A 56,214-nucleotide genomic window follows, 5' to 3' on the forward strand; every position below is an offset into this window, starting at 1 on the left:
GCCGCTTCGAAGGCGGCGCGGGCCATGCCCACCGATTGCGAAGCGATGCCGACACGCCCGCCTTCGAGGTTGGCCAGGGCGATCTTGTAACCCTCGCCTTCTTCGCCCAAGCGGTTGGCCACCGGAACTTTCACGTCTTCAAACAGAATCTGGCAAGTGTCGGACGCATGCTGGCCGAGTTTGTCTTCGACCCGGGCGACTTTGTAACCCGGCGAATCGGTCGGCACGATCAGTGCCGTGATCCCGCGTTTGCCGGCACTCGGGTCAGTGACGGCGAACACAATCACCACCCCGGCGTTCTGCCCGGAGGTGATGAACTGTTTGCAGCCGTTGAGTACGTAGTGATCGCCTTCCAGGCGCGCACGGGTTTTCAGGCCGCTGGCGTCGGAACCGGCCTGGGGCTCGGTCAAGGCGAATGCACCGAGCATCGCGCCACTGGCCAGTGGCTTGAGGAAGCGCTCTTTCTGGTCGTCGTTGCCGTAGTTGAGGATCGGCACGCAACCCACCGAGTTGTGCACGCTCATGATGGTCGAGCAGGCACCGTCGCCGGCGGCGATTTCTTCCAGGGCCATGGCGTAGGCCAGGTAACCGGTGTCGCAACCGCCCCACTGCTCCGGTACCAACATGCCGAAGAAGCCCAGCTCGGCCATCTCGCCGATGGCTTCCTTGGGGAAGCGATGTTCGCGGTCCCATTCGGCGGCGAAGGGTTTCAGCCGCTCCTGGGCAAACTGCCGGGCCGCGTCGCTGATCTGAAGTTGTTCGTCATTGGGGATCATGATCAATCCTTAAAATCCGGGGTACGACACAGAACTCTGTGGGAGCCAGCCTGCTGGCGATGGCGTCGTGTCAGTCAATATCTACCTTCAGGACGCACCGTCATCGCCAGCAGGCTGGCTCCCACAGGGGTAAGGCTGGCCTAGTAAAGGCATTCCACGGCCATCGCCGTCGCTTCACCACCACCAATACAGATCGCCGCCACGCCACGCTTCAAGCCTTTCTGGCGCAGGGCCGAGAGCAAGGTCACCAGAATCCGCGCGCCGGACGCACCGATCGGGTGGCCCAGGGCACAAGCGCCGCCGTGCACGTTGAGCTTCTCATGAGGAATTTCCAGGTGGGTCATCGCGGCCATGCCGACCACGGCGAAGGCTTCGTTGACTTCAACCAGGTCCACCTGATCCAGCGACCAGCCGGTTTTCTTCATCAGCTTCTTGATCGCGCCAATCGGCGCCACCGGGAACAGGCCCGGGGTATCGGCGAATGCCGCGTGGCCATGGATTACCGCCAGTGGCTTCAGACCACGCTTGTCGGCTTCGGAACGGCGCATCAGCACCAGTGCCGCCGCGCCGTCGGAAATCGAACTGGAGTTCGCCGCCGTCACGGTGCCGCCTTCGCGGAATGCCGGTTTCAGTGAGGCGATCTTGTCCAGTTTGGCTTTCGGTGGCTGCTCGTCGTTGCTGATCACCACTTGTTCCTTGCCGACGGTGACAGTCAACGGCACGATCTCGTCCTTGAAGCTGCCATCCTTGATCGCCTGCTGCGCGCGGGTGGTCGAGGCTATGGCGAACGCATCCTGGGCTTCGCGGCTGAAGTCGTTGGTTTCAGCGCAGTCTTCGGCAAAGGTGCCCATCAGGCGGCCTTTATCGTAGGCATCTTCCAACCCATCAAGGAACATCGAATCGAGCACGCGGCCGTGGCCCATCCGATAGCCGCTGCGAGCGCGGTCCAGCAGGTAGGGCGCGTTGGACATGCTTTCCATGCCGCCGGCAATCACCACATCGGCGCTGCCAGCCAACAGCATGTCATGGGCCAGGATGGCGGTTTCCATACCAGAGCCGCACATCTTGTTCACGGTGGTGCAGCGGGTCGACTTGTCCAGCCCCGCACCCAGCGCCGCCTGACGCGCGGGGGCCTGGCCCAGACCGGCGGGCAATACGCAACCGAACAGCACTTCATCGACCGCATCCGGTGCCACACCGGCGCGCTCGACGGCGGCCTTGATCGCGGCGGCACCGAGTTGCGGTGCAGTCAGGCTTTTGAGTTCGCCTTGGAAACCGCCCATCGGGGTGCGGACGGCGCTGACGATAACGATTGGATCATTTGCGATAGTCATGACAAATCCTCCTTATTTGGCCGCCATGCGCAAGGCACCGTCAAGACGGATCACCTCGCCATTGAGCATGCTGTTTTCAATGATATGCCTGACCAGCTGCGCATACTCGGCCGGTTTGCCCAGGCGCGGCGGGAATGGCACGCCGGCCGCCAGGGAGTCGCGGACTTCCGGGGTCATGCCGGCCATCATCGGCGTTTCGAAAATGCCCGGGGCGATGGTCATCACGCGAATGCCGAAACGCGCCAGCTCACGGGCAGCGGGCAAGGTCAGGCTGACGATGGCGCCTTTGGATGCCGCGTAGGCCGCCTGGCCGATCTGGCCGTCGTACGCCGCCGCCGACGCGGTGTTGATGATCACGCCGCGCTCGCCATCGGCGTCCGCTTCGGTCTCGGCAATCGCCGCCGACGCCAGGCGCAGCATGTTGAAACTGCCGATCAGGTTGACGTTGATCACCTGGCTGAAACTCGAGAGTGCGTGCGGACCGTTCTTGCCGAGGATCTTCTCGCCGCGCACGATGCCCGCGCAGTTGACCAGGCCATTGAGACCGCCAAAGGCCTTGACCGTCGCCTGCACCGCCGCTTCAGCCGCTGCTTCGTCGCTGATGTCCGCCACCACGCTTTGCGCGCCCAAACGCTGGGCCTGCGCCGCGACAGCTTCGGCGTTCATGTCCACCAGCATCACTTTGGCACCGGCGCCGACCAGCATTTCAGCGGTGGCTGCGCCCAGGCCGGAAGCACCGCCGGTGACGAGAAAAACCTTGTTTTCGATCTGCATCATTGTTTCCTTGGATTCAAGCTGAAACGTTCTTCGCCGCGGCCTCTTGAGCCTTGGCGATTTCCTGGTTGCGCAAGATAAAGCGCTGCAATTTGCCGCTTGGGGTTTTCGGCAACTCGCTGACAAATTCGATTTCACGGGGGTACGAGTGCGCCGCCAGGCGCTTGCGCACGTGTTGGCGCAACTCTTCGGCCAGTTCCGGTGCAGCGCGGTATTGCGCGCTGAGCACCACGAAGGCCTTGACCAGCTCGGTCCGTTCCGGATCGGGTTTGCCGACCACCGCCGCTTCCACTACCGCCGGGTGTTCGATCAAGGCACTTTCCACGTCGAACGGGCCGACGCGATAACCGGAAGTGGTGATCACGTCATCGCTGCGACCGACGAAGCTGATGCTGCCGTCCGGGTTCCATTCGACGGTATCGCCACTCAGGTAATAGTTGCCGACGAAGGCCTTGGTCGGTGCGCCTTGGTAACCGGCGAACCAGCACATTGGCGACTGGGTACGGTCGATGGCCAGGATGCCCGGCTGGCCGACACCCAGTTCCTTGTATTCATCGTCCAGCACCACGATGCGGTGGCCGGGCGAGGCAAAACCGGCGGCGCCCATATGAATCGGATGTTCCAGGCCATGGTGGTTGCACAGAACCATGCCCAGTTCTGTCTGGCCGTAGTGGTCATGAATCACCACGCCGAGGTTGTCGGCGAACCAGCGGATCACTTCCGGGTTCAGCGGTTCACCGGCGCTGCTGACGATGCGCAGCTTGCCTTTGATCGACTTGGCGAACTCGTCGCCGCCGGCAATCAACAGGCGGTAAGCGGTGGGCGAACCGGTGAGGTTGGTGATTGCGTATTTGTTGATCACCCGGCAGGTGCTTTCGAGGGTGAACGGGCCATCGTAGAAGGTGATCGGGTGCCCCATGGCCATCGGCCCGGTGACACCGAAATAGATGCCATAGGCCCAGCCCGGATCGGCAACGTTCCAGAACGCATCTTCCGGACGCAGATCCACGGCGTCGCGGGTGTAGCTCTCGAAGGCGACGATGGCCTTGAGCGGCACCGACAGCGCTTTCGACGGGCCGGTGGTGCCCGAGGTGAACATCAGCAGGAACGGGTCTTCACCGGTGAGCATTACCGGTTCACAGACGTTGGAATGGTTGGCCAGTTCGGCCCAGAAGCTGTAATCGCCCCGCACAATGCCCTGCCCCTTGGGGCCGGCGACGGTGACGATGGTCGGGCAATCGGCGACTTCGGCGAGTTTCGGCCGGTTGACCGCGTCGGTGACCACCACTTTGGCGCCCGAGCTGCCGAGGCGATGTTCGATGGCTTTCGGGCCGAAGGCGGTGAACAGCGGCTGGTAGACCGCGCCGATGCGCCAGGTGGCGAACACGGTGATCAGCAATTCGATGTTACGTGGCAGCAGGCCTGCGACCTTGTCGCCCTTCTGCACGCCCTGGCTCAAGAGGAAATTGGCGAAACGCGCGGCCTTGTCCTGCAGGTCGCTGAAGGTGTACGTCGCGCTGGCACCATCGCGGCCTTCCCAGAACAGCGCAATGCGTCCCGGCAAGGCATGCCGGTCGCAACACTCGATACAGGCGTTGAGGGCGGTCAGATCGCCTGCGAGTGCGGCGTCGACGGTGTGCTGATAATCGAACTGTGAAACAGCAGACAAGTAATCGCGCATTGCCAGAATCCCTCTATGTTTTTATTAGGTTGGGGGAACCTTATCCAACAGAGAAATACTCGCTCTGCGCGGGGGGTGGGGCAATGGTCAAAGTTATCAAGTTGCTTGACTGGTTTGGCCAAGGTTCAAGCGATGCAGTGGCTGGACGGGCGCCTTCGCTGGCTTGCCAGCGATGAGGGCGGCCCGGTCAACACATGTCGGATCAGGAGGCTTCGTTGAGGATCAAACTGCGGTAATGCCCCGGATTGGAGCCCGACCACTTGCGAAACGCCTTGTAGAACGAACTCGCATCGGCAAACCCCAGCCGGGTGGCGATTTCGCTGAAGCTGATGCTCGGCTCCGCCAGCCAGACGATGGCCAGTTCCTTGCGCACACTGTCCTTGAGTCCCTGATAGCTCTGGCCTTCCTCCGCCAGTCGCCGGCGCAGGGTCGAGGCCGACATGCATAGGCGTTGCGCCAGCGCTTCGGTTTCCGGCCATTGTTCGGCGGGCAGTAGTCGCAGATCGTGCTTGATCCGGCTGGCCAGGCTTTCCGGATCGCGATACTTCACCAGAATATTGGCCGGCGCATGGGCCAGGAAACGCTTGAGTTCTTCAGCGCTGCGCTTGATCGGCAGATCCAGGCAATCGGCAGAGAAAATCATCCGCGTACGTGGCCGGTCGAAACGCAGGTTCTCGGAAAACATCACTTGATAGTCGTCGCAGAAATCCGGCTGCGGGCAACGCAACTCAATGGCCAGAATCGGGATCCGACGTCCCGCCAGCCAGCAGGCCACGCCGTGCACGATCATCCAGTAGGTGAAGTAGGTGAAGGCCCGGCGCGGCTCGTGGTCGTCTTCGAGCAACACGATTTCCGCCAGGCTTTGCTGACGCACCAGTTCGGCGGGCATGCGTTCGAGCATCAGCGACAGAAACCCCAGGCCACTGGTGAGCCCCGCCGCCAGGCTCGGCTGAACCATGGCGCAACGACAGAGAAACTCAAGGCTGCCGGACTTGAGCTTGCGCGGGTCCATGCCGAAAAACTCATCGTCGCCCCGTCGCGCCAGCAAACGCCAAAGTCGCGCATAGGCGGCGGCCGGCACCCTGGCAGTGCCGTTTTGCAGGAGGACAGGATCGATGCCGACCTTGTTCAACGCCTCTTCGGTGGCGACGCCCGGGGCGCAACTCTGCAATAGCGCTTCACGCACCAGTTGAATGGAAATGGTGTCTTTTTCCGACATTGAGCGAGGTGTGCCCTGTTCTTGTTTGGGTGGTGGGCATATTAGCGCAGCCCGCCAAGGCAAAGGAGATCCTGTGGGAGCTGGCTTGCCCGCGATGGCGATTGATGATCCGACATCTCTTTTGAATGTAATACCGTCATCGCGGGCAAACCCGCTCCCACAGGGTATGCAGTGTTCTTCAAGGTTGTTCAGCTTAGGTTCAGCTAAATGTCAATCACTGCCATTTGGGAATAAGTGTCATCATGCTACAACTTAGCACCCTATCTATTGCTGACACGGTGCTGAATGTTCGTTCCCTTTCTGATCATGTTGCGCGAAGGCATTGAGGCCGCATTGATCGTCGGCATCATCGCCAGTTACCTGAAACAGACCGGTCGCGGCCAGTGGCTGCCCGCCGTGTGGATCGGCGTATTTCTCGCCGCCGCCCTGGCGCTGCTGGTCGGTGGCGGCCTGGAACTGGTCAGCGCCGAGTTTCCGCAGAAACAACAGGAACTGTTTGAAGGCGTGGTCGGGCTGGTGGCCGTCGGTATCTTGAGTTCGATGGTGTTCTGGATGCGCAAGGTCTCACGTTCGATCAAGCATTCGCTGCACGCTTCTCTTGATCAGGCACTGACCGGTTCCAGGCATCAGGTAACCGCACTGATCGCCATGGTGTTTTTCGCCGTGGCCCGGGAAGGCCTGGAAACCGTATTTTTCCTGCTCGCGGTGTTCCAGCAAAGCGAAGGTCCGGCAGCCCCGATCGGCGCCCTGCTCGGCCTGATCCTGGCAATCATCGTCGGCGTCCTGATCTACAGCGGCAGCATGCGCCTGAACCTCGGCGCGTTCTTGCGCTGGACCGGCCTGTTCATCCTCGTGGTGGCCGCCGGGATCCTTGCCAACTCCGTACAAGCGCTGCATGAAGCCGGCGTGTGGAATCACCTGCAAACCGTGCTCTTCGACATCAGCGCGACGCTGCCGATGGACGGCCCGCTGGGCTCGGTGCTGGCCGGGATGTTCGGTTACCAGGATACCCCGACAGTCAGCACGCTCAGCGCTTATCTGATTTACCTGGCGGTGGCGCTGGTGATGTTCTTTCTCCCCGCCCCTGTGCCAGACACCAACCCTTGTGGGAGCGAGCCCGCTCGCGAAGGTCGTCAACGATAACGCGTAAACGCCAGATAACCAGCGGTGGTTTTTTTCGCGAGCAGGCTCGCTCCCACATTGGATTTGTGTTCGACAAATAACCCCTGTGGGAGCGAGCCTGCTCGCGAATGCTTTTTTACAGAATGCGGTAGAGCAACCGCTCGATCCGCACGCGGCTCACTCGCTTGAGAAACTTGGCCACCCCCGCCGGGTACTCGGGCAATGTTTCCAGGTCCTGATAACGCTCGATGCGCGTCGTGTGCTGGAAGATCTCTTTCAACTCCTTGCGGCGGGACTCAAGCAACTCGCCTTTCGGGTCATCGAGCAACAAGGCGTTTTCCAGATCGAGGCGGAACGCCCGCGGGTTGAGGTTGTTGCCGGTCAGCAAGGTGAAACGCTTGTCCACCCACATGCCTTTAAGGTGGTAAGTGTTGTCGCCATCCTTCCACAGGTGCAGGTTCAACTGGCCGCTGTCGATGTTGCGTTGATGGCGTTTGGCGAAGCGGCGCAGGCTGATTTCGTAGAGGTACGGCAGCGCCGCGATCACCTTGAACGGCTCGTTCGGCGGAATGTAGAAGTCGTTGGCGGTCTTGTCGCCGACCACGATGTCGATCTTCACGCCACGGGCCAGCGCCCGGTTGATTTCCCGGGTCACGGCCAGCGGCAGGTTGAAGTACGGCGTGCAGATGGTCAGTTGATGCTGGGTGCTGGCGATCAGTTCGCAAATCACCCGGCTCAGCGGGTTGTTCTTGCCCACGCCCAATAACGGGCTCACCGACAGACCGCCCTTATCCGTCGTGCCCTCGGTGGTGTCGTACGTGGCGTGCTTGAGCCGGCTGCGCAGGTCGCCGATGTCGTTGCGCAGGCTGCGGGTGGTCGGCAGGTTCGGCAGATCGAGACGATGCACGGCTTTGGAAGCCACCAGGCCATGCTGAACCAGATGCTGCATCGAGTCGGCCAAGGCACGGTTGTGCAACAGGTGATAGCGGTCGTAACGGTATTTGTCGAACTTGTGCAGGTAGACGTTGTTCAGGCTCGCGCCGCTGTAGATCACGCAGTCATCGATGACGAAGCCCTTCAGGTGCAATACGCCGAACAGTTCGCGGGTCTGCACCGGCACGCCGTAGACCGGAACTTCGCTTGCGTGGGTGCGGGTCATTTCCTGATACCACGCCGAATTGCCCGGTTGCTTGCCGGCACCGATCAAACCGCGCTGGGCGCGCAGCCAGTCGACGACCACCACCACGTCCAGTTGCGGACGCTTGAGTTTGGCGGCGTGCAAGGCATCGAGAATGTCCTGGCCGGCCTCATCCTGTTGCAGGTACAGCGCAACGATATAGATACGCTGTGTGGCGCTGGCAATTTTTTCCAGCAGGCAACGACGGAACTCGGCAGCGCCAGAGAGGATGGTGACGGCATCGGCTGTCAGCGGAAAACTGCGCAGTTTTGGCAGCAGGGAGCGTTTGAAAAGCAACGGCATAGGGCTCGCAATCGGGTCGAATCCAGAGAGTTCGAGAGCTTACACCATCGTCTGGTCCGGGTCTTGTTACTGTCTGTAATGGCCCCATCGCCAGCAGGCTGGCTCCCACATTTGGAACTCGTACACCTGTGGGAGCCAGCCTGCTGGCGATGGCAATTCATCTGACACAACAAAAAACATTTGACCAAGGAGAACGATCGTTCTACTGTTAGCCACATGAACGATATTACTAGCAACGACACACGCGACATCATTCTGGATGTCACCGAAAAGTTGATCTACAAAAGTGGCATTGCCGCCACGGGCATGGATCTTCTGGTGAAAACCGCCGGCGTCTCCAGAAAAAGCATCTACCGCTACTTCGCCAACAAGGAGGAGCTCACCGTCGCGGCCCTGCAACGTCGGGACCAACGCTGGATGCACTGGTACAGAAGCGAAGTCGACCAGGCTGAAACGCCGGCCGACCGCCTGCTCAACCTGTTTACCGTGCTCAAGTCCTGGTTCGTCTCCGAAGGCTTTCGCGGCTGCGCGTTCATCAACACCAGCGGCGAAACCGGCGATCCGCAAGACCCGGTTCGCCTGGTCGCCAAGGACCACAAACAGAAGCTGCTCGACTACGTGTGCGAGCTGTGTACCGAACATGGCGCCGAAGATCCGCAGCTGCTGGCCAAACAGCTGCTGATCCTGATTGACGGTGCCATAACCGTGGCGCTTGTAATGGGTGATCACAGTGCCGCCGATAATGCGCAATGCATGGCGCGAAAGTTATTGGACCTGTAACAACTTAATCAAGCCCGACAACTTGCTCTAACGTTAATCTTCTACGGAGACTTGAAATGTCTAATGCCGAAGTTCGTCCGCCATTGCCGCCCTTCACCCGTGAATCGGCCATCGAAAAAGTTCGCCTGGCCGAAGACGGCTGGAACTCCCGCGACCCGGAGCGCGTGTCGCTGGCCTACACCCTGGACACCAAATGGCGTAACCGCGCCGAGTTCGCCTACAACCGCGAAGAAGCCAAGGGTTTCCTGACCCGTAAATGGGCCAAGGAACTCGAGTATCGCCTGATCAAGGAACTCTGGGCGTTCACCGACAACCGCATCGCCGTGCGTTATGCCTATGAGTGGCGCGACGATTCGGGCAACTGGTTCCGTTCCTATGGCAACGAAAACTGGGAGTTCAACGAGCATGGCTTGATGGCCAACCGCTTTGCCTGCATCAACGACATGCCGATCAAGGAAAGCGAGCGCAAGTTCCACTGGCCACTGGGGCGTCGTCCTGACGATCATCCGGGGCTGTCGGATCTCGGCCTCTAATTTCACAAGTCTAGACATACAAGCGAGCCTGCTCGCGAAGGGGCCGTCAGATTCAACATCCATGTTGACTGATACACCGCTTTCGCGAGCAGGCTCGCTCCCACAAGGGGAAACGCCTTTCAACTGTGGGAGCCTGCTCGCGAAGAGGCCGGACAGGTCGCCGCAAAGGCGGGATATGGGTAAGATATCGGCCCTTCCCCGCAGCCCGTTTCGCTGCACCCTGCCGATTAAGCCGATTCCATGCCTTTCGAACTCAGCGTTGACCTCACCACCCTGGCCATTCTGGCCCTTGTCGCTTTCATTGCCGGATTCATCGACGCCATTGCCGGCGGCGGCGGTCTATTGACCACCCCGGCCTTGCTCACCGCCGGCCTGCCACCGCACTTGGTGCTGGGCACCAACAAGCTGAGTTCGACCTTCGGCTCGGCCACCGCCAGTTTCACCTTTTACCGTCGCAAGCTGTTTCATCCCCGGCAGTGGATGCACGCCATCGTCGGCACCCTGGTCGGCGCCCTGACCGGTGCCGTGGTCGCGCATTACCTGCCGGCGGAATGGCTGAACAAAATGCTCCCGGTGATCGTCTTCGCCTGCGGCCTTTACCTGTTGTTTGGCGGCACGCCGAAAGCGCCGCTGGACAGCAACGCACCGATCAAGAAAAAGTGGCAATCGACCCAGGGCTTCAGCCTCGGTTTCTACGATGGCGTGGCCGGTCCCGGCACCGGTGCGTTCTGGACCGTCAGCAGCCTGCTGATGTACCCGATCGATCTGGTCAAGGCCAGCGGCGTGGCGCGCAGCATGAACTTCGTCAGCAACATTGCGGCGCTGTCGGTGTTCGTGTTTTCCGGGCAGGTGGACTGGATCATCGGCCTGTGCATGGGCCTGTCGGTGATGGTCGGCGCCTTCTTCGGCGCTCGCACCGCCATCAGCGGCGGCGCGAAATTCATTCGTCCGGTGTTCATCACCGTGGTGCTGGGGCTGACCGTGCGGCTAGCCTGGCAACACTGGTTCAGCGTGGCCTAAACGCCGCGCCACGTAGACGTCGATCAGGTAACGGGCTATCGAGCGTGACGCCGGCAACGGCGGCAACGCGTGAACGTTGAACCACTGGGCGTCTTCGATTTCGTCTTCCTGACAGACGATCTCGCCGCCGGCGTACTCGGCATGGAAGCCGAGCATCATCGAGTGCGGGAACGGCCAGCACTGGCTGCCCATGTACTGGATGTTCTTCACTTCGATCCGCACTTCTTCGCGAACTTCGCGAATCAGGCAGTCCTCGGCCGATTCGCCTGGCTCGGCAAACCCCGCCAACGTGCTGTAGACCCCGGTGACGAACCGCGGCGAGCGTGCCAGCAGTACTTCATCACCTCGGGTCACCAGCACGATCATGCTCGGCGAAATCCGCGGGTAGCTGCGCAAATCGCAGGGCTGACAGTACATCGCCCGTTCGCGCGGCACCTGGGTCATGGCCTGACCGCAGTTGCCGCAAAAGCGGTGTTCACGGGCCCAGGTACCGATCTGCGCGGCGTAACCGAGTACCTTGTAGACCGTGTGATCGCCTTCGAGCATGAATGCCCGCAAGCCTTTCCAGTTGCAGCCCGACACGTCGCTGTGACTGCGCAACTCCAGCAGGTACACCGGCTCGCCATCAAGATGACCGATACCGTGTTCGGCGAGTATCGACAGGTCCTGGCGCTTGAGCCATTCACGGGGGAACAACGCGCCATTGTCATCGAACAGGAAACCTTCGGGGCTACGTGCCACGGCCCAGCCGCCAGGTTGATCGGTGTCCAGAACTGCAGTGGTCCAGCGTGAAGTCATTTTTCAATCAATCCAGAAATTCGGGTTTCTGTTTGCTCATATGGGCGGCCATGGCCACACGCAAGTCGGTGGATTGCAGCATGGCGGCGTTCCAGGTAGCGACGTATTCGAGGCCGTCATCGATGCGATGGTCGCGCATGTAGCTGATCATCTCCTTGGTGCCGGTGACGGCAATCGGCGACTTGCCTGCAATCTCGCGGGCAATGCCCATGACGCCGTCGAGCAGGCTGGCGGTGTCGCTGTAGACGCGATTGACCAGGCCCATGCCACGCGCTTCGTCGGCGCCGAAGGTGCGACCAGTGTAAGCCAGTTCACGCAGCATGCCGTCACCAATGATTCGCGGCAAGCGTTGCAGCGTGCCGACGTCAGCGGCCATGCCGATGTCGATTTCCTTGATCGAGAACTGCGCGTCTTCGGCGGCGTAACGCATGTCGCAGGCGGCGATCAGGTCGATGGCGCCGCCCAGGCAGTAACCCTGAATGGCCGCGAGTACCGGTTTGCGGCAGTTGTCGACGGCGTTGAACGACGCCTGCAGGGTGAGGATCTTGCGTCGCAGCAGACGCGCATTACGCCCGACGTCCTTGCCCAGTTCATTGGCTACGCCAGCCAGCATCATCAGGTCGATGCCCGAGGAAAAGTGTTTGCCGGCGCCGCTGAGGACCACCACGCGCACTTCGTCGGTGTCGTCGACCCACTGGAAGATCTCGACGATTTCGCTCCAGAACGCAGCGTTCATCGAGTTGATCTTTTCCGGGCGATTGATCTGCACATGAGCGATTTTATCGACCAGTTCGACGGTGAACGCGGTGTATTGAGACATGCCGGTGATCCTTTTAGCGGGCAAAAAAGAGACCCGACTATAACAAGGCATGGAGGTGGGCAGTAAGGCAGTGGTTCGGCCAAAAGCGGGACTTCTTTCGGATGATGCGGTGCATGTGCCGGCCCCATCGCTGGCAAGCCAGCTCCCACATGTTTTGGGGTGCCTCCACATTTTTGACTAACACAAATCCTGTGGGAGCTGGCTTGCGGTCTTGTAGCCGGTGGCCGCGGCGTGGTGAATGTGATCTTTCATGGCAAAACTCCAGATCGACGAAGATGCCAACGAGCATAACCCTTCGAATTGAGCTTTCCTTGCACGGAACGCCACAAAAAAATGAATAATTGTTCACGCTGTGGTGTTCAAGTTTAGCGGGTCACCGGCTCTCGACTTTTTCGGCCTGTTCGATGTCCCAACCCTGACACCCGTGGAGCATTGTCCATGATTAGCCGTTATTCGATGTTCACCGTTGCGCTGACATTGGCGACTGTCCTGCCCGGCTCGCACGCCTGGGCCAACGGCGAGGAAGACACCCCGGCCAAACCCCGGTGCCCCAGAGATCAGGTCTACGACACCAAGTCGCACAAATGCGTCAAGCAGTCCAGCAACCGGGTGTCCGATGCAGACCGTACAGATTACGCATATCAACTGGCCAAGGACGGACGCTACGAAGAAGCGCTGGCATTGCTCGACACGCTCAAGGAACCCGACACCGCCAAGGCCTTGAACTATCGCGGCTACGCCACACGTAAACTGGGCCGCACTGATGAAGGCATCGGTTTTTACCTGCAATCGGTCAAGCTCGACCCGCACTACGCAAAGGTCCGCGAGTATCTCGGCGAAGCCTACGTCATCAAGGGTCAACTGGATCTCGCCCAGGAACAGTTGCAGACAATCAAATCGATCTGCGGCAACACCACCTGCGAGGAATACCAGGACCTGGCCGAAGCCATCAACGACTCATCGAAAACCTGATATCCCGAAATAACGGAGGCCGTTATCGCCAGCGATCAGGCAATACGGACAGAATTGGGCCAGCACCTGGCGCGTTTGTGGCGCTACGGTCTGCTGCTGTCCCGGCAGCGGCACGTCGCCGAAGACCTGGTGCAAGCCACCTGCGTGCGGGCGCTGGAACGCGCCGGCCAATTTGAGTCGGGCACGCGCATGGACCGTTGGCTGATGAGCATTCTGCATTCGATCTGGCTCAACGAGGTGCGTGCGCGGCGGGTGCGTCACGGCCAAGGCACAATAGAGGGTGATGAGGTGTTGTCGTTCGACGGTGAGTACGTGGTGCAAACCCATGTCATGGCGGCGCAAATCATCCGCCGTGTGGATGCGCTGCCTGAAGCCCAGCGCGAAACGGTGTTTCTGGCCTATGTCGAAGGCTTGTCCTACCGCGAAGTCGCCGACGTGCTGCAAGTGCCCATCGGCACCGTCATGAGCCGCCTGGCCGCCGCCCGAGGCAAACTCGCTGAATACCCGCCGTTGCAATCGGTGTCCAACCCTTCCACCGGAGAACGTCGATGAACGCGCCAATCCCGGATGAGCAACTGGTGGCGTACCTGGACGACCAACTCGACGCCGAACAGCGCCGGCGCATCGACGCGGCCGTGGCCGAAGACCCGATGCTCGGCCTGCGCCTGCAATGGCTCAACCGCAGCAGCCTGCCGTTCAAGGCAGCCTACGACGAACTGGGGCGCCAGGCACCGGTGGATCGCCTGCAAGCCATGCTCGACACCCTGCCCTCGCCGGCCCGTCCGGCACTCAATCGCCGCTGGTTCCTCGCGGCGGCGGCCGGGTTGGTCGTGAGTGGCGTGCTGGCGGACCGACTGTTTCTCGGCTGGCAAGCGAGCCAGGAAAATAGCAGCTGGCGCCAATTGGTGGCGGACTACATGGTGCTTTACGTCCCGCAAACCCTTGAGCATTTGCCCAACGACGAAGCCGCCCAACGCCTGCAACTGCGCACCATCGACAAGCGCCTGGGCTTGCACCTCGTGCCCGCACAGTTGACCTTGCCCCGCGCCGAATTCAAACGCGCGCAAATCCTCGAATACGACGGCGTACCCATCGCCCAGATCAACTTCCTCGATCCGATCCATGGACCGATGGCGCTGTGCATCACCCGCTCCAACAGCGGCAGCCGGGACTTCGCCCAGGAGCGTCGGCACGAGATGAACATCGTTTACTGGGCTGACATGGAACATGCGTGGATGTTGATCGGGCGTAATCCGATGGCGGAGCTGGAGGGTATGGCCAAGGCGTTGCGCACCCGCTTGAGCGCCTGACGTTTTGACCTTCAGACCGTCTTCGCGGACAAGCCGGAACAGTTGCCACAGAATACCCGTCGATCAGGCAGTTCTGCTGCCAGACTTCACAAGGTCCTGCGCCCTCGGAAATTCCCCTGAAGAATCCAGTACCAACGTGTATTTCACCTTGTCGCCCACGAAAAAATGATCCTGTCCCCCCGGCGTGAGATTGGGGCCGATCCTGACCGCCAGCCTGGAACAGCCGTCATCCGGCATGACCATGGCGAACTTCGTCCACAGGGTATCGACCCAGACTATCCTGATCGCGTTGATCGTCCCTTTGCCAATTCTTGTTGTTGACGCTTCCATCTCCACCCTCCAGTCATCAGTGCGTGGCGCGACATCCTGACTGCACAGGGACCATGAAACGCCCAAATGGCAAAGGTGACTACTGTCAGGTTTGACAGGTTATGTGGTGTCAAACCGACGTCGGCAACCACAACCGAAACCGCGCCCCGCCCAACGGCGAGGCTTCGACGGTCAAGGTCCCGCCCTGAGCCTCCAGCGCCCGGCGACTGATCGCCAGCCCCAGACCAAAGCCGCCCGTGGCGCGATCCCGGCTGCGATCGAGGCGGTAGAACGGCTCGAAAATCCGCTCGCGCTCGTCATCCGGTATGCCGATGCCGTCATCGTCCACCCAGATCTCACAGCCCTTGGGGGATACCTGCACACCGATCTGGATGCGCTTTTCGCAGTAACGCATGGCGTTGCGCAAGAGGTTTTGCAAGGCGCGGGCGGTCAGGCGCGGGTCGAGGATGAAGCGTTCGAGCTGGCCATGCAGCAGCACGTCGATGACGATGTCCGGTGATTGGTCGTCGTCGACGCTGCCCAAGATGCTGTCGATGAATTCATCCAGCGACACTTCCACCTGTTCCGGCACCCGCGCCGGGTTTTGCAGGCGACTGTAGGACAGCAGTTCCAGCACCAATTCGTCGAGTTCGCGAATGTGATCCACCAACCCTTGCAGGCGCTGGCGGCTGGTGGCCGGCAAGTCGTCGGACAGGGCCAGGGCCAGGCCGAAATCCAGGCGGGTCAAGGGTGTGCGCAGTTCGTGGGACACCGCGTTGAGCAGGTCGCGCTGCTGGTTCAGCAGGTTTTCGATATCACCGGCCATGGTGTCGAAGACGTTGGCCAGGCTACCGATGTTGGAATGGGCGGGAATCTGCGTGCGCTCGCTCAACTGGCCTTTGCCGAAGCGCTCTGCGGTGCCCTTGAGTCGTTCCAGATCACGCCAGTGCGGCCGCAGCCACAGCAACAGGCACGCGAGCATGGTCGCGCCAATCAGCACGTTGATGCTCCAGTACAACAGGCTGACGTCCATCGGGTCCGGCGGCACCACCATTTGCACCACGGTGTGCTCGTTCAACGGCGCCACCGCGAGGGTGCGCCAACCCCAGTCGCCGATGCGCACGACGTTCTCGCCGCGCTGCAATCGTTGCTGCTCATCGAGGGACAAATCAGGATCGTCGTTGGCGCTGAGTACGATGTGCAGCGGATGGAACTCCTTGTCCATCTCCGCCGCCAACGCTGGCCAATCTTCGGTCGGCACCGCCTTGAACTGTTTGACGATGAGGGTTTGCAGCCCTCGGGAGTAATCGAGGTTGTAGGTGAGAAAACGCTCCTGGAACACCTTGATCACCAGGTCCGGCACCAGATAGATCGCCGCGCTGTACGAAATGATCGTCACCAGATACAGACGAAACAGCAGTCTGAACATGACCTCAGCATTCCCATTCGGAACGGCTGAACAGGTAACCCTTGCCCCACACGGTCTTGATCTTGCGCGCCTCGCCGGCATGATCGTCGAATTTGCGCCGCAGCTTGGAGATTGCCACGTCCACCGAACGGTCGGTGCCGTTGAACTCGATGCCGCGCAGGCGTTGCAGGATCTGGTCTCGGCTCAGCACCTCGCCGGCATGCCGGGCCAGCACCACCAACAGATTGTATTCGCCGCTGGACAGTTCCACCGGCTGCTCGCGCCAGGTCACGGTGCGCTCGGACAGGTCGATGCACAGGTTGCCCATCAAGATACGGTCATTGGCGGTCTGCGGTTCGCTGAGACTGCTGCGTCGCAGCAAGGTACGCACCCGGGCCAGCAATACCCGTGGCTCGCAGGGCTTGGTGACGTAGTCGTCGGCGCCCATTTCCAGGCCCAGCACCTGATCGTGGCTGTCGTCGCGGGCGGTGAGCATCAGGATCGGCAGCGTCGCGGAGTCGGCACGCAGCAGGCGACAGACTTGCAGGCCGTCGAGACCGGGCAGCATCAGGTCGAGGATCACCAGATCCGGTGGCGTGACCCGCGCCCGCTCGCGCACCTGATCGCCACGGCTGATGACGCTGACGCAATAGCCGTTGCGTTCCAGGTAGCTGGCGATCAGTTCGGCAAGGGCGGTGTCGTCTTCGACCAGGAGGATGTTGGGCATGGGTGTTTCCAGAAAGTGCAGTGGCGTCAGTCAGGGCCTCATCGCTGGCAAGCCAGCTCCCACAGGGTCCGGTGTGTACATAAATGATGTGAACACCATCAACCACTGTGGGAGCTGGCTTGCCAGCGATAGCGGCCTGACAGGCGCAATAAATTTCAAGGCTTGAAGGATATACGCCCCCGCACACTCCTGAGTAAAACCCTTACACAATTTCACACAGCGCCAACAAAGCTTCACCGCTCCGCTCACCGCCGCCCAGTAGGATGCCGGGGGTCATTATTGGGGTAATTCATGTCTAAGAATCTGCTTGCCAGACTCAGCCTTCTGGCCCTGGCGTTGACGCTGAGTGCGTGCGACAAGGCCTCGACCGCCGAAGAACAGGCGCCGTTGGCCAGTGTTCGTGTCGAGACTGTCGAAGCCCGGCCGCTATCGATCACCAGTGAGCTGAGCGGACGCATCGCCGCGCCGCGCATCGCCGAAGTCCGTGCCCGTGTGGCCGGCGTGGTCCTGCAGCGCACTTTCCGCGAAGGCAGCGACGTGAAAAAAGGCGATGTGCTGTTCCGCATCGACCCGGCACCGTTCAAGGCTGACCTGGACAGTGCCGAAGCAGCGTTGCGCAAGGCCGAAGCCAACGCATTCCAGGCCCGGTTGCAAGAACAGCGTTACGCGCAATTGATCGACGACAAGGCCATCAGCGGCCAGGACTACGACAACGCCCGGGCCACTGCGCGACAGACCGCCGCCGACGTTGCCGCCAGCAAGGCTGCCGTTGAACGGGCGAAATTGAACCTTGGCTACGCCACCGTCACCGCACCGATTTCCGGGCGCATCGGCCGTGCGCTGGTCACCGAAGGCGCATTGGTCGGGCAGAACGAAACCACGCCACTGGCGCTGATTCAGCAGTTGAACCCGATCCACGCCGACCTCACCCAATCGACCCGCGAACTCAACGATCTGCGCCGCGCCCTCCGTTCCGGCCAGTTGCAGGCGGTCGGCCAGGGCCAGGCCAAAGCCACGCTGATTCAGGACGATGGCAGCCTCTACCCATTGCCGGGCAAGTTGCTGTTCAGCGACATCACGGTCGACCCGGGCACCGGCCAGATCATCCTGCGCAGCGAATTCCCCAACCCGGACCTCGACTTGCTGCCCGGCAGCTTTGTGCGGGTGCGCCTGGAGCAAGCGGTGAACCAGCAAGGCATCAGCGTGCCGCAACGGGCGATCCAGCGAGACAGTGCCGGCGTCGCGCAAGTGCTGCTGCTCGATGCCGAACAACGGGTCGGCCAGCAACCGGTGGAGTTGGGTGCGGTGCAGAACGATCGCTGGATCGTCACCAGTGGCCTCAAGCCCGGCGACCGCATTGTCATCGAAGGCCTGCAACACGCCAAACCCGGCGAAAAAGTGCAGATCGACGACACCCCTCTTCCACTTGCCCAGGTTTCTGGCCAGTAAGCAGGACGCTTGTTTATGCCGCAGTTCTTTATCGACCGCCCGGTGTTCGCCTGGGTGGTCGCCCTGTTCATCCTGCTGGCCGGTGCACTGTCCATCCCGCAGCTGCCGGTGGCGCAATACCCGGACGTCGCGCCGCCGCAAATCGAAATCTATGCCGTGTACCCCGGCGCTTCGGCGCAGACCGTCGACGAAAGCGTGGTCAGCCTGATCGAGGAAGAGCTCAACGGCGCTGATCACCTGCTGTATTTCGAGTCGCAAAGCAGCCTCGGCAGCGCGACGATCAAGGCGACGTTCCAGCCGGGCACCGATCCGGAAATGGCTCAGGTGGATGTGCAGAACCGCCTGAAAGTCGTGGAGTCGCGCCTGCCGCAAGCAGTCAATCAGCAAGGCTTGCAGGTGGAGAAAGTCTCCGCCGGCTTCCTGCTGTTGATCACCCTCACCTCCAGCGACGGCAAGCTCGACGACGTGGCGCTCAGCGACTATCTGGCGCGTAACGTGATGAACGAGATCAAGCGTCTGGACGGTGTCGGCAAGGCCCAGTTGTACGGCGCCGAACGGGCGATGCGCATCTGGATCGACCCGCAGAAACTGATCGGTTTCAACCTGACCCCCGCCGACGTCAACGCCGCCATCGTCGCGCAGAACGCCCAGGTTTCGGCGGGGAGCATCGGTGATTTGCCGAGCCGCACGACCCAGGAAATCACCGCAACCATTCTGGTGAAAGGTCAGCTGTCGACGCCCGAAGAATTCGCCGACATCGTGCTCAAGGCCAACCCGGACGGCTCGACGGTGCGCATCGCCGATGTCGCTCGGGTCGAGATCGGCAGTCAGGAATACCAGTTTTCCACGCGCCTGAACGGCAAGCCGTCGACCGCCGTCGGCGTGCAACTGTCGCCGGGGGCCAACGCCCTGAGTACCGCGACGCTGGTGCGGGCAAAGATGGATGAGCTGTCGCGCTACTTCCCGGCCAACGTCGAATACAAGATTCCCTACGATACGTCGCCCTTCGTCAAAGTCTCGATCACCAAAGTGGTCTACACCCTGCTTGAGGCGATGGTGCTGGTGTTCGCGGTGATGTTCCTGTTCCTGCAAAACATCCGCTACACGCTGATCCCGACCCTGGTGGTACCGGTGGCGTTGATGGGCACCTTCGCGACCATGCTGGCCCTGGGTTTCTCGATCAACGTGCTGACCATGTTCGGCATGGTGTTGGCCATCGGCATCCTGGTGGACGATGCGATCGTGGTGGTGGAGAACGTCGAGCGGATCATGGCCACCGAAGGCCTGTCGCCCAGGGACGCGACACGCAAGGCGATGAAGCAGATCACCGGCGCGATCATCGGTATCACCCTGGTGCTGGTGGCGGTATTCATTCCAATGGCGTTCATGCAGGGTTCGGTCGGCGTGATTTACCGGCAATTCTCGCTGTCGATGGCGACGTCGATCCTGTTCTCGGCCTTCCTCGCCCTGACCTTGACCCCGGCACTGTGCGCAACGCTGCTCAAGCCCATCGCCAAGGGCGAGCATCATGAAAAAACCGGGTTCTTCGGCGGGTTCAACCGCCGTTTCGAGCAACTCACCACGCGTTATCAAGGCTGGGTCGCCTATGCGTTGAAACGCAGCGGTCGTTATCTGTTGATCTATGGGGTACTGCTGGCGGGGCTGGGGCTGTGCTTCAGCCGTCTGCCCTCCTCGTTCCTGCCGGTGGAGGATCAGGGCTACACCATCACTGACATCCAGCTACCACCGGGCGCGAGCAAGAACCGCACGGTGCAGGTGGTCGAGCAGATCGAAGCGCACAACGCCACGGAACCGGGCGTTGGCGACAGCACGGTGATTCTCGGCTTCAGCTTCTCCGGCAGCGGCCAGAACGCGGCGCTGGCGTTTACCACGCTCAAGGACTGGTCCGAACGTGGCGGCGATGACTCGGCGAGTTCGATTGCCGATCGAGCCAACATCGCCCTGAGCCAGATCAAGGACGCCATGGCCTTTGCGGTCTTGCCGCCACCGGTGGATGGCCTCGGCACCTCGAGCGGCTTCGAGCTCCGCCTGCAGGACCGTGGCGGCCTCGGTCACGCCATGTTGATGCGCGCGCGCACCGAGCTGCTGGCGGCCGCCGAGAAGAGCCCGATCCTGATGAACGTGCGCGAAAGCGCCCTGGCCGAAGCACCGCAAGTGCAATTGATCGTCGACCGCAAACAGGCGAATGCGCTGGGCGTGTCCTTCGCCGATATCGGCAGTGTGCTGAACACCGCCGTCGGTTCCGCCTACATCAATGACTTCCCCAATCAGGGGCGCATGCAGCGGGTGGTGGTACAGGCTGAGGGCGATCAACGCAGTCAGGTCCAAGACCTGTTGAAGATCCACGTGCGCAACAACGCCGGGAACATGGTGCCGCTGTCGGCGTTTGTCCAGGCGAAATGGACCCAGGGGCCGGCACAGATGACCCGCTACAACGGCTATCCGGCGATCAGCATTTCCGGCGAGCCAAAGCCTGGGTACAGCACCGGTGAAGCGATGGCCGAAATCGAGCGCCTGGTTTCACTCGGCCCGGCGGGACTGGGCCAGGAATGGACCGGCCTGTCGTTGCAGGAACGCCTGTCCGGCAGTCAGGCGCCGATTCTGCTCGGTTTGTCGTTGCTGATTGTGTTCCTGTGCCTGGCGGCGTTGTACGAGAGTTGGTCGATACCGACCTCGGTGCTTTTAGTGGTGCCGCTGGGTGTGCTCGGCGCGGTATTGGCCGTGACGTTGCGTGGCATGCCCAACGACGTGTTTTTCAAGGTCGGCCTGATCACCATCATCGGCCTGTCGGCGAAGAACGCGATCCTGATCATCGAATTCGCCAAGAGCCTGGTCGACGAAGGCCACGACCTGATCGACGCCACCCTGCAAGCCGCACGCCTGCGGTTGCGGCCGATCGTCATGACCTCCCTGGCGTTCATCCTCGGCGTGGTTCCGCTGGCGATTGCCACCGGCGCCAGCTCGGCAAGCCAGCAAGCCATCGGCACCGGGGTGATCGGCGGCATGATCACCGCGACCCTGGCGGTGATATTTGTACCGGTGTTTTTTGTGGTGGTGATGAAGCTGGTGCGCAAGAGGCATAAGAAAATCTAACCAACACCACACTACCCTGGGGGAGCGGGCTTGCTTGCTAGAGTGTGGTCATACCTGATAACGCTGGGCTAAGGTGTTTGCATATCCCACCCCAACGAGCCTCCATGCCCTACCTCACCCACACCCACCCGCGTCTGTCCGCCGCCACCACGCTGGGCATCGCCGCGGGCATTCTGGTTCCCGCCGATTCCATCATTAGCAAAATCCTCATCGGCTGGAACGTCGGGGTCTGGACTTATCTGGTGCTGATGCTCTGGCTCACCGTGCGTTCCAAAGCCCCGGACGTGAAACGCATCGCCGAGATCGAAGACGAAAATGCCGGACTGGTGCTGTTCATCGTGTGCATCGCCGCCATCGCCAGCCTGGCCACCATCGCTTTCGAACTGGCCGGCAGCAAAGACCTGGAAACCACCCGCAAACTGCTGCATTACGGATTCACCGCGCTGACAGTGATCGGTTCGTGGCTGCTGATCGGGGTGATTTTCAGCGTGCACTACGCGCGATTGTTCTACACTTGGGACGGCAAGGAACCGGCGCTGCGCTTTGCCGAAGGATTGACCACGCCCAATTACTGGGATTTTTTGTACTTCTCGTTCACCCTCAGCGTGGCGGTACAAACATCGGATATCGGCGTGGCGACTCGGGAGTTGCGCAAGATTGTGCTGGCGCAATCGCTGATCGGCTTTCTGTTCAATACGGCGATTCTCGGGTTTTCGATCAACATCGCCGCCGGACTGTTCAACTGACCTTTGTGCACAAACGTTCTAGTCATTGCCCCCGCTGCAGGCGTTAAATGACTCGGTAATCCGTACCGCAGGTGCCGCATGACCTCTCACAACTGGATCGACCTGGCCCAGGACGCCGACACCGGCATCGAGACCCTGCGCGCGCATTTCGAGGGCCACGCCTACGATCCGCACTGGCATGACAGCTATCTGGTGGGCATCACCGAGCAAGGGGTACAGCAATTCAACTGTCGGCGAGCCAGGCATCAGAGCACGCCGGGCAAAGTGTTCCTGCTCGAACCCGGTGACATTCACGACGGCGAAGCGCCGACGGTCGAAGGGTTTACCTACCGCACGTTGTACCTCGATCCGCAGTGGTTGAAGCGCGAACTCAGCGCCGTGTTCGACAGCGCGCCCGACCAGGGTGAGTTGAGCTTCGCCAACACACTGGCGAGCGACGTGCGTCTGACCCACGCCACGAGCCTGGCGTTCGAAGCCTTGCATCGGGGCGAGCTAAAGATCGTTCGCCAGACCGCCCTCGACGGTTTGCTTGAACGCCTCACCACGCACCTGCACTGGCGCGCCCGTTATGCCAACGACCCGCGCTTGCCGCTGGTGGCGCAAAAGGCTCGGGACTTTCTGCACGCCCATGCCCACGAAGACATCGGCCTCGACCAGGTGGCCGCCGCCGCAGGGGTCGACCGCTTCCGCCTGACCCGCGCCTTCAAGGCCGCCTATGGCATCGCGCCCCACGCTTATCTGGTGCAGTTGCGCCTGGCCACGGCCCGGCGGATGCTGGCCCGGGGCGAGCAACCGGCGGCGGTGGCCATGGCGCTGGGGTTTGCCGATCAGAGTCATCTGGGGCGCTGGTTCGTACGGGCTTACGGCCTGACGCCCGCGCTGTATCGCAAGCGCTGCTCAAACCTTCCAGACAGGTAGCCCCGGCAACAGTGAGGATCCACTCACTGATCTTCACCGGAGTTTGCCCGCGATGCTGTCTTCGTTTCCGACGTTTCTGCCCTTCCTGCTGTTTGCCTTCGTGGCTTCGATCACCCCCGGCCCGACCAACATTCTGGTACTGAGCAACAGTGCCCGATTCGGTTTGACCGCCGCTGTTCCCATCATCTTTGGCGGTTGTGCCAGTGCGGCGACCCTTGTGCTGCTGGTGGGCACCGGGGCCGGTTCGTCATTGACCGCGCTGCCCGTCGTGCAAACCGCGATGCAGTGGGCCGGCGTAGCCTGGCTGAGTTACCTGGCGTGGCAAATCTTCAGCGCACCGGCCATGGCCATTACTTCGCAAAAAAGCGCAGACCGCCTCGGAGCCTGGGGTGCTGCCGGCCTGCAATGGATCAACCCGAAAACCTGGATGATGGCGTTGGCCGTGGTCAGCGTGTTTGCCGGGGCGGGAGAAGATCGTCTGATGCATGTGCTGTACCTGTCCCTGGCATTTTTTCTGATCTCGGTGCCGTGTCTCGGTGTCTGGGCGTTGCTCGGCGCGGGCTCCAGCCGCTGGTTGCGCTCGCCTCGCGCCATGCAACGGTTCAATCGCTGCATGGCCCTGCTGTTGCTGGGTTCGGCGTGGATGAGCGTTTTGGCTTGAGCCCATTTGTCGGACAATCGCTAACGCGGGGCTTGACGGCGAATCCGCTTTTGGTGTCTTCTGAAACCGGTTTCAGTACTGGCTCACAGCACACCGGACCTTATAAATCCAATAACAAGGTTTCAGCCCGTGAACGATTTCTCCGCCGCCCAACGCAGCCGCGTCACCATGCTCGACGTGGCCGAACACGCCAAGGTCTCCAAGGCCAGCGTGTCGCGGTTCATCGGTGACGACCGCGCCCTGCTCTCCGACGCCATTGCCCAGCGCATCGAGCAGGCAATTGCCGAATTGGGCTACCGCCCGAACCAGATGGCCCGCGGCCTGAAACGCGGGCGCACCCGCCTGATCGGCATGCTGGTGGCCGATATCCGTAACCCTTATTCGATTGCCGTGATGCACGGGGTGGAAACCGCCTGCCGTCAGCACGGCTATAGCCTGGTGGTGTGCAACACCGACCGCGACGACGAGCAGGAACGCCAGCACCTGGCACTGCTGCGCTCGTACAACATCGAAGGCCTGATCGTGAACACCCTCGGCCATCACCGCGACGAATTGCACGAACTGCACCGGGAAATGCCGCTGGTGCTGGTGGATCGCAAGGTCGAGCATCTTGAAAGCGATATGGTCGGACTGGACAACCCGCAAGCCGTCGACATGGCCCTCAAGCATCTTGAAGAACGTGGTTATCGTGACGTGTTGCTGGTGACTGAACCGTTCGATGGCACCAGTTCGCGAATTGAACGGGTGACGCGGTTCAAAGAGCAGATCGCGCAGCGCTCGACGCTGAGCGGGACGATCATCGAAACCGGCAGCGAGCTGACCGCGAACCTCAAATCCTTCCTCGACACACCCGGCCCCGGCCCGAAAGCGCTGTTCTGTGCCAACGGCATTGCGGCGCTGGCCAGCACCCATGCCTTGCGTGAACTCCAGTGCAAGCTCTTTGAAGACGTGGGTTTGATTGCCCTGGATGATCTGGATTGGTACCCGCTGGTGGGCAGCGGCATCACCGCCCTCGCCCAGCCGACGGAGGAGATTGGCGCGAGTGCGTTTGAGTGTCTGCTCAAGCGTTTGCGCGGGGATGACGGGCCGGTGCGGACCCTGGATTTTTCGGCGCGGTTGATTGTGCGGGGGTCGACCCGCGGGATTTCTCGGTGATTGTTCGGGCCTGCTCGCGAAGAGGCCCGAAAGAACAACACCTATTTTTTTGAACAAAAATGAAACCGGTTTCAGAGGTAGAAAAACAATGAACAAACCCGCCGTCTCCATCAGCCTATCCAGCTACGGCGCCGATCTGGTACGCCAGCGTGGCCAGGGCAGCTTCATCGAAATACTGGCCGCCGCCGGCGCCAATCGCATCGAATGGCGCGAAGAATTGCTGACAGACGAAGATCCTGCACAACTGTCCGAGGCTACTCGTACCCAAGGGCTTGAAAGCGTGTATTCCTCGCCCATGGAGCTGTGGCTGGCCGGCCAGTCGAAGCCCAACCCCGAACTGATCAACGCCCTGCAACGCGCCCAAACCTTCGGTGCCAAATGGCTGAAGGTTTCACTGGGCTACTTCACCGACAACAACGACCTGCAAACCCTCGCCCGCATCCTGGGGCAAAGTCCGGTGCAGTTGCTGGTGGAAAACGACCAGACCCTCCACGGCGGCCGCATCGAACCTTTCCAGCGTTTTTTCACTGAAGTCGAGCAGCACAAGCTGCCCATCAAAATGACCTTCGATATCGGCAACTGGCACTGGCAGGATCAATCCGCCGCCAGCGCCGCGCGGCTGCTCGGCCGCCATGTTGGCTATGTGCATTGCAAGGCCGTGTCACGGCGGGCCGACGGCAAGCTGGTCGCCATACCACCGGCTGCCAGCGACCTGCATCTGTGGGAGCAACTGCTGCGGCACATGGCCCAGGACGTGATGCGGGCCGCGGAATATCCGCTGCAAGGCGATGACCTGGTGCAGCTCACCACCGAGCATGTCGCCATCCTCTCCTGCCTCGGTCAGCCACAGCTGGAGAACGCCCATGTCTGAGATCGATATTCTGTCGTTCGGCGAAACCATGGCGATGTTCGTTGCCGATCAGAACGGCGACCTGGCCAACGTAGACCACTTCCACAAGCGCATAGCCGGGGCCGACAGTAACGTCGCCATAGGCCTGTCGCGACTGGGGTTCAAGGTGGCGTGGTTGAGCCGGGTCGGTGATGATTCACTGGGGCGGTTCGTGGCCGATACGCTGCAAAGAGAAGGCCTGGACTGCACCCATGTCGTGACCGACACCGCGCACCCCACCGGCTTTCAACTCAAGTCCCGCACCGACGACGGCGACGATCCCCGGGTCGAGTACTTCCGTCGTGGGTCGGCAGCCAGTCACCTGTCGCCGCAGTCGATCGTTCCCGAATTGCTCAAGGCGCGGCACCTGCACGCCACCGGCATTCCTCCGGCGCTGTCCGTCAGCGCGCGGGAAATGTCCTTCGAACTGATGACCCGTATGCGCGACGCCGGACGCAGCGTGTCCTTCGACCCCAACCTGCGCCCGAGCCTGTGGGCCAGCCAACAACAGATGATCAGCGAGATCAACCGCCTCGCCGCCCTCGCCCACTGGGTACTGCCGGGCTTGAGCGAAGGTCGTTTGCTGAGCGGTTTCGAAGACCCGGCCGATATCGCCGCGTTCTATCTCGATCAGGGTGTCGAAGCGGTGGCGATCAAACTTGGCCCACACGGCGCCTATTACCGCACGCAACTGGATGAAGGCTTCGTCGCGGGCGTGCCGGTGGAAACGGTGGTCGACACCGTCGGTGCCGGCGACGGTTTCGCCGTGGGCATGATCAGCGCGCTACTGGAAAACCACAGCATGGCCGACGCTGTGAAGCGTGCCAACTGGGTTGGCAGCCGGGCGGTGCAGAGCCGGGGGGATATGGAGGGGTTGCCGACCCGGTCCGAAATGTCCGTCGAATTCGAAACCGCCATTCGCGAGCAGGCTCGCTCCCACAAGGTCAACACCGTACCTGTGGGAGCGAGCCTGCTCGCGAAGAGGCCAGAACAATCACTGAAGATTTAAAACCGTTACCTGCTGCGACAAAAACAACAAGCTCAGGAGCACCACCCATGAAAACCGCAACCCTCGCCACCCGCCGCTGGTGGTACATCATGCCCATCGTGTTCATCACCTACAGTCTGGCGTACCTGGACCGCGCCAACTACGGCTTCGCCGCCGCATCCGGCATGGCCGCCGACCTGATGATCACCCCGGGCCTGTCGTCGATGCTCGGCGCGCTGTTCTTCCTCGGCTACTTTTTCTTCCAGGTGCCGGGGGCGATCTACGCGCAAAAGCACAGCGTGAAGAAACTGATTTTCGTCAGCCTGATCCTCTGGGGCAGCCTGGCAACCCTGACCGGCATCGTGTCCAATGCTTACTGGCTGATCGTCATCCGCTTCATGCTCGGCGTGGTCGAGGCCGCGGTGATGCCGGCGATGTTGATTTACCTGTGCCACTGGTTCACCCGTGCCGAACGCTCGCGGGCCAACACCTTCCTGATCCTCGGCAACCCGGTGACCATGCTCTGGATGTCGGTGGTCTCGGGCTATCTGGTGCAGCACTACAGCTGGCGCTGGATGTTCATCATCGAAGGTTTGCCGGCGGTGTTCTGGGCATTCATCTGGTGGAAGCTGGCGGATGATCGTCCAGCCCAGGCCAAGTGGCTCAACGACCAGGAAAAACACGACCTGGAAAGCGCCCTCGCCGCCGAACAGGTGGGCATCAAGGCGGTGAAGAACTACGCCGAGGCCTTCCGTTCGCCGAAAGTGATCATCCTGGCCCTGCAGTTTTTCTGCTGGAGCATCGGCGTCTATGGCTTCGTGTTGTGGCTGCCGTCGATCCTCAAGGCCGGCGCGCAGATGGACATGGTCGAAGCCGGCTGGCTCTCGGCGCTGCCGTATCTGGCGGCGGTGATCGGCATGTTGCTGGTGTCCTGGGGCTCGGACAAATTGCAGAAGCGCAAACGCTTCGTCTGGCCGCCGCTGCTGATCGCCTCGATTGCCTTCTACGGCTCCTACGCCTTGGGCGCGGAACACTTCTGGTGGTCCTACACCCTGCTGGTGATCGCCGGTGCGTGCATGTACGCGCCTTATGGGCCGTTCTTCGCGATCATCCCGGAAATCCTCCCGGCCAACGTCGCCGGTGGCGCCATGGCGCTGATCAACAGCATGGGCGCCCTCGGCTCGTTTGGCGGTTCCTATCTGGTCGGTTACCTGAACAGTTCCACCGGCTCGCCCGGCGCCTCGTACTTGTTGATGAGCGGTGCGCTGATGCTCTCGGTGGTGCTGACGATTGTCCTCAAGCCCGGCGCCAGTGACCGCGAACGGCCCCCGGTTGCCGAGACCCGCCCTGCCCACTCCTGAATTGAAGTAGAGAAACCCACGATGAAAAAGCAGGTTGTGCTGTACAAGAAACTCTCGCCGTCGCTGATGGCCCGCCTTCAGGAACAGGCCGAGGTGACGCTGATCGACAGCCTCGATGCCGATGGCTTGAGCCGCTTGCGTGCCGCCCTGCCCCATGCCCAGGGCTTGCTCGGCGCCAGTCTGAAACTGGACGCGCAATTACTGGACCTGGCACCGGATCTGGAGGTCATCGCCAGCGTCTCGGTGGGCGTTGACAACTACGATGTCGACTACCTCACCGAGCGACGCATCCTGCTCACCAACACCCCGGACGTACTCACCGAAACCACCGCCGACACCGGCTTCGCCCTGATCCTGGCCACTGCCCGGCGCGTGGTGGAGCTGGCAAACCTGGTTCGCGCCGGCAACTGGCAGCGCAACATCGGTCCCGCGCACTTTGGTACCGACGTGCACGGCAAAACCCTGGGCATCATCGGCATGGGGCGGATCGGTGAAGCCTTGGCCCAGCGCGGACATTTCGGTTTTGGCATGCCGGTGATCTATCACAGTCATTCGCCGAAACCGGCGGTGGAGCAGCGATTCCATGCGCAGTACCGCAGCTTGCCCGAGTTGTTGCAGCAGGCCGATTTCGTTTGCCTGACCTTGCCCCTGACCGCTGAAACCGAGGGATTGATTGGGACGCAGCAGTTTGCACAAATGCGGCCCGAGACCATATTCATCAACATTTCGCGAGGCAAGGTAGTGGACGAAAAGGCGCTGACCGAAGCACTGCATGCGGGACAGATTCGCGCCGCCGGGTTGGACGTGTTCGAGCGCGAGCCACTCAACCCGGATTCACCGTTGTTGCAGTTGGATAATGTGCTGGCGACCCCGCACATTGGGTCGGCGACCCATGAAACCCGGGAAGCCATGGCCAAGTGTGCGGTAGAGAATTTGTTGGCGGCGCTGGCGGGTCAGCGGCCGGGGAATCTGGTGAATGTGCAGGCGTGGATCGCGGCTGGGGACTTTGATTGAGTCCCACCACACTGCTTCTTGCCCGGTACTTCACTCGGTGTCACAACTCGAAAATTTTACCCTCTAGTGGCGGCACTGAGTCCCCCATCGCATTGCGAGCCGTAATGGCGACTTGGTAGTTATCAAGCAAGAGAACGGGCGAAATCGTCGGCTCGAGTGAATCATACGTGGTTGTTCCCCTCAGAGAGATCATGACAATGTGATAATCGGTCACTGCCGGCCCATCCTCAGGAGCATCCCAATCAATCTTGATACGAATCCCTGTCCGTTTGTGACGAAAGTTGGTGGGAGGCTTCGGCACGGAATTATCGTCTGTGCGGGTGGTAAAATTCCTCTCCGCTGCATCGGACAACGTTGACTCGACAGTCCTCGACCTGACCTCGACCCTGTACCGGGTGGCCGGTTTCAACGAAGTGAGCGTGTATACCAGTTCACGTGTGGAGGCAATGGGCTCTCCATCGCGATAAATCACATAGTCAAACACCGGTGTTCCAGGGGGAGTACGCCATCTGAAAACTGCGGAGTGACTCGTGACATCGGAGTACTGTAGAAAGAGAGGCCACTCTGGAAATCCACCAATTTCTACATGGCTTGGCGTCGAGACAATATTGACGCCTGATTTCGCACGAATACTCACGCGATACCTGTTATCTATTTTCAGCCCCGTTAGTTCGTACGGGGGCGCAATCACTTCAATCGGGGGTCTACCTTCAACGCTGACTTCAAAACCCGTAGCGTTGGGACACAGGGGGCACCCTGCATAGAAGTTATCCCAATCCAGCCTGGCCCTGGATGCTGAAAGGCGGCGGCCTCTCAAATTGCCGGGAGCACAGATAACCACCCCGGCATAATCCATCGAGTCGGCGTCTTTCTTATTCGTACTCATCAGTCAGCCCTGTCAGTCATCCTCATACCTCCATTGAACAAACGGCTGCGCCGTTGCACAACCTGACAGAACTGATAGTGGCGACAAGTAAATTCCCCTACTACTAGTTACAAAGTATGCGTTGTCAATTTCAGGCAAATTCCGCGCGTGGCTCCAGCAAGTCCTCCGCACACAGTGCAATCCGGCGACAGGCGTCGGCCAGTTTTATCCGGTCCACTACCAGCCCCAGGCGAATATGCCCCGCCGCACTCGGCCCAAACGCTTCGCCCGCCAGCACCGACACGCCATAGCCTTCCAGCAGCCGCTCGGCGAAGTGCTGTGCGGACAGCCCGGTCTGGCGCACATCGACCATCACGAACATGCCACCGTCCGGTTGAATGGCACGGATGCCCGGACAACGGTTGAGACTTGAACACACCAGGTCACGCCGCCGACGGTACTCTTCGCGCATCAACGCCACCTCAGGCAAGTCCTGATCCAGTGCCAGTTGCGCGGCGTTTTGAATGAACTCGGGAATCCCGAACAGCATGCACAACGACAGATGCTCCAAGTGATCGGCCAAGGGTGGCGGCCCGATCATCCAGCCCACCCGCCACCCGCTCATGGCATGGGATTTGGACAGGCTGTTGATTGTCGCGGTGCGCTCGGCCATGCCCGGCAGGCTCGCAGGGCTGATGTGGTCGCCCTCGTACAACAAGTCGCTGTAGACCTCGTCACTGATCAGCCACAGGTCGTGACGAATACACAACGACGCCAATGCCTTCCAGATCGATAGCGGTAAACTGGCGCCGGAAGGATTGTTGGGACTGTTGAGCAGAACGGCGCGGGTCTTCGACGTGATCAGGGCTGCGACATCCTCGGGGTCAACCCGAAAACCATTCTCCGGCCGTACCGCCACCGGCACGATTTTAGCCCCGATGGCACCGAACACGCCTTCATAAGTGACGTACATCGGTTCGGCGACAATCACCTCATCGCCGGGGTCGAGCAGGCATTGCGCAACCGAGTACACCGCACACTGGGCGCCGGGAAACACCATCACATGCTCGGCAGCAACCACCTGACCACTGCGCTGTTTGTGTCGACGGGCGATGCTGTCGCGCAATCCACGGGTGCCGCGCACGGGAGGATAGTGAGTGTCGCCGGCGACAAGGCTGTCGATGGCAGCCCGCACGATGGGTCGTGGCGTATCGAAGTCAGGATCGCCGATCGACAACAGCAACACATCGACGCCCTGCTCGCGCAATTGCACCGCTCGATCATGAATCTGCCAGGCCGCCGCTCCGTCACCGGCGATTCGTTGGGTCAAGGCGGAATAGCGCATGTCGTTCTCCATTCGCGCGGGATCCTGAGTCAACCCTATCTCAATTCGCCAAACACGCCAGCGCGGCGTTTGAATTAGATGACCAAATGAGACAGCGCGCATGAGTCCATTTTTTTTTGAGGGAAAAAGACAACACACTCAGCAGCTTATACAGATCCTGGTCAGCCACCTGTAATTTATGACAGGTCCCAGAAATTTTCATTCGGGATATAAAGAATTCGAACCTGCAGCCGCCTGCCCGGGCGGCTGAGGGAAAGTCACGCGCCCCTGCCGATGTGGAGCAGGACGATCAAGCGCAGCCCGCAATCATTGTCGATAGATGGGAGACACCGAATATGTACCGTGCCCAATCAACGCAATTGCATTTATCAGCGGCTCAGGCCCATTTTCAACATCAGGGCCCGGAACAAACCACGGTCATCAAACTGACCGCCAGGGAAAAAGAAGTGCTGCAGTGGAGCGCAGTCGGCAAGTCATCCTGGGAAATCGGCATGATCTTCAACTGCACCGAGGCGGGGGTGAACTATCACTTTTCCAATATCCGCCGCAAGTTCGGTGTGAGTTCTCGCGGTTGCGCCGTGGTCAAGGCGTTGGAGTTGGGGTTGATTGAGTTGCCTTGAAGCCGGCACAGCGTACGATTTCAAGAGGTGACATCGATTGCAAAGTAGCGAGGTCCATGCTCGTGCCGAAGGCGACGAGCATGGACAGGTTCATACTACTTTTTGGCTGGAACGAAGTGAGATCGAATGGCTTTCATTTCTTCCTCTGATCGACTCCAATTGCCAGTCAAAACCTGCTTCGTACTCCGAAACATTGAATCAGAAGCTACTGACTGGGAGTTCCATTGTTCCAATCCGCTGGGAGGGTTACCCAGCGACTCTCCGAACTTGGCCCCTGTTACAGGCGACCTGCCAGGAACACCGGGTCCAGTCCCTTGGGTCGTGTATTTGACTTGAATTTCTCCGCTGTTGACACCCTCCCAAAATCCCCCTCTTTTGTTCCCTGGTTTAGCAGGGACACTTTTCGAAATTTTACTAGTAACAGCCGTTGTTTTGGCTGTCGGCTTCGCGACTACATCGGCTCCGGTGCCTTTCTTGGCTGGCTTGAGCACGGACTCGTCCAAGGAATCCCGACTACCGCGCTTCACACCGGCCGCAACATTTTTCGGCTTAAGCAATTTGGATACTCTTGATACAAGTTTTGAAACCCAGCCCAATCCAAAAGGAACATTCCCCGAAGGATCCGTAAAGTCATTTGGATTCCCGAAGCAGTACGCATATTGATTGAATCCCGCCTCTCCGTACACGCCGTAATTATCCGGACTATGAAACTTCATCAATAAAGGGCTATAAATCCGGGTGCCATTGCCCAGCGCATACCCATCAATACCCTCTTCAAGAAATTGGCCATTGAACCCTATGGCGCTGCCGTTCAACGGCTGATCCTTTCGATGACCATATGCCGTATAAGCGCTGTCAACCCGTCCTGTGGTACTCATGCTGGATAACACCGTGCTCTTGCGATCACCGGCCAGCATCAAGACTTTGGGGCATCACCTGCCTGGAGCTCAGCGAGCGCATTATTGTCACCCCACATGAAAGTGCGGCTGTCAGCCCCCTTGACCTGGTTGGCCAACTGATCGCCTTGATAAAAACGCTGCGCCTGCCCGCTGCCGTCGTCATTGCCGGCGATGTGATCCAGGGGGGTGTAGGTGAAGCTTGTGCTTTTCGACGCCCCACCCGACGGTTCGCTGACGCTGATTAACCGACCAAGGGCGTCATATTCGAGGGTGCGTTTCTCTTCGTCCTGAATCAGGTGTCCGTCCAGGTTGTAGGTCAGATCGATTTGCTTCGGGTAGTCCGGATGATTGTTGGTGACCTTGCTCAGTTGCACCTTGTCCGCATTGTCGTAGTAATACCTTGCCCGATTGGAAGTGCCGTCGAAATAGGTAATCACGAACGTGATGTTATCCAGCTTATCGAATGTGAACACTTGTTTCTGGATGACTTTGCCGTAGGGGTCAACAGGACACTGGGTACCGGTGCATTTGCCCCGGCAATAACAATAGGGATTTACACCGCCGCTGCCGAAGGGGCTGTTCGAGTCCCGAGTATGAAAACGCATCAGCTCCGGGTTATAAGCCCGGTAGCCCCTGCCCAACAGATACCACCCGTTGTCCGGGTCAAGAAATTCGCCGTTGAAGGCCAGCAGGCTCTGTGGCGCGTCATCACTGTGGCGTTCGCCATAGGCGCTGTAAACGGATGGGTACAGTTACCCAGTCCGTCATACAAATATGTATCAACAGAAACTTCCTGCTGCGCCGCATCCAGCACGCGCGTGCGCACCGGCTTGCCGAACTCGTTTAGCCAGGTTTCGCTGCAACCGCTGATAATGGGATTTGGTCCGGCGCTCTGGCGCCAGCTACGTATGACCGTCCCCTCCCAGTCCGCAGTTCCGATCGGGTCGATACGTTGATGAGTTTCGACATTATCCGGGCCGATTATCGTGCATTGCTGCGCCCAGTCGTCGTACTTGAAACGGGTGGTCAAAGCCAACTCTTCATCGTCCAGCCAGTCGTATACGGTGCTTTCGATCAGATCACCCCGCGTGTTGTAGCGTGCTGAGCTGGTTCGCCGGTACAGGTTCGGATTGTCACTATCGACATGATCGCGCTCTACCAGTATTGCGCGACCGAACCCGTCGTGGACGGTGCGTGTCTTGACCTGTCTGGCGTTGATGATGATGTGTTCGGCTGATTCTCCATGAGCGGCGCTGAGAGTGGTTTGGTAATCACGGCGAGCTTCGTTGGCAGTGTCGTACGCCACAATTTCACTGGTCAGCCGACGTAAGGCGTCGTAGTTGTAACGGACTTCCACGTCACCGTCCTGGTTCAACAGTTCCTGTCCAGTGAGCAACGAATGCTGCACGGTGCTGGTTTGAGCATCGACCCCGGCAGCATGGAGCAGGTCCAGGGCTACCGAATGCAGGAATTCGGCCCGGTTCTGTCGATGAGCACCGGGGTCGGTGGGGATTCTCGGTGGGTCTCGTCAAACCAGTTCTTTACGCGGTAACGATACTGGAATAGCCCTTCGTAACCGCGGAATGTATCAACGGGGATCGACCTTGACAGGGGGAATTCTGAGTCAGGCAATTCACCTATCCAGGGAATCTCTTCTGGGTTACCGATACGCAACCAATTCTGTGAATGGGGAAGCTTAATCTCGTGCGTCAGTACATTCGGCCCTATACCATTTTCTGGGTCAGGTGGAAGAAGAGGTCGGCTATCCCACACTGGAATGGAGGTTTTCAACGCTGCGTCAACGTCCCTGCTGTGTATCAAACCGGTTTCATCAAGGGCATCCACGATGATGGGTTTCACGATATCGGCCCGGGAGAACCATTCACGGTAACGGGCGCGCACTTGCTCAGCAGTCAGTTTCTGGAATGAACTGGCCATGTGTGTCTCTCCAAATCCGTTTCAGTTCGGCCATGAACAGCGTCATGGCCTTCAAACTTCTCTGGCAGCCCAACCCATGGCTAAACACTGCTAAGCGCTTGTCGTTCTGCCCGGTCGCAAGACCTGGAGGAATTAAGCGCCGGTTTTTTCAAACGCGATACTGTCAAAGTTGACAGGTACCCGGGTGCTTGATCAGTTTGATCCACTGTAGGAGCTGTCGAGTGAAACGAGGCTGCGATCCTTTGATTTTCGGCGGTCCCAGGAAGATCAAGATCAAAAGATCGCAGCCTGCGGCAGCGCCTACAGGGGATTGCGCAGAGCTGCCACCCGCCACACCCGGGCAATATCGCTCGCCCGCTCACGCAACAGGCGAGGCGCTTCGCTGCAGGCTTGCGCCAGGGACATCGGCCCGCTCGCCAGGGCGAACGCGGCGTCGATGCCATACTCGTACAGCGCCTGATACCCCTCGCCCAAGGTGCCGGCGATGACGATCACTGGAACACCCTGTTGCCTGGCAATCCGCGCGACGCCGAACGGTGTTTTCCCGCGCAGGGTCTGGGCATCGAAACGCCCTTCGCCGGTGATCACCACGTCGGCGTTTTGCACGGCGTCGGCCAGGCCGACCAACTCCGCCACCACTTCAACACCGGCCTTGAATTGCGCGCCGAGAAACGCCTTGGCGGCAAAACCCAAGCCGCCTGCCGCGCCGCTGCCCGGCTCGTCGCGTACCTCTTTGCGCAGGACATTGGCACAGTGATCGGCGAAGTGTCCGAGCGCGTGGTCCAGTAGCTGGACCTGCTCGGGCGAGGCACCTTTTTGCGGGCCGAAAATCGCTGAAGCGCCGTGGGGGCCGCAGAGGGGATTGTTCACATCGGCGGCGATGTCGAAGCGCACTTTGGCCAGTCGCGGATCTATGTCGCTCAGGTCGATGCGGAAGAGCTGTGCAAGGGCGAGGCCGCCCGGTGCCAGGGGCAGGCCTTGGGCATCGAGCAGTTTGACGCCCAGGGCTTGCACCGCCCCGGCACCGCCGTCATTGGTGGCGCTACCGCCGATGGCCAGAATGACTCGCTGCGCGCCGGCATCGAGAGCGGCGCGGATCAGTTCACCGGTGCCGAAGGTGCTGCTGATGCAGGCATCGCGCTGATCGACCGGCACCAATTGCAAACCGCTGGCCTCGGCCATTTCAATGATCGCGGTGTGGCTGTGGGGCAACCAGCCCCAGGCGGCTTCGACCGTCGCGCCCAGCGGCCCTTGCACCATGGTATGCCGAAGCTGGCCATCGCACGCTGCCAGCACCGACTCGACCGTTCCTTCCCCGCCGTCGGCCATCGGGCATTTGATCAACTGCGCATCGGGCCAGACCTCGGCCAGGCCAAGGGCAATGGCATCGGCCACGCTCTGGGCGCTCAGGCTGTCCTTGAACGAATCGGGGGCAATCACGATTTTCATGGGAATTCTCCAGTTCCAATGCCCCCATGCTGCCAGCCGGCACGCGCAATGACGCCGGTCCGCTGCACAAGCGGTCATGAGGATTATTGTTCATTTCCACAAATTCGGATTCACACCGACAGGGGATTGGTGTCGTTCAAGAAATTTGTGCCCCCCACAGACTAACGTGGGAGCGGGCTTGCCCGCGAAAGCGGTGGATCAGTCAACATGGATGCTGAATGTGATGGCCTCATCGCGGGCAAGCCCGCTCCCACAGGGTATGAGTCGTCTATGGATTTGGATCGGTCTGGGGGAGTAGTTGGACGCCAAGGTAAAGGGCGAGCATGCCATCGAGGCGCAGGGGATCGACGCCGCTCAGCTCGGCGATCCGCTCCATCCGGTAGCGCAAGCTGTTGCGATGAATCCCCAGCGCTTCAGCGCAAGCCTGGCTCTGGCCGTCGTGGTCGCACCAACTGCGCAAGGTCGCCAGCAGTTGGCCGTTGCTGTCCTTGGCGATGACTTTGCGCAACGGGTTGAGCAACTCGTCGAGGGCATCGTCGTTGCGGTGGCGCCAGAGCATTACCGGCAATCGATAACGGGTCAGCGTCAACAAACGCGATTGCGGCAGCACATCGCGCCCATAAGCCAGCAGATCACCGACCCGGCGATAGCAGCGGCGCAAACCCGCCAGCCCATCCGCCTGCCCGCCCACGGCAATGCGCAAAATATTCCAGCCCAGGCCGTCGAGCTTTTCCAGCAAGCGGTCATGCTCGATGTTCTGGCTCGCCGGCCGGCACCACAGCAACGAGGACTTGGCCGAACTCACGCACCAACTGTCGGGGTAACGGCTGGTCAACCAGGCACTGAGCGCCTCGACGGTTTGCCCCGGCCCGTGTTCCAGGCCCAGTTCGAACAAGTACGGCACCCGGGTCATTTGCGGTTTCAGTCCGAGCTGTTGCGCCTCGTCGATCAATCGCGGTGAACTGCCAGCGTCACTGAGCAGCAATGCCAGCAAATCATCGCAACGCTGGCGCCGCCATTGCTGCTCGGCTTGCTGATTACGCTGGCCTACCAGCATCTCGGCAGTCATCCGCACCAGTTCGGCGTAGGTGCGCAATTGCTCGGGTTCGCCGGTGATGCCCAGTACGCCGATCAAGCGTTGATCGAGCATCAACGGCAGGTTGATGCCCGGCTGCACGCCTTTGAGATGAATCGCGGTCTGCGCGTCGATCTCCACCACGCGCCCGTTGGCCAGCACCAGTTGCGCGCCTTCATGGCGGGTGTTGACCCGCTCCGGTTCGCCGCTGCCGAGGATCAACCCCTGACTGTCCATGACGTTGACGTTGTACGGCAGGATGGCCATCGCCCGGTCGACGATGTCCTGGGCCAGGTCGTGATCGAGTTCGAACATAACGGTGTTCCTTGAATTCGTGATGGGTCGATTGTTCGCCCGCACAGGGCTTGATGGCAAACCCTGTGCGCAGGCACAAAGACAACGACCCGGGCGGTGGCCGAGACTCGCAGGGCGATCAACGTTACCCTTTGCATCGCAAAAAATCATAATAAAGAGAGAGCCGCCATGTCACAGAGCGCCGCCGCTACCCAGGCCATCGTTGACGAGAAAAACGCCGTCTACAAGCGCATCACCCTGCGTTTGATCCCCTTCATTTTCATCTGCTACCTGTTCAACTACCTCGACCGGGTCAACGTCGGTTTCGCCAAGTTGCAGATGCTCGACGCGCTGAAATTCAGCGAAACCGTGTACGGCCTCGGCGCCGGGATCTTCTTCATCGGCTACGTGCTGTGCGGCGTGCCGAGCAACCTGGCCCTGACCAAATTCGGCCCGCGGCGCTGGATCGCGCTGATGATGATCACCTGGGGCACGCTGTCGACCTGCCTGCTGTTCGTCACCACGCCGACCGAGTTCTATACCTTGCGCCTGTTCACCGGCGCGGCCGAAGCCGGGTTCTTCCCGGGCGTGGTGCTCTACCTTTCGCAGTGGTTCCCGACCTTCCGCCGTGGCCGCATCATGGCACTGTTCATGTCGGCGATCCCGGTGTCCGGCCTGTTGGGCAGTCCGTTTTCCGGCTGGATTCTCAACCACTTCGCCGCAGGCCAGGGCGGTATGGCGGGCTGGCAGTGGATGTTCCTGCTGCAAGGCATTCCGACCGTGATCCTCGGCGCCCTCGCCTATTTCCTACTCAGCGACAGTTACGCCAACGCCAAATGGCTCACGCCGTTCGAGCGTTCGGTACTGGAAGCCGACCACGCCGAAGACCTGGCCAACAAACCGAAAACCACCACCGATTCGCTGCTGGCGGTGTTCAAGAACCCGGCGATCTGGGCCTTCGGCCTGATCTACTTCTGCATCCAGAGCGGCGTTTATGCGATCAACTTCTGGCTGCCGTCGATCATCAAGAACCTGGGCTTCAGCGATAACCTGGTGATCGGCTGGCTGAGTGCAATTCCTTATCTGTTGGCGGCGCTGTTCATGCTGATGGTCGGCCGCTCGGCGGACCTGCGCAAGGAGCGCCGCTGGCACTTGGTGGTGCCGATGCTGATGGGCGCGCTCGGCCTGCTGATCGCGGTGAACTTCGCCGCCAACCCGGCCATCGCCATCCTCGGCCTGACCATTGCCACCATGGGCGCCCTCACCGGCCTGCCGATGTTCTGGCCGGTGCCGACCGCCATGCTCAGTGCCGGCGCTGCGGCTGGTGGCCTGGCACTGATCAACTCCATGGGCCAGATGGCCGGTTTCCTCAGCCCGTACCTGGTGGGTTGGGTCAAGGACAGCACTGGCTCGACCGATGCCGCTTTGTATGTGCTGGCGGGTGTGATTGTCGGCGGGAGTCTGCTGGCGTTGCGCATGACGCGCACATTGCGGGTGTAATACAGATCCCCTGTGGGAGCGAGCCTGCTCGCGAATACGGTATGAAATTCAACAAACAAGTTGACTGACACTCCGCTTTCGCGACCAGGCTCGCTCCTACAGTTTTGATTTTGTGTGGTTGATAAATCAGTTTGCCCCGCGCGGTTGTTCTGGTATTTGTTTGAGCCTTTCCCTCTGGCAAAAGGATTTCGACATGAGCTATCGCACGCTGGGTCATTCGGGTTTGCAGGTGTCTACCCTTACCCTGGGCACCATGATGTTCGGCGAACAGACCAGCACCGAAGATTCCCTGCGGATCATCGGCAAGGCCTGGGACCAGGGCATTAATTTCATCGACACCGCCGACGTCTACACCAACGGCCGCTCCGAAGAAATCGTCGGCGAAGCCATTGCCAGTCGCCGTCACGAATGGGTGCTGGCCACCAAGGTCGGTTTCGGTCCGGTGGATGGGGTGCCGAATCGCAGTGGCCTGAGCCGCAAGCACCTGTTCAACGGCATCGACGCCAGCCTGACGCGCCTCGGTACTGACTACCTCGACATCTATTACCTGCACCGCGAAGACCACAACACGCCGCTGGAGGTCACGGTGTCGGCGATTGGCGATCTGATTCGCCAGGGCAAGATCCGCTATTGGGGTTTGTCGAACTACCGCGGCTGGCGCATTGCCGAAGTCATACGCGTCGCCGATAAGCTGGGGGTCGACCGACCGGTGATCAGCCAGCCACTGTACAACATCGTCAACCGTCAGGCCGAAACCGAGCAAATCACCGCCGCGCAGAGTTATGGCCTCGGTGTGGTGCCCTACAGCCCGCTGGCGCGCGGCGTACTCAGCGGCAAGTACGCGCCGGACGTGAAACCGGACGCCAACAGCCGCGCCGGGCGCCAGGACAAACGCATTCTGGAAACCGAATGGCGCGTCGAATCCCTGCGCATCGCCCAGCAGATCCAGCAATACACCCAGGAGCGTGATGTGGGCATCGTCGAGTTCGCGATTGCCTGGGTGCTGAACAACCGCGCCGTCACCTCAGCCATCGTCGGCCCGCGCACCGAAGCGCAGTGGGATGCCTACACTAAGGCGCAGGCGGTGCAGATCACGGCTGAAGATGAAGCCTTTATCGATTCGCTGGTGACGCCGGGTCATGCGTCGACACCGGGGTTCAACGATGTGAGCCATTTCGTCTCAGGTCGTAAACCCCACAACAACTGAAGTAACAGATAGCCCCCTTGTGGGAGCGAGCCTGCTCGCGAAAGCGCCAGGTCAGTTGACATCATCACTGACTGATCCACCGCCTTCGCGAGCAGGCTCGCTCCCACAGGGTTGTAGGTCTGACGCGGGATCCGTGTCCCCCGCTCCCACAAGGGTTCGTCGCTGGATTGTTGGAAATATTGATCACCCGAACAATATTCAGCACAAAAAACACGTATCCTCCGCCCCCCGTTTCACGTTCAACCTCGTGAGGACAGCTTGTCTAAAGGTATCGCTCTATCGGTTTCAGCCTCGGTGCTGTTTGCCGTCATGTATTACTACACTTCGCTGCTCACCCCCTTGAGCGGCGTGGAGATTTTCGGTTGGCGCATGCTGCTGACCGTGCCGTGCATGACCGTGTTCATGGTGGTGTCCGGCGAATGGCGGCGTGTGGCCGACCTGCTGCGGCGGATCAGCCTCCGACCGAAGTTGGTCGTTGGCCTGATCGTCTCGTCGGCGTTGCTGGGTGTACAACTCTGGCTGTTCATGTGGGCGCCGCTCAACGGCTACAGCCTCGACGTGTCGCTGGGCTATTTCCTGTTGCCGCTGGCCATGGTACTGACCGGGCGTATCGCCTACGGTGAGCGCCTGTCGTACCTGCAAAAGGTCGCGGTGTTCTTTGCCACCCTGGGCGTGGTCAATGAGTTGTATCAGGTCGGCGGATTTTCCTGGGCCACACTGGTGGTGGTCGTTGGCTATCCGCTGTATTTCGTGCTGCGCAAATGGCTCAAGGCCGACAACCTCGGCGGACTGTGGGTGGACATGACCCTGATGCTGCCGATTGCCTACTGGTTTGTGCACGGTGGTGAGCAAGGCTTCGGCGTCTTCGATCAGCACCCGGCATTGGCCTGGCTGATCCCGCTGCTCGGTCTGATCAGCGCCTCGGCACTGGTGGTCTACATCATCGCCAGCCGCTTGCTGCCGTTCAGCCTGTTCGGGTTGCTGAGCTATGTGGAGCCGGTGCTGTTGCTCGGTGTCGCGTTGTTGCTGGGTGAAAGCATCAAGCCGGGGGAATGGCTGACCTATATCCCGATCTGGTTGGCAGTGCTGGTGTTGGTGTTTGAGGGGTTCAAGCACCTGATGCGCCAGCGACGGCCTTAAAAACAAAAGATCCACAAAAAAACCGGTCAATGACCGGTTTTTTTGTTTACAAAGGCTTAATCGGTGGACAACACACCACGACGAACCTGGTCGCGCTCAATCGATTCGAACAGCGCCTTGAAGTTGCCTTCGCCGAAACCATCGTCACCCTTGCGCTGGATGAACTCGAAGAACACCGGGCCCATCAGGGTTTCCGAGAAGATCTGCAGCAGCAGACGCTTGTCGCCCGCCTCGGACGAACCGTCCAGCAGAATGCCCCGTGCCTGCAGTTCGCCGACCGGCTCGCCGTGGTTCGGCAAACGGCCTTCGAGCATTTCATAGTAGGTGTCCGGCGGCGCGGTCATGAAGCGCATGCCGATGCTTTTCAGGTGATCCCAGGTCTTGATCAGGTCGTCGGACAGGAACGCAACGTGCTGGATGCCTTCGCCGTTGAACTGCATCAGGAACTCTTCGATCTGCCCGGCGCCCTTGGACGATTCTTCGTTCAACGGGATGCGGATCATGCCATCCGGCGCGGTCATGGCCTTGGACGTCAGGCCGGTGTATTCGCCCTTGATGTCGAAGTAGCGGATCTCGCGGAAGTTGAACAGCTTCTCGTAGAAGTTCGCCCAGTAGGCCATGCGGCCGCGGTACACGTTGTGGGTCAGGTGGTCGATGATTTTCAGGCCTGCACCGACCGGGTGGCGGTCCACGCCTTCGAGGTACACGAAGTCGATGTCGTAGATCGAGCTGCCTTCACCGAAACGGTCGATCAGGTACAGCGGCGCGCCGCCGATGCCTTTGATCGCCGGCAGGTGCAGCTCCATCGGGCCGGTTTCGATGTGGATCGGCTGAGCGCCGAGTTCCAGGGCGCGCTTGTAGGCTTTCTGCGAATCCTTGACCCGGAATGCCATGCCGCACACCGACGGACCGTGCTCGGCCGCGAAATACGAGGCCACACTGTTGGGTTCGTTGTTGAGGATCAGGTTGATTGCGCCCTGGCGATACAGGTGCACGTCTTTGGAACGGTGGGTCGCGACCTTGGTGAAGCCCATGATCTTGAAGATCGGCTCCAGGGTGTTGGGGGTCGGCGATGCGAATTCGATGAACTCGAAGCCCATCAGGCCCATTGGGTTTTCGTATAAATCTGCCATGGTTGGCGCCTCATCATTCTTATCAATTAACAAAGGTTAGTTGCTAGCAATGCTGAGACCGGTGGGTGGCGCACAGGAGATGCCCCGCACGCTGCGGGCGAGAAAATCACCGTAGATCAATTGAAACCCTAATATCTTCATTGTCGACCCAAGGCTCTTGCGGGCGAGGCTTCTGCTGCCAGAAGACGTTATTCTTATATGCGTAACCCGATTCTACACAGCGTAAATCAGTTTGTCCGCCTTCTGTATAAAATCCGCTTTTTTCCCGTGGACGCAAGGGGTTTGTTGCACAGGTAAATCCCCGCCAGAACCAGCCCTCCCCCCAGATACATCGCCAGCGTCAGTTGCTCGCCCAACAGCAGCGCGCCGAGAATCACGGCTGTCAGCGGGTTCAGGGCGATAAACACACCGGAGCGGGTCGCACCGATCTTGCGGATGCCGTCGTAGTAGGCAATGTACGCCAGGGCCGAGCCCAATACGCCAAGGTACGTCAGGCTCAGCCACTGTGTCGGGCCAAGACTGGCGAGTGCATCCACACTCACCTCGCCACGAAACGCGCAAGTCAGCCACAGCATCAAGGTGCCCAGCAGAATCGACCAGGTCACCGTTTGCACCGGCCCCAGGCTGTGATTCAGCTCCCTGGAGCACAGCGAATAAATCCCCCAACCGAGTACGCAACCGAGAATCAACAGGTCGCCGATCCAGGCATCGGGATTGTCGGCGAGCAGTTGCGGGTTGCGGCTGACGATCACCAGGCTTGCGCCGGCAATGCAGATGGCGATACCGACGACTTTCAGCCGACTCAAGCGCTCCTTGAACAACAGCCACGAGGCCAGGCCGATCACCGCCGGGTTCAGCGCCACGATCAGCGACGCCCGCGAGGCGTTGATGTAGTGCAGGCCATAAAAGAAACACAGGTTGTAAAAGAAGATCCCGAAAAACCCCAGCAGCACCAATTGCAACCATTGCCTGGGGCTGGGTCGCACCAGCCGTACGCGGGTCAGGAGTAAAAACAGCAGCAACGCCGTACTGGCCAGAAGGAACCGCAAGCTGGCGGCAAACAGCGGGCTGAGGCTGTCAGCCAGAAACCGCCCGGCCACAAAGGTGCCGCCCCAGATCATGGTGACCATTGCCAGTGTCAAATAAACGGGCACATCGGACTGCCTGGACAGGCTTTGTTCACATGTGGACATAGGTCTCCGGGGTTGTGAGCGATTGGATGACGTATCATTGGGCTAATACTTGATCATCGTAAAATGAGTAAAAGCTCATGACACTCACGCAGTTGGAGATATTTTCCATCGTCGCCGAGCTGAACGGCTTCACGGCGGCGGCCAATCGCCTGGGGATTACCCAATCGGCAGTGTCCCACGCGTTGAAATCCCTGGAGCAGGAACTGGGCGTCGAATTGCTGCGCCGCCATCAATCCCAGGTTGAACTGAGTGATATCGGCCAGCAGCTCCTGCTGCGCGCGCGTGCCATGCTCGGGCTGGCCAATACCTTGCGCCAGGAAGCGGCGGATGCCCGGGGCATGAAGCGCGGCACCTTGCGCATCGGCTCGTTCGGCCCCACCTCGTCGATCAAGTTATTGCCCTTGATCCTGCAACACTACCGTGCCGAACATCCAGGCATTGAGGTACACATTGATGAAGGCCCGGACCGTCAGGTGATCCAATGGCTTGAAGAACGGCGGATCGATGTAGGATTTGTGGTGCTGCCTGACGAGCGTTTCGACACGGTGGCGCTGATGGAGGACCAGATGGTCGCGCTGCTGCCGGCCAATCATCCGCTGACGCCCCGCGACAGCGTGAGCCTGAGCGACTTGTGCCACGACCCTTTCGTGTTGACCGAGGCCGGATCCTCGGAGCTGGTGACACGGTTGTTCAACGCCGCCCGGCTGACACCCAATATCCGATTCCGCTGTTCGCAGTTGCTGAGTACCCTCGACACAGTGGGCCGCGGTGACGCGTTGACCCTGGTCGCCGAAGGCTCATTGCCGGAACAGAATGACAGCCGCTATGTGAAAAAGAATCTGTCACCCGCCGTGGCCCGACAGGTCGGCCTGGCCGTACTCGACCAACGCCAGGCATCACCGGCGGCGCTGGCGTTCCTCAAACTCGCCCAGCGGCTTGATTACCGATGAGCGGCATAAGTGCCAAGGGCCAACTATCATGGCTCGAACTTGAACTCTTCTTGCAGGGCGCTGCTTCCTGCCGGCATTTGAGAGCCTTCTTTCTTTGTTACAGGTTTCGCGAATGCCACTGAACGCCAAGACCCGCAAACGCAGCACCAGGATTGCCGTGACCCTCGCAAGCGGATTGCTCCCGGTCGTGCTGGGTGCTGTCATTCTTTATATGCAGGCTGAACGAACGCTTAAACAAAGCGCTGAACTAACTGCCGAAGACGCCATCCGCCAATTCGAACTGATGCTCGACAACACCGCTCAAGCTGCACGGGAATTACTGCCACTGGCCGGACAAAGTTGCATCGACGTCAACCTGGCGTTGCGCGAACAAGTCACCCGGCGTCCCTTCGTGCGTTCGACCAATCTGGTGTGGGATGACACCATTTATTGCAGTTCCTTGTTTGGCGACTATCACGAGAAGATTGCATCCGGGGACTATGCCGGTGGTCGCTTGCTATTAATGAAGGGCAACCCGGTCACGCCCGACACCGCACTGCTGGTGTATCGACTCGGCGAAGGCAAACGCGGCGTGATGAGTACACTCGATGGCTATCACCTAAGTAACGTCTTGCGCATGATCGGCGGCAAGACCCTGCTGGTTTTGCAAGTCGGCCCCCATTGGTTGTCCGCCGACGGCCAGTTTCATGAAGATGCCTTGCCCGAATTTCCGGTGGCGCAGACCAGGCTCGATTCTTCCCGTTACGCCTTTGGTGTAGAGGCCGGTTTTCCCGAAGGCCAAACCTGGCGCTACATGAGCAGTGAATATCCGCCGCTGTTCAGCCTGCTGATCTTTTTTGGTGTTGTTTCCGGCTTGATCGGGCATCTAGTGCAAAAACGGTCATCGTCACCGACTCATGAAATGAAGCGTGCGCTGGAAGCGGCGGAGTTCGTTCCGTATTTCCAGGCGGTTGTGCACGGTGACAGCAAAAAACTGTCGGGCATTGAAGTATTGATGCGCTGGAATCACCCAAAAGAGGGCCTGGTGCGTCCCGACCTGTTCATTCCATTCGCCGAATACTCCGGACTGATCGTGCCGATGACCCGCTCATTGATGCAACAGACCGCCGCATTGCTTGCGCCGCTGTCCACGTCGTTCGAGGAACCCTTTCACATCGGCATCAACATCACCGCCAGTCACTGCCAGGATCTGGACCTGGTCGAAGATTGCCGCCAATTCCTCGCAGCTTTCGCGCCGGGGTCCATTTACCTGGTGCTGGAATTGACCGAGCGCGAACTGATCGAGCCCACGGCCATTACCCTTCAACTGTTTGAGCAATTGCACGAGCTTGGGGTGAAGATCGCCATCGACGACTTCGGCACCGGCCACTCCAGCCTCGGCTATCTGCGCCAGTTCAACGTCGATTACCTGAAAATCGACCAGAGTTTCGTCGCCATGATCGGTATCGACACACTGTCCAGCCACATTCTGGACAGCATCATGGAACTTGCCGCCAAGCTCGAACTGGCGATGGTTGCAGAGGGTGTGGAAACCCAGGCACAAAGTGATTACCTGACCGCTCATAACGTTAACTTCCTGCAAGGCTATCTGTATGGGCGACCGATGCCTGGTGCGGAGTTCATTAGTGCATTAAGTGACCATTAACTAACGCTTTCAAGCGACGGGACAGCGATAGGACGCACCAATTTGAAACGAAAGACCACTCTTGGTTACATGAAAAAAAAGACATGATTTACTCTTGGCCCATTAACTACTACAATTTTTCATGCCTGCGGTTATTTGGCAGGTGAGCCATTTATCACCGAGTCGCTTCAAGGCTCTTGGCTTATAGCTTTGTTTGCGGTTGGTATCAGCCAAACACACTATTGGAGTAAAGATATTGTCCAGACTCGCTGAATTTCGTGCAGCTGAAAAAGCCCTTCAAGAGCAGCTCAAGCAGCTTGAGTCCCTGAAGAACGATGCCGGGCTCAAGAAAGAAATCGAATTCGAAGAAAAGCTCCAGGGGCTGATGAAAACCTACGGCAAGAGCCTGCGCGACATCATCGCCATTCTCGATCCGAAACCCGCCAAATCCGGCCTGCAACAGGCCTCGGCGCCTAAGACCCGCCGCGCTCGCGTGGTCAAGGTTTATCAGAACCCGCACACCGGTGAGCTGATTGAAACCAAGGGCGGCAATCACCGCGGCCTGAAAGCCTGGAAGGAACAATACGGTGCCTCCACCGTTGACTCCTGGTTGCGCGGCTAAGCATTTGCGCCGTAAAAAAAAGCCCTGCGAATGCAGGGCTTTTTCATGAATACCTGCTAAATGCAACGATATTGGCCGATCAACTCGCTACTTGCCGGCTAACTTCTGGCTTAATCCTTTTGGGTATCTAAACATTTCCGCATGGGCATAAAGCCTGAAGTCACTAAAGTCTTCGATTAAAGTTTCAAGGCGTTACGCGCAGCCTGTATTTCATCCAGGCTGGCCTTATAAGCCTCGGCCTGCCCGGCGTAGGAAAGAACGTAAGCTTTATTGGCGTCCACTGCAGCGACCAATGTTTGAGAAAGCACATGACGGCCGTTTTGCGTAATGGTGCAGGTGGTTTCCAGCGCCGATAACCGGCTCAAGGTAGTCGGATGAATCCGATTGCAGACACTTTGATAGCCGCCCTGAAAAAAGTCTTTCTGCACCGACTTGCGCATCTCCAGCAGCACGCCTTCCAGGTTAACCTGGTGACCGCTTTCCACCTGCGTCATGGTCAACTCCATCACCATCACCGGCGTGCCGCCTTGATCGACTTTCACCGCGCGCTGGCGGAAAACAGCGGAAGCGGCATCACTGGGCGCCATCTCTTCGACCTGCCAGCCGGCGGGCCAGGTCATGACCGGCATCTCGGCCTGAACGCCGGCAACCCAGGACAGCATGCCAACAAGGACGAACACCGATGTACCGAATCGAATCATTGCAATCAACACTCGCGTTTTGAGCCGTGAAGTCTGAGCCCAGGCCGGCTGTCAGGCAATAGCCGACGCTTTGGGTTTGGTGATGTCCGAACCCTTGCGTATCATTGTCGCCATTCGATAGCCCCGCTTATATTCCGGAGGGCCCATGAGCCTGCACGAACTGAACACCTTCCCCGGCGTCACCGCCCAACCCGATGCCGCGACGCAAAAATTTGTCTTCAACCACACCATGCTGCGGGTCAAGGACATCACCAGGTCGCTGGATTTCTACACGCGCATCCTCGGCTTTTCGCTGGTGGAAAAACGCGATTTCCCGGAAGCCGAATTCAGCCTGTACTTCCTCGCGCTGGTCGATAAATCACAGATCCCGGCCGACGCCGCCGCGCGCACCGAGTGGATGAAATCGATCCCCGGCATTCTCGAGCTGACCCACAACCACGGCACCGAAAACGATCCGGACTTCGCCTACCACAACGGCAACGCCGACCCGCGCGGCTTTGGCCACATCTGCATCTCGGTACCGGACATCGTCGCCGCGTGCGAGCGCTTTGAAGCACTGGGCTGTGACTTCCAAAAACGCCTGAACGACGGCCGCATGAAGAGCCTGGCGTTCATCAAGGACCCGGACAACTATTGGGTCGAGATCATCCAGCCTGCCCCGCTGTAAGCCTCACCGCAGAATCCCACAGAAAAGCAGCTTCCTCCATCGAAATGCCAGACACAAAAAACCCCATGATCGCTCATGGGGTTTTGTGTTTTCAGCCTCGGCGTTTATGCCGGGGCCGACGTGCGGATCAGATGATCGAAAGCGCTCAGGGAAGCCTTGGCGCCCTCGCCCACCGCGATCACGATCTGCTTGTACGGCACGGTGGTCACGTCACCGGCGGCGAACACGCCCGGTGTCGAGGTTTCACCACGGGCATCGACGATGATCTCGCCGCGCGGTGACAGCTCGATGGTGCCTTTGAGCCAATCGGTGTTGGGCAACAGACCGATCTGCACAAAGATCCCTTCCAGCTCCACGCTGCGCAGTTCGTCGGTCTGACGATCCTTGTAGCGCAGGCCGTTGACCTTTTGGCCATCGCCGGTCACTTCAGTGGTTTGCGCACTGGTGATCACGGTAACGTTCGGCAGGCTGTGCAACTTGCGCTGCAACACCGCGTCGGCGCGCAGTTGCACGTCGAACTCCAGCAGCGTGACATGGGACACGATACCGGCCAGGTCGATGGCCGCTTCGACGCCGGAGTTACCACCGCCTATCACCGCCACGCGCTTGCCTTTGAACAGTGGACCGTCACAGTGCGGGCAGTACGCCACGCCTTTGTTGCGGTATTGCTGCTCTCCCGGCACATTCATTTCACGCCACCGCGCGCCGGTCGCCAGGATCACGGTCTTGGCTTTGAGCTTGGCGCCGCTGGCGAATTGAATTTCATGCAGCTCGCCATTCGTGCCCGGCACCAGCTTGTCGGCACGTTGCAGGTTCATGATGTCCACGTCGTACTGCTTGACGTGTTCTTCCAGCGCCACAGCCAGTTTCGGCCCTTCGGTTTCCTGCACCGAAATGAAGTTCTCGATAGCCATGGTGTCCAGCACCTGGCCACCAAAGCGCTCAGCCGCGACACCGGTGCGAATGCCTTTACGCGCGGCGTAGATGGCCGCCGAAGCACCGGCCGGGCCACCGCCGACCACCAGCACATCAAAGGCTTCCTTGGCGCTGATCTTCTCGGCCTGACGCTCGATGCCGCTGGTGTCGATCTTGGCGATGATTTCTTCCAGCCCCATGCGGCCCTGGCCGAAGTTCACACCGTTAAGGTAGATGCTGGGCACCGCCATGATCTGGCGCTCATCGACTTCGGCCTGGAACAGTGCACCGTCGATGGCGACGTGACGGATATTCGGGTTCAACACGGCCATCAGGTTAAGTGCCTGGACCACGTCGGGGCAGTTCTGGCAGGACAGCGAGAAATAAGTCTCGAAGTTGAACTCGCCTTTGAGCGAACGGATCTGTTCGATGACTTCGACGCTGGCTTTCGAAGGGTGGCCGCCGACTTGCAGCAAGGCCAGCACCAACGAAGTGAATTCGTGGCCCATCGGGATGCCGGCGAATCGCAGGCTGATGTCGGCACCCGGGCGATTGATCGAGAACGATGGCTTGCGGGCATCGTCACCGTTGTCGAGCAACGTAATTTGAGTAGAAAGACTGGCAACGTCTTTCAGCAGTTCGAGCATTTCCCGGGATTTCGCACCGTCGTCGAGGGAGGCAACGATCTCGATCGGTTGGGTGACCCGTTCCAGGTACGATTTCAACTGGGCTTTAAGATTGGCGTCCAACATACGGGCGATTTCCTTTATTGAATTTCTTGCATAAAAAAACGCCCGAGCGAATCTCGCCCGGGCGTTTTTATTGGGCGGTGCAGCTTACTGAGTAGGTGCGGAGCTCCGCCCCGGGTTGCGCGTCACAGACTTAGATCTTGCCGACCAGGTCCAGGGACGGAGCCAGAGTGGCCTCGCCTTCTTTCCACTTGGCAGGGCAAACCTGGCCCGGGTGAGCAGCAACGTACTGGGCGGCCTTGATTTTGCGCAGCAGCTCGGAAGCGTCGCGACCCACGCCGCCGTCGTTCAGTTCGACGATTTTGATCTGGCCTTCAGGGTTGATCACGAAGGTGCCACGGTCAGCCAGACCTGCTTCTTCGATCAGCACGTCGAAGTTGCGGGAGATCACGTGAGTCGGGTCGCCGATCATGGTGTACTGGATTTTGCCGATGGCTGGCGAAGTGTTGTGCCAGGCAGCGTGAGCGAAGTGGGTGTCGGTGGAAACGCTGTAGATCTCGACGCCCAGCTTCTGGAATGCGTCGTAGTTGTCGGCCAGGTCTTCCAGCTCGGTCGGGCAAACGAAGGTGAAGTCGGCTGGGTAGAAGAACACGACCGACCACTTGCCTTTCAGGTCAGCGTCCGACACTTGTACGAAGTCGCCGTTTTTGTAGGCGGTAGCTTTGAACGGTTTAACTTGGCTGTTGATGATAGGCATCGTTGACTCTCCGTCAGGGGTTAAGAACTTGATGAAGTGAACTTTACCCACTCGACGGACGGTTGGCTCATTGGCAAACCTGATGCCGCTGATTGGCTTTCGCTATTAGCCAGAGGTATTAATAGAAGAAAACGATCTTGTGGGAGCGAGCCTGCTCGCGATGGTCGTCAACGATAACGCGCGCCTTCTGAAAGTACGCGACACCCTCAAGTTCATCGCGAGCAAGCTCGCTCCTACAAAGGTTTTTCCGTAAGACGTGTCATGCCGAGAAACGGACTGGCTTCGATGTAGCGTATGGCGGACTTCATGTCCTTCCAGCCCACGTAACTCATCAATGACTTCAAGTCCCAGCCGCTCTGATGTGCCCAGGAGGCAAAACCGCGGCGCAACGAGTGACTGGTGTAGTGTTCGGCGGCGATGCCAGAACGCTCAAGCGCCTGACGCAGCAATGGGATCACGCTGTTGGCGTGCAAGCCCTCCTCACTCAAATGGCCCCAGCGATCAATGCCGCGAAAAACCGGCCCGCGCACCAGAGCGGCTTCAGTGATCCAGGCGATGTATGCCTGCACCGGGCATAACCGCTGCAAGGCCGGTGTCTGGTAAGTCTTGCCGAAGTTTTCGCGGTCACTTTTACTGCGTGGCAGGTACAAGCTGATGCCGGATCCGGCTGTGGCTTGCACATGTTCGACCTGCAAACGACACAACTCGTCGCTACGGAAGCCTCGCCAGAAGCCCAATAGGATCAACGCTGTGTCGCGCCTGGCTCGCAACAACCCCGGTCGATCACCCTGACTCAGGGCTGTTTGCGCTTCTCGCTCCAGGGATTCGATCACTTGTTCCAGATGCTGAAGCTGCAATGGCTCGGCCTGTTTCTCCTGGGCCGGATGCAATGCACGAATCCCCTTGAATACCTTGCGTACCACCGGCGCTTTCGTCGGGTCGGCGAAGCCTTGGCTGTTGTGCCACTGCGCCAGCGCCGACAATCGCAGCTTTAAGGTGTTGATCGACAGCACACCGGCATGGGCGACCAGATAACGCGCCACGCTGTCGCCGGTGGCCGGCAGAAATCCACCCCAGGTCACTTCGAAGTGCTCGATGGCTGCGCGATAGCTGCGACGGGTGTTGTCGCGCGTGGCGGCTTGCAGGTAACGGTCCAGCTCTGTCATGGGTCGACTCTTGAAAATGTACCGTGTGAACAAGCACAAAACCGGTTTTCGGTGTCTCACACGGGGTAATACCAGTATATCCCGTGTCAAAAACATGCTGTATTTAACTTTTAAAATACAATGGTACAATGTGTATTTACGTAATACGTACCACATCACGAAATCGTAGGAGCAGTCATGGCCCGTGGCGGTGTAAATAAGGCAGTAGTGCAGGCTGCGCGTTTGGCGATCCTCGCTCGAGGCGAGAACCCCAGCATCGATGCAGTACGGATCGAAATGGGCAATACCGGCTCGAAAACCACGATTCATCGGTATTTGAAAGAACTGGGCGACGGCCCTGAAACGATGGAAACAGAACCCTCCGAGCCCATCGACGACGAGTTGCTGGCACTGGTTTCACGACTGGCACAACGTTTGAAGGAGCAGGCGCAATCACCGATCGATCAGGCTCGCGAACAGTTCGAATCGCAACGTAAAGCGCTGGAAACGCAGTTGGAAGAAGCCCGGGAAACCAACACCGAACTGCATCAGCAGTACGAAATCCAGAGCCTGGCACTGACCCAGGAATCCGAGGCGCTGCACGAAACCCGCGCCCTGCTGCAGACCGAGCAAACCCGCAATGCCGGGCTGAACCAGGCACTGGCCGATTTTGAATTACGCTTGCAGGACAAGGACGAGCAGATCCGCTCGCTGGAAGAAAAGCACCTGCATGCGCGCGACGCGCTGGAGCACTACCGCAATGCCGTCAAGGAGCAACGCGAGCAGGAACACAGCCGCCATGAAAGTCAGGTGCAGCAGTTGCAGATGGAGTTGCGTCAGGCCCAGCAAAGCGCGCTGGTGCGACAGGATGAAATCACCCAGTTGCACCGCGACAACGAGCGTTTGCTGACGGAAAATCGCGGCACCTTGCGCGAGCTGAGCCTGTTGCAGGAACAACTCAAGCAGAGCAACAACCGTCAGGACCAGTTGCTGGAGCAAGCCACCCGCGTCGACGGCGAACGCACCCTTCTCCAGGAACGCTTGCGCGTCGCCCTGCTGGAAAGTCAGTCGCTTAAACAGAATGTCGATGAACAGGCACAGATCAACAAGTCACTGGAAATCGAATTGACCAAGGCCCAGGCAGAGCTTGAAGAAAGTGTGCGCCTGGCCGCTACCATTGTGGCAGCGCCAGACGCAACGAAGGACGCTTAACCGGCGACCGGCGTACGCATGGTGACGAACTCTTCGGCGGCCGTTGGGTGTACGCCGATGGTTTCGTCGAAGTCGCGCTTGGTGGCGCCCGCCTTCAAGGCGATCGCCAGACCCTGGACGATTTCGCCAGCCTCCGGTCCGACCATGTGACATCCCAGCACCTTGTCAGTCTTGGCATCCACCACCAGCTTCATCAGCGTGCGCTCCTGGCATTCGGTCAGGGTCAGCTTCATTGGCCGGAAACGGCTTTCGAAGACCACCACCTCATGCCCGGCGTCGCGCGCTTCTTCTTCGGTCAGGCCGACGGTGCCGATGTTCGGCAAGCTGAACACCGCGGTCGGAATCATCTTGTAATCCACCGGGCGATACTGCTCAGGCTTGAACAAACGCCGCGCCACCGCCATGCCTTCGGCCAGTGCCACCGGCGTCAGTTGAACACGACCGATCACATCGCCCAGGGCAAGGATCGACGGCTCGGCGGTTTGATACTGCTCGTCCACTTCGACAAAACCTTTCTTGTCGAGTTTGACCCCGGTGTTTTCCAGTCCGAGATTGTCCAGCATCGGACGCCGGCCCGTGGCGTAGAACACACAATCAGCCTCCAGCTGGCGACCGTCCTTGAGCGTCACTTTCAAACTGCCATCGGCCTGCTTGTCGATACGCTCGATGTCGGCGTTGAATTGCAGGTTCATGCCGCGTTTGGTCAGCTCTTCCTGCAAATGCTTGCGCACCGAACCGTCGAAGCCGCGCAAGAACAATTCACCGCGATACAGCAGCGTTGTCTGCGCGCCGAGGCCATGGAAGATGCCGGCAAATTCGACCGCGATGTAACCGCCACCCACCACCAGCACGCGCTTGGGCAGCTCTTTGAGGAAGAACGCCTGGTTGGAACTGATCGCATGTTCGTGTCCCGGAATTTCCGGGATCTGCGGCCAGCCGCCGGTGGCGATCAATATGTTCTTCGCCGTGAAACGCTCGCCATTGATCTCGACGGTATGCGGGTCGACGATTTTCGCGTGACCTTCATGCAGGGTCACACCGCTGTTGACCAGCAGGTTGCGGTAAATGCCATTCAGGCGATTGATCTCGCGGTCCTTGTTGCCGATCAGCGTCGCCCAGTCGAACTGCGTTTCATCCAGGCTCCAGCCGAATCCCGACGCCTGCTCGAAGTCCTCGGCGAAATGCGCGCCATACACCAGCAGCTTTTTCGGCACGCAGCCGACGTTCACGCAAGTGCCACCCAGGTAGCGACTCTCGGCCACGGCCACTTTCGCGCCGAATCCGGCAGCAAATCGAGCCGCCCGCACACCGCCGGAACCGGCGCCAATCACATAAAGGTCAAAATCGTGGGCCATTTTCTATCTCCTCGGCAGGTGACCAGCATACCTGTGAGCGCTCGCTGGGCAAGCACCGCAAATGAAAAAGCCACCCGTAGGTGGCTTTTCAATACAAGAAGGTCGAGCGCGCTATCAGTACGCCTTGCCAGTCTTGTAGAAGTTCTCGAAGCAGAAGTTGGTTGCGTCGATGTAGCCTTCGGCGCCGCCGCAGTCGAAACGCTTGCCCTTGAACTTGTAGGCCATGACGCAGCCGTTCTGGGCTTGTTTCATCAGGGCGTCGGTGATCTGGATTTCACCGCCCTTGCCTGGCTCGGTCTGCTCGATCAGGTCGAAGATGTCCGGGGTCAGGATGTAGCGACCGATGATGGCCAGGTTCGACGGTGCGTCTTCCGGTTTTGGTTTTTCGACCATGCTGTGCACGCGGTAGATGTCGTCGCGGATCATCTCGCCGGCGATGACACCGTACTTGTTGGTCTCTTGTGGGTCGACTTCCTGGATGGCCACGATCGAGCAGCGGAACTGCTTGTACAGTTTGACCATCTGGGTCAGTACGCCGTCGCCTTCGAGGTTGACACACAGGTCGTCCGCCAGCACCACGGCGAACGGTTCGTCGCCGATCAGCGGACGGCCGGTCAGGATCGCGTGGCCCAAGCCTTTCATTTCAGTCTGGCGGGTGTAGGAGAACGAGCAGTTGTCGAGCAGTTTGCGGATGCCGACCAGGTATTTTTCCTTGTCGGTGCCTTTGATCTGGTTTTCCAGCTCGTAGCTGATGTCGAAATGGTCTTCCAGGGCGCGCTTGCCGCGACCGGTGACGATGGAGATTTCGTTCAAACCAGCGTCCAGTGCTTCTTCGACGCCGTACTGGATCAGTGGCTTGTTTACCACCGGCAGCATTTCCTTGGGCATGGCTTTAGTCGCTGGCAGGAAGCGAGTACCGTAACCGGCTGCTGGGAACAAGCATTTCTTGATCATATAAGTCCTTGAAAGGGCTGTGTGTACGAGTTTCGGCGCAGTCTAATCAGGCGGCGTGCACCTTACAATGCCCCGCACTGGCTAACCGATGCCATCATAGAGAAATATTCTGGCGGATAGTTCCGCAAGAGGTGGTGTTCGTCCTTCGGCAACCAGTAAGTGATAGCAGAGACCGCCAGGATTGCACGCCCTGTCTGCTGACAAACAATCACACCCCCTGCATCCTTCGACACCCGCCGGGTTATTTGGCGCTATCATGGCGCAATTGAACCAGCCAACGAGGCAGATAGATGTCGGCAGCAAAAAGCGTCAACGGGTACCTGATCAACAAGGCAAAAGACGGCCAGTGGTGGATAGGCAACGCTGGCGGCGAAAATATCGTCGGGCCTTTTCCGACCGAAGCCATGGCGATCGAAGTGGCGTCGGTGCTGGAGCTGGAACACCCGGAACCCAAACGACGCGGTAAAGACAAGAACTGACATGCCCACAGCCCTGCCATTGCGCAGGGCTTTTTTGTGACTGCTGAAGAAAAGTGGCCTTTCGCTATAATCTTTTGCCCGCAGCGCTGTCACAGGCTTTGCCCATGACTATGACGATGACAACGACA

At 59.7% G+C, this 56,214-nt stretch carries 53 protein-coding genes and 1 pseudogene (1 of these 54 only partly in view); 28 read left to right on the forward strand and 26 right to left on the reverse strand.

The window, feature by feature from the left end:
- From FFS64_RS16550 to FFS64_RS16570, 5 genes are all read right to left on the reverse strand, one after another.
- The coding region (locus FFS64_RS16550; RefSeq protein WP_137806267.1) for an acyl-CoA dehydrogenase at nt 1-776 on the reverse strand (776 nt) is incomplete at its 3' end.
- 140 nt (nt 777-916) lie between these two features.
- Complete coding sequence (locus FFS64_RS16555) at nt 917-2,110, reverse strand: acetyl-CoA C-acyltransferase (protein ID WP_137806268.1); 1,194 nt, start codon at nt 2,108-2,110, stop codon at nt 917-919.
- A 12-nt stretch (nt 2,111-2,122) separates the two neighbouring features.
- Complete coding sequence (locus tag FFS64_RS16560) at nt 2,123-2,884, reverse strand: SDR family NAD(P)-dependent oxidoreductase (RefSeq protein ID WP_137806269.1); 762 nt, start codon at nt 2,882-2,884, stop codon at nt 2,123-2,125.
- Between the two features lie 16 nt (nt 2,885-2,900).
- Nucleotides 2,901-4,565: an AMP-binding protein gene (locus FFS64_RS16565; protein WP_137806270.1), complete on the reverse strand. Its 1,665-nt coding sequence runs from the start codon at nt 4,563-4,565 to the stop codon at nt 2,901-2,903.
- Between the two features lie 202 nt (nt 4,566-4,767).
- Entirely contained in the window at nt 4,768-5,784 is a 1,017-nt protein-coding gene (locus tag FFS64_RS16570; protein ID WP_137806271.1) for an AraC family transcriptional regulator, read from the reverse strand.
- A gap of 285 nt (nt 5,785-6,069) precedes the next feature.
- Between FFS64_RS16570 and efeU the strand changes: the two genes are divergently transcribed.
- Entirely contained in the window at nt 6,070-6,927 is an 858-nt protein-coding gene (gene efeU / locus FFS64_RS16580) for an iron uptake transporter permease EfeU (protein WP_137806272.1), read from the forward strand.
- 115 nt (nt 6,928-7,042) lie between these two features.
- Here efeU and pssA read toward each other — a convergent pair whose 3' ends face one another.
- Nucleotides 7,043-8,386 carry a CDP-diacylglycerol--serine O-phosphatidyltransferase gene (gene pssA / locus FFS64_RS16585; protein WP_137806273.1) on the reverse strand — a complete coding sequence of 448 codons (1,344 nt, stop codon included), beginning with the start codon at nt 8,384-8,386 and terminating at the stop codon, nt 7,043-7,045.
- Nucleotides 8,387-8,602: 216 nt separating this feature from the next.
- Here pssA and FFS64_RS16590 point away from each other — a divergent pair, with 216 nt between their 5' ends.
- From FFS64_RS16590 to FFS64_RS16605, 3 genes are all read left to right on the forward strand, one after another.
- On the forward strand, nt 8,603-9,166 hold the full coding sequence (locus tag FFS64_RS16590; protein WP_137806274.1) for a TetR/AcrR family transcriptional regulator: 564 nt from the start codon (nt 8,603-8,605) through the stop codon (nt 9,164-9,166).
- A gap of 56 nt (nt 9,167-9,222) precedes the next feature.
- Nucleotides 9,223-9,699, forward strand: a complete 477-nt coding sequence (locus tag FFS64_RS16595; protein WP_137806275.1) for a nuclear transport factor 2 family protein — start codon at nt 9,223-9,225, stop codon at nt 9,697-9,699.
- A gap of 240 nt (nt 9,700-9,939) precedes the next feature.
- Nucleotides 9,940-10,719, forward strand: coding sequence for a TSUP family transporter (locus FFS64_RS16605; protein WP_095194783.1), 780 nt, complete (start codon nt 9,940-9,942; stop codon nt 10,717-10,719).
- Here FFS64_RS16605 and nudC read toward each other — a convergent pair.
- Entirely contained in the window at nt 10,687-11,517 is an 831-nt protein-coding gene (nudC, locus tag FFS64_RS16610; RefSeq protein WP_137806277.1) for an NAD(+) diphosphatase, read from the reverse strand. The two genes, FFS64_RS16605 and nudC, sit on opposite strands and share 33 nt — an antisense overlap.
- 7 nt (nt 11,518-11,524) lie before the next feature.
- The gene (locus FFS64_RS16615) at nt 11,525-12,337 is read right to left on the reverse strand and encodes a crotonase/enoyl-CoA hydratase family protein (protein ID WP_137806278.1); all 813 of its coding nucleotides are present in this window, start codon (nt 12,335-12,337) and stop codon (nt 11,525-11,527) included.
- 438 nt (nt 12,338-12,775) lie between these two features.
- On the opposite strand from FFS64_RS16615, the gene FFS64_RS16620 reads away from it, so the two are divergent.
- Genes FFS64_RS16620 through FFS64_RS16630 form a run of 3 tightly spaced genes read left to right on the forward strand, consistent with a single transcriptional unit; the run spans nt 12,776 to nt 14,619 of the window.
- A complete protein-coding gene (locus tag FFS64_RS16620) occupies nt 12,776-13,309 on the forward strand; it encodes a M48 family metallopeptidase (RefSeq protein ID WP_137806279.1) in 534 nt (177 codons plus the stop codon).
- A gap of 54 nt (nt 13,310-13,363) precedes the next feature.
- A complete protein-coding gene (locus FFS64_RS16625; protein ID WP_218571086.1) occupies nt 13,364-13,861 on the forward strand; it encodes a sigma-70 family RNA polymerase sigma factor in 498 nt (165 codons plus the stop codon).
- Nucleotides 13,858-14,619, forward strand: coding sequence for an anti-sigma factor (locus FFS64_RS16630; protein WP_137806280.1), 762 nt, complete (start codon nt 13,858-13,860; stop codon nt 14,617-14,619). The genes FFS64_RS16625 and FFS64_RS16630 overlap by 4 nt, the downstream gene beginning before the upstream one ends.
- Nucleotides 14,620-14,682: 63 nt before the next feature.
- On the opposite strand, the gene FFS64_RS16635 is transcribed toward FFS64_RS16630, so the two are convergent.
- From FFS64_RS16635 to FFS64_RS16645, 3 genes are all read right to left on the reverse strand, one after another.
- A complete protein-coding gene (locus FFS64_RS16635; RefSeq protein WP_137806281.1) occupies nt 14,683-14,949 on the reverse strand; it encodes a hypothetical protein in 267 nt (88 codons plus the stop codon).
- 109 nt (nt 14,950-15,058) lie between these two features.
- Nucleotides 15,059-16,357, reverse strand: a complete 1,299-nt coding sequence (locus FFS64_RS16640; RefSeq protein WP_137806282.1) for an ATP-binding protein — start codon at nt 16,355-16,357, stop codon at nt 15,059-15,061.
- Nucleotides 16,358-16,361: 4 nt separating this feature from the next.
- Nucleotides 16,362-17,063: a response regulator transcription factor gene (locus FFS64_RS16645; RefSeq protein WP_137806283.1), complete on the reverse strand. Its 702-nt coding sequence runs from the start codon at nt 17,061-17,063 to the stop codon at nt 16,362-16,364.
- A gap of 291 nt (nt 17,064-17,354) precedes the next feature.
- On the opposite strand from FFS64_RS16645, the gene FFS64_RS16650 reads away from it, so the two are divergent.
- The 10 genes from FFS64_RS16650 (at nt 17,355) to FFS64_RS16695 (ending at nt 29,358) form a co-directional block, all read left to right on the forward strand.
- A complete protein-coding gene (locus FFS64_RS16650; RefSeq protein WP_137806284.1) occupies nt 17,355-18,512 on the forward strand; it encodes an efflux RND transporter periplasmic adaptor subunit in 1,158 nt (385 codons plus the stop codon).
- Nucleotides 18,513-18,527: 15 nt separating this feature from the next.
- Entirely contained in the window at nt 18,528-21,626 is a 3,099-nt protein-coding gene (locus tag FFS64_RS16655) for an efflux RND transporter permease subunit (RefSeq protein ID WP_137806285.1), read from the forward strand.
- Nucleotides 21,627-21,730: 104 nt separating this feature from the next.
- Nucleotides 21,731-22,372 carry a DUF1345 domain-containing protein gene (locus FFS64_RS16660; RefSeq protein WP_137806286.1) on the forward strand — a complete coding sequence of 214 codons (642 nt, stop codon included), beginning with the start codon at nt 21,731-21,733 and terminating at the stop codon, nt 22,370-22,372.
- A 78-nt stretch (nt 22,373-22,450) separates the two neighbouring features.
- Complete coding sequence (locus FFS64_RS16665; RefSeq protein ID WP_137806287.1) at nt 22,451-23,290, forward strand: AraC family transcriptional regulator; 840 nt, start codon at nt 22,451-22,453, stop codon at nt 23,288-23,290.
- A 52-nt stretch (nt 23,291-23,342) separates the two neighbouring features.
- The gene (locus FFS64_RS16670; RefSeq protein WP_137806288.1) at nt 23,343-23,951 is read left to right on the forward strand and encodes a LysE family translocator; all 609 of its coding nucleotides are present in this window, start codon (nt 23,343-23,345) and stop codon (nt 23,949-23,951) included.
- A gap of 168 nt (nt 23,952-24,119) precedes the next feature.
- Nucleotides 24,120-25,106 (forward strand): LacI family DNA-binding transcriptional regulator, encoded by a 987-nt coding sequence (locus FFS64_RS16675; RefSeq protein WP_218571087.1) that lies wholly within the window; start codon nt 24,120-24,122, stop codon nt 25,104-25,106.
- 88 nt (nt 25,107-25,194) lie between these two features.
- Entirely contained in the window at nt 25,195-25,977 is a 783-nt protein-coding gene (locus tag FFS64_RS16680; protein WP_137806290.1) for a sugar phosphate isomerase/epimerase, read from the forward strand.
- A complete protein-coding gene (locus tag FFS64_RS16685; RefSeq protein WP_137806291.1) occupies nt 25,970-27,004 on the forward strand; it encodes a sugar kinase in 1,035 nt (344 codons plus the stop codon). Before FFS64_RS16680 ends, FFS64_RS16685 begins: the two co-directional genes overlap by 8 nt.
- Before the next feature lie 47 nt (nt 27,005-27,051).
- Complete coding sequence (locus tag FFS64_RS16690; RefSeq protein ID WP_137806292.1) at nt 27,052-28,344, forward strand: MFS transporter; 1,293 nt, start codon at nt 27,052-27,054, stop codon at nt 28,342-28,344.
- Nucleotides 28,345-28,365: 21 nt separating this feature from the next.
- Entirely contained in the window at nt 28,366-29,358 is a 993-nt protein-coding gene (locus tag FFS64_RS16695) for a D-glycerate dehydrogenase (RefSeq protein ID WP_137806293.1), read from the forward strand.
- 40 nt (nt 29,359-29,398) lie between these two features.
- Here FFS64_RS16695 and FFS64_RS16700 read toward each other — a convergent pair whose 3' ends face one another.
- Together FFS64_RS16700 and FFS64_RS16705 are read right to left on the reverse strand one after the other, a co-directional pair.
- Nucleotides 29,399-30,244 carry a fibronectin type III domain-containing protein gene (locus tag FFS64_RS16700; RefSeq protein WP_137806294.1) on the reverse strand — a complete coding sequence of 282 codons (846 nt, stop codon included), beginning with the start codon at nt 30,242-30,244 and terminating at the stop codon, nt 29,399-29,401.
- 130 nt (nt 30,245-30,374) lie between these two features.
- Nucleotides 30,375-31,568: a pyridoxal phosphate-dependent aminotransferase gene (locus tag FFS64_RS16705; protein ID WP_137806295.1), complete on the reverse strand. Its 1,194-nt coding sequence runs from the start codon at nt 31,566-31,568 to the stop codon at nt 30,375-30,377.
- A gap of 335 nt (nt 31,569-31,903) precedes the next feature.
- Between FFS64_RS16705 and FFS64_RS16710 the strand changes: the two genes are divergently transcribed.
- On the forward strand, nt 31,904-32,188 hold the full coding sequence (locus FFS64_RS16710) for a LuxR family transcriptional regulator (RefSeq protein WP_137806296.1): 285 nt from the start codon (nt 31,904-31,906) through the stop codon (nt 32,186-32,188).
- Between the two features lie 95 nt (nt 32,189-32,283).
- On the opposite strand, the gene FFS64_RS16715 is transcribed toward FFS64_RS16710, so the two are convergent.
- From FFS64_RS16715 to FFS64_RS16740, 5 genes and pseudogenes are all read right to left on the reverse strand, one after another.
- Nucleotides 32,284-33,066 (reverse strand): RHS repeat-associated core domain-containing protein, encoded by a 783-nt coding sequence (locus FFS64_RS16715; protein WP_171017097.1) that lies wholly within the window; start codon nt 33,064-33,066, stop codon nt 32,284-32,286.
- Between the two features lie 551 nt (nt 33,067-33,617).
- A pseudogene (locus tag FFS64_RS32225) lies at nt 33,618-33,839 on the reverse strand (RHS repeat-associated core domain-containing protein); the annotation flags it as partial.
- Nucleotides 33,840-34,542: 703 nt separating this feature from the next.
- The gene (locus tag FFS64_RS16725; RefSeq protein WP_137806299.1) at nt 34,543-35,025 is read right to left on the reverse strand and encodes a hypothetical protein; all 483 of its coding nucleotides are present in this window, start codon (nt 35,023-35,025) and stop codon (nt 34,543-34,545) included.
- Nucleotides 35,026-35,325: 300 nt separating this feature from the next.
- A complete protein-coding gene (locus tag FFS64_RS16730) occupies nt 35,326-36,474 on the reverse strand; it encodes a glycerate kinase (protein WP_137806300.1) in 1,149 nt (382 codons plus the stop codon).
- Between the two features lie 268 nt (nt 36,475-36,742).
- Nucleotides 36,743-37,864 carry a sugar diacid recognition domain-containing protein gene (locus tag FFS64_RS16740; RefSeq protein ID WP_137806302.1) on the reverse strand — a complete coding sequence of 374 codons (1,122 nt, stop codon included), beginning with the start codon at nt 37,862-37,864 and terminating at the stop codon, nt 36,743-36,745.
- Between the two features lie 168 nt (nt 37,865-38,032).
- Between FFS64_RS16740 and FFS64_RS16745 the strand changes: the two genes are divergently transcribed.
- The 3 genes from FFS64_RS16745 (at nt 38,033) to rarD (ending at nt 41,690) form a co-directional block, all read left to right on the forward strand.
- Entirely contained in the window at nt 38,033-39,343 is a 1,311-nt protein-coding gene (locus tag FFS64_RS16745; protein ID WP_137806303.1) for an MFS transporter, read from the forward strand.
- Nucleotides 39,344-39,536: 193 nt separating this feature from the next.
- Nucleotides 39,537-40,550 (forward strand): aldo/keto reductase, encoded by a 1,014-nt coding sequence (locus tag FFS64_RS16755; RefSeq protein WP_137806305.1) that lies wholly within the window; start codon nt 39,537-39,539, stop codon nt 40,548-40,550.
- A 258-nt stretch (nt 40,551-40,808) separates the two neighbouring features.
- Nucleotides 40,809-41,690 (forward strand): EamA family transporter RarD, encoded by an 882-nt coding sequence (rarD, locus tag FFS64_RS16765; protein ID WP_137806306.1) that lies wholly within the window; start codon nt 40,809-40,811, stop codon nt 41,688-41,690.
- 56 nt (nt 41,691-41,746) lie between these two features.
- Here the strand turns inward: rarD and hppD are convergent, their stop codons facing one another.
- Entirely contained in the window at nt 41,747-42,823 is a 1,077-nt protein-coding gene (gene hppD, locus FFS64_RS16770) for a 4-hydroxyphenylpyruvate dioxygenase (protein ID WP_137806307.1), read from the reverse strand.
- A gap of 227 nt (nt 42,824-43,050) precedes the next feature.
- Nucleotides 43,051-44,016, reverse strand: a complete 966-nt coding sequence (locus FFS64_RS16775; RefSeq protein ID WP_137806308.1) for a DMT family transporter — start codon at nt 44,014-44,016, stop codon at nt 43,051-43,053.
- Between the two features lie 77 nt (nt 44,017-44,093).
- Between FFS64_RS16775 and FFS64_RS16780 the strand changes: the two genes are divergently transcribed.
- The 3 genes from FFS64_RS16780 (at nt 44,094) to FFS64_RS16790 (ending at nt 47,212) form a co-directional block, all read left to right on the forward strand.
- Nucleotides 44,094-44,966 carry a LysR family transcriptional regulator gene (locus tag FFS64_RS16780; protein WP_137806309.1) on the forward strand — a complete coding sequence of 291 codons (873 nt, stop codon included), beginning with the start codon at nt 44,094-44,096 and terminating at the stop codon, nt 44,964-44,966.
- Between the two features lie 112 nt (nt 44,967-45,078).
- Entirely contained in the window at nt 45,079-46,611 is a 1,533-nt protein-coding gene (locus tag FFS64_RS16785) for an EAL domain-containing protein (protein WP_137806310.1), read from the forward strand.
- A 235-nt stretch (nt 46,612-46,846) separates the two neighbouring features.
- Complete coding sequence (locus FFS64_RS16790) at nt 46,847-47,212, forward strand: histone-like nucleoid-structuring protein, MvaT/MvaU family (protein ID WP_137806311.1); 366 nt, start codon at nt 46,847-46,849, stop codon at nt 47,210-47,212.
- A gap of 176 nt (nt 47,213-47,388) precedes the next feature.
- Here the strand turns inward: FFS64_RS16790 and FFS64_RS16795 are convergent, their stop codons facing one another.
- Nucleotides 47,389-47,913, reverse strand: a complete 525-nt coding sequence (locus tag FFS64_RS16795; protein WP_177498735.1) for a DUF4946 domain-containing protein — start codon at nt 47,911-47,913, stop codon at nt 47,389-47,391.
- A gap of 145 nt (nt 47,914-48,058) precedes the next feature.
- Here FFS64_RS16795 and gloA point away from each other — a divergent pair, with 145 nt between their 5' ends.
- Complete coding sequence (gloA, locus tag FFS64_RS16800) at nt 48,059-48,580, forward strand: lactoylglutathione lyase (RefSeq protein ID WP_137806312.1); 522 nt, start codon at nt 48,059-48,061, stop codon at nt 48,578-48,580.
- Between the two features lie 104 nt (nt 48,581-48,684).
- Here gloA and ahpF read toward each other — a convergent pair whose 3' ends face one another.
- The 3 genes from ahpF to FFS64_RS16815 form a co-directional block, all read right to left on the reverse strand.
- Nucleotides 48,685-50,247, reverse strand: coding sequence for an alkyl hydroperoxide reductase subunit F (gene ahpF, locus FFS64_RS16805; protein ID WP_137806313.1), 1,563 nt, complete (start codon nt 50,245-50,247; stop codon nt 48,685-48,687).
- 130 nt (nt 50,248-50,377) lie between these two features.
- Nucleotides 50,378-50,941: an alkyl hydroperoxide reductase subunit C gene (gene ahpC, locus FFS64_RS16810; RefSeq protein ID WP_095194743.1), complete on the reverse strand. Its 564-nt coding sequence runs from the start codon at nt 50,939-50,941 to the stop codon at nt 50,378-50,380.
- Between the two features lie 233 nt (nt 50,942-51,174).
- Nucleotides 51,175-52,107: a site-specific integrase gene (locus FFS64_RS16815; RefSeq protein ID WP_137806314.1), complete on the reverse strand. Its 933-nt coding sequence runs from the start codon at nt 52,105-52,107 to the stop codon at nt 51,175-51,177.
- Between the two features lie 177 nt (nt 52,108-52,284).
- Here FFS64_RS16815 and FFS64_RS16820 point away from each other — a divergent pair, with 177 nt between their 5' ends.
- On the forward strand, nt 52,285-53,298 hold the full coding sequence (locus tag FFS64_RS16820; protein ID WP_137806315.1) for a DNA-binding protein: 1,014 nt from the start codon (nt 52,285-52,287) through the stop codon (nt 53,296-53,298).
- Here FFS64_RS16820 and gorA read toward each other — a convergent pair.
- The gene (gorA, locus tag FFS64_RS16825) at nt 53,295-54,653 is read right to left on the reverse strand and encodes a glutathione-disulfide reductase (protein ID WP_137806316.1); all 1,359 of its coding nucleotides are present in this window, start codon (nt 54,651-54,653) and stop codon (nt 53,295-53,297) included. The genes FFS64_RS16820 and gorA overlap by 4 nt on opposite strands.
- Before the next feature lie 114 nt (nt 54,654-54,767).
- A complete protein-coding gene (gene galU, locus FFS64_RS16830; RefSeq protein ID WP_095194738.1) occupies nt 54,768-55,607 on the reverse strand; it encodes a UTP--glucose-1-phosphate uridylyltransferase GalU in 840 nt (279 codons plus the stop codon).
- A 290-nt stretch (nt 55,608-55,897) separates the two neighbouring features.
- Here galU and FFS64_RS16835 point away from each other — a divergent pair, with 290 nt between their 5' ends.
- Together FFS64_RS16835 and FFS64_RS16840 are read left to right on the forward strand one after the other, a co-directional pair.
- Entirely contained in the window at nt 55,898-56,086 is a 189-nt protein-coding gene (locus FFS64_RS16835) for a hypothetical protein (protein ID WP_095194737.1), read from the forward strand.
- A gap of 127 nt (nt 56,087-56,213) precedes the next feature.
- On the forward strand, nt 56,214 holds a 1-nt sliver of the coding sequence (locus FFS64_RS16840; protein ID WP_137806317.1) for a hypothetical protein. It continues 281 nt past the right edge of the window; a 1-nt sliver of its 282-nt coding sequence is all that appears in the window; only part of the start codon is in view: it crosses the right edge, with 1 base visible at nt 56,214; the stop codon falls past the right edge of the window.

Source organism: Pseudomonas sp. G(2018) (genome assembly GCF_005502415.1).
GTDB lineage: Bacteria > Pseudomonadota > Gammaproteobacteria > Pseudomonadales > Pseudomonadaceae > Aquipseudomonas.

Coding starts and splice junctions, on each gene's coding strand:
- FFS64_RS16690 (WP_137806292.1), top strand. CDS start 27,052: ATGAAAACCGCAACCCTCGCCACCCGCCGCTGGTGGTACATCATGCCC.
- FFS64_RS16775 (WP_137806308.1), bottom strand. CDS start 44,016: ATGTCCACATGTGAACAAAGCCTGTCCAGGCAGTCCGATGTGCCCGTT.
- FFS64_RS16685 (WP_137806291.1), top strand. CDS start 25,970: ATGTCTGAGATCGATATTCTGTCGTTCGGCGAAACCATGGCGATGTTC.
- FFS64_RS16635 (WP_137806281.1), bottom strand. CDS start 14,949: ATGGAAGCGTCAACAACAAGAATTGGCAAAGGGACGATCAACGCGATC.
- FFS64_RS16795 (WP_177498735.1), bottom strand. CDS start 47,913: ATGATTCGATTCGGTACATCGGTGTTCGTCCTTGTTGGCATGCTGTCC.
- gloA (WP_137806312.1), top strand. CDS start 48,059: ATGAGCCTGCACGAACTGAACACCTTCCCCGGCGTCACCGCCCAACCC.
- pssA (WP_137806273.1), bottom strand. CDS start 8,386: ATGCCGTTGCTTTTCAAACGCTCCCTGCTGCCAAAACTGCGCAGTTTT.
- FFS64_RS16785 (WP_137806310.1), top strand. CDS start 45,079: ATGCCACTGAACGCCAAGACCCGCAAACGCAGCACCAGGATTGCCGTG.
- FFS64_RS16560 (WP_137806269.1), bottom strand. CDS start 2,884: ATGCAGATCGAAAACAAGGTTTTTCTCGTCACCGGCGGTGCTTCCGGC.
- FFS64_RS16640 (WP_137806282.1), bottom strand. CDS start 16,357: ATGTTCAGACTGCTGTTTCGTCTGTATCTGGTGACGATCATTTCGTAC.
- FFS64_RS16595 (WP_137806275.1), top strand. CDS start 9,223: ATGTCTAATGCCGAAGTTCGTCCGCCATTGCCGCCCTTCACCCGTGAA.
- FFS64_RS16620 (WP_137806279.1), top strand. CDS start 12,776: ATGATTAGCCGTTATTCGATGTTCACCGTTGCGCTGACATTGGCGACT.
- gorA (WP_137806316.1), bottom strand. CDS start 54,653: ATGGCCCACGATTTTGACCTTTATGTGATTGGCGCCGGTTCCGGCGGT.
- FFS64_RS16675 (WP_218571087.1), top strand. CDS start 24,120: ATGCTCGACGTGGCCGAACACGCCAAGGTCTCCAAGGCCAGCGTGTCG.
- FFS64_RS16705 (WP_137806295.1), bottom strand. CDS start 31,568: ATGCGCTATTCCGCCTTGACCCAACGAATCGCCGGTGACGGAGCGGCG.
- FFS64_RS16700 (WP_137806294.1), bottom strand. CDS start 30,244: ATGAGTACGAATAAGAAAGACGCCGACTCGATGGATTATGCCGGGGTG.
- FFS64_RS16715 (WP_171017097.1), bottom strand. CDS start 33,066: ATGAGTACCACAGGACGGGTTGACAGCGCTTATACGGCATATGGTCAT.
- FFS64_RS16665 (WP_137806287.1), top strand. CDS start 22,451: ATGACCTCTCACAACTGGATCGACCTGGCCCAGGACGCCGACACCGGC.
- FFS64_RS16680 (WP_137806290.1), top strand. CDS start 25,195: ATGAACAAACCCGCCGTCTCCATCAGCCTATCCAGCTACGGCGCCGAT.
- FFS64_RS16650 (WP_137806284.1), top strand. CDS start 17,355: ATGTCTAAGAATCTGCTTGCCAGACTCAGCCTTCTGGCCCTGGCGTTG.
- ahpC (WP_095194743.1), bottom strand. CDS start 50,941: ATGCCTATCATCAACAGCCAAGTTAAACCGTTCAAAGCTACCGCCTAC.
- FFS64_RS16740 (WP_137806302.1), bottom strand. CDS start 37,864: ATGTTCGAACTCGATCACGACCTGGCCCAGGACATCGTCGACCGGGCG.
- FFS64_RS16555 (WP_137806268.1), bottom strand. CDS start 2,110: ATGACTATCGCAAATGATCCAATCGTTATCGTCAGCGCCGTCCGCACC.
- FFS64_RS16730 (WP_137806300.1), bottom strand. CDS start 36,474: ATGAAAATCGTGATTGCCCCCGATTCGTTCAAGGACAGCCTGAGCGCC.
- efeU (WP_137806272.1), top strand. CDS start 6,070: ATGTTCGTTCCCTTTCTGATCATGTTGCGCGAAGGCATTGAGGCCGCA.
- FFS64_RS16655 (WP_137806285.1), top strand. CDS start 18,528: ATGCCGCAGTTCTTTATCGACCGCCCGGTGTTCGCCTGGGTGGTCGCC.
- FFS64_RS16670 (WP_137806288.1), top strand. CDS start 23,343: ATGCTGTCTTCGTTTCCGACGTTTCTGCCCTTCCTGCTGTTTGCCTTC.
- galU (WP_095194738.1), bottom strand. CDS start 55,607: ATGATCAAGAAATGCTTGTTCCCAGCAGCCGGTTACGGTACTCGCTTC.
- FFS64_RS16755 (WP_137806305.1), top strand. CDS start 39,537: ATGAGCTATCGCACGCTGGGTCATTCGGGTTTGCAGGTGTCTACCCTT.
- hppD (WP_137806307.1), bottom strand. CDS start 42,823: ATGGCAGATTTATACGAAAACCCAATGGGCCTGATGGGCTTCGAGTTC.
- ahpF (WP_137806313.1), bottom strand. CDS start 50,247: ATGTTGGACGCCAATCTTAAAGCCCAGTTGAAATCGTACCTGGAACGG.
- FFS64_RS16615 (WP_137806278.1), bottom strand. CDS start 12,337: ATGTCTCAATACACCGCGTTCACCGTCGAACTGGTCGATAAAATCGCT.
- FFS64_RS16660 (WP_137806286.1), top strand. CDS start 21,731: ATGCCCTACCTCACCCACACCCACCCGCGTCTGTCCGCCGCCACCACG.
- FFS64_RS16570 (WP_137806271.1), bottom strand. CDS start 5,784: ATGTCGGAAAAAGACACCATTTCCATTCAACTGGTGCGTGAAGCGCTA.
- FFS64_RS16565 (WP_137806270.1), bottom strand. CDS start 4,565: ATGCGCGATTACTTGTCTGCTGTTTCACAGTTCGATTATCAGCACACC.
- FFS64_RS16820 (WP_137806315.1), top strand. CDS start 52,285: ATGGCCCGTGGCGGTGTAAATAAGGCAGTAGTGCAGGCTGCGCGTTTG.
- FFS64_RS16745 (WP_137806303.1), top strand. CDS start 38,033: ATGTCACAGAGCGCCGCCGCTACCCAGGCCATCGTTGACGAGAAAAAC.
- FFS64_RS16725 (WP_137806299.1), bottom strand. CDS start 35,025: ATGGCCAGTTCATTCCAGAAACTGACTGCTGAGCAAGTGCGCGCCCGT.
- FFS64_RS16815 (WP_137806314.1), bottom strand. CDS start 52,107: ATGACAGAGCTGGACCGTTACCTGCAAGCCGCCACGCGCGACAACACC.
- nudC (WP_137806277.1), bottom strand. CDS start 11,517: ATGACTTCACGCTGGACCACTGCAGTTCTGGACACCGATCAACCTGGC.
- FFS64_RS16835 (WP_095194737.1), top strand. CDS start 55,898: ATGTCGGCAGCAAAAAGCGTCAACGGGTACCTGATCAACAAGGCAAAA.
- FFS64_RS16780 (WP_137806309.1), top strand. CDS start 44,094: ATGACACTCACGCAGTTGGAGATATTTTCCATCGTCGCCGAGCTGAAC.
- FFS64_RS16645 (WP_137806283.1), bottom strand. CDS start 17,063: ATGCCCAACATCCTCCTGGTCGAAGACGACACCGCCCTTGCCGAACTG.
- FFS64_RS16630 (WP_137806280.1), top strand. CDS start 13,858: ATGAACGCGCCAATCCCGGATGAGCAACTGGTGGCGTACCTGGACGAC.
- FFS64_RS16590 (WP_137806274.1), top strand. CDS start 8,603: ATGAACGATATTACTAGCAACGACACACGCGACATCATTCTGGATGTC.
- FFS64_RS16710 (WP_137806296.1), top strand. CDS start 31,904: ATGTACCGTGCCCAATCAACGCAATTGCATTTATCAGCGGCTCAGGCC.
- FFS64_RS16695 (WP_137806293.1), top strand. CDS start 28,366: ATGAAAAAGCAGGTTGTGCTGTACAAGAAACTCTCGCCGTCGCTGATG.
- FFS64_RS16605 (WP_095194783.1), top strand. CDS start 9,940: ATGCCTTTCGAACTCAGCGTTGACCTCACCACCCTGGCCATTCTGGCC.